General features: G+C 63.3%; 37 protein-coding genes and 1 tRNA gene. 23 read left to right on the top strand and 15 right to left on the bottom strand.

Annotation, left to right across the window (positions count from 1 at the left end):
- Positions 1 to 34: 34 nt before the first annotated feature.
- Complete coding sequence (gene fahA, locus C2U70_RS11375) at positions 35 to 1309, top strand: fumarylacetoacetase (protein WP_140978097.1); 1275 nt, start codon at positions 35 to 37, stop codon at positions 1307 to 1309.
- Between the two features lie 174 nt (positions 1310 to 1483).
- On the opposite strand, the gene C2U70_RS11370 is transcribed toward fahA, so the two are convergent.
- On the bottom strand, positions 1484 to 1795 hold the full coding sequence (locus C2U70_RS11370) for a DUF1272 domain-containing protein (protein ID WP_140978096.1): 312 nt from the start codon (positions 1793 to 1795) through the stop codon (positions 1484 to 1486).
- A 73-nt stretch (positions 1796 to 1868) separates the two neighbouring features.
- On the bottom strand, positions 1869 to 2348 hold the full coding sequence (locus C2U70_RS11365) for an Lrp/AsnC family transcriptional regulator (RefSeq protein ID WP_140978095.1): 480 nt from the start codon (positions 2346 to 2348) through the stop codon (positions 1869 to 1871).
- A gap of 121 nt (positions 2349 to 2469) precedes the next feature.
- Between C2U70_RS11365 and hppD the strand changes: the two genes are divergently transcribed.
- Positions 2470 to 3588, top strand: coding sequence for a 4-hydroxyphenylpyruvate dioxygenase (gene hppD / locus C2U70_RS11360; RefSeq protein WP_140978094.1), 1119 nt, complete (start codon positions 2470 to 2472; stop codon positions 3586 to 3588).
- A gap of 227 nt (positions 3589 to 3815) precedes the next feature.
- On the opposite strand, the gene C2U70_RS11350 is transcribed toward hppD, so the two are convergent.
- From C2U70_RS11350 to C2U70_RS11335, 4 genes are all read right to left on the bottom strand, one after another.
- Positions 3816 to 4925 (bottom strand): CaiB/BaiF CoA transferase family protein, encoded by a 1110-nt coding sequence (locus tag C2U70_RS11350; protein WP_140978092.1) that lies wholly within the window; start codon positions 4923 to 4925, stop codon positions 3816 to 3818.
- A gap of 143 nt (positions 4926 to 5068) precedes the next feature.
- Positions 5069 to 5869 (bottom strand): FAD binding domain-containing protein, encoded by an 801-nt coding sequence (locus C2U70_RS11345; RefSeq protein ID WP_140978091.1) that lies wholly within the window; start codon positions 5867 to 5869, stop codon positions 5069 to 5071.
- 14 nt (positions 5870 to 5883) lie between these two features.
- Positions 5884 to 8226 (bottom strand): xanthine dehydrogenase family protein molybdopterin-binding subunit, encoded by a 2343-nt coding sequence (locus tag C2U70_RS11340; RefSeq protein ID WP_140978090.1) that lies wholly within the window; start codon positions 8224 to 8226, stop codon positions 5884 to 5886.
- A gap of 79 nt (positions 8227 to 8305) precedes the next feature.
- Positions 8306 to 8791 (bottom strand): (2Fe-2S)-binding protein, encoded by a 486-nt coding sequence (locus C2U70_RS11335; protein WP_140978089.1) that lies wholly within the window; start codon positions 8789 to 8791, stop codon positions 8306 to 8308.
- A gap of 526 nt (positions 8792 to 9317) precedes the next feature.
- On the opposite strand from C2U70_RS11335, the gene C2U70_RS11330 reads away from it, so the two are divergent.
- The 6 genes from C2U70_RS11330 to C2U70_RS11305 all read left to right on the top strand — a co-directional run bounded on the left by C2U70_RS11330 (position 9318) and on the right by C2U70_RS11305 (position 15509).
- Positions 9318 to 9767: an SRPBCC family protein gene (locus C2U70_RS11330; RefSeq protein ID WP_140978088.1), complete on the top strand. Its 450-nt coding sequence runs from the start codon at positions 9318 to 9320 to the stop codon at positions 9765 to 9767.
- A gap of 437 nt (positions 9768 to 10204) precedes the next feature.
- Positions 10205 to 11920: a PQQ-dependent dehydrogenase, methanol/ethanol family gene (locus C2U70_RS11325; RefSeq protein WP_140978087.1), complete on the top strand. Its 1716-nt coding sequence runs from the start codon at positions 10205 to 10207 to the stop codon at positions 11918 to 11920.
- 173 nt (positions 11921 to 12093) lie between these two features.
- Entirely contained in the window at positions 12094 to 13260 is a 1167-nt protein-coding gene (locus C2U70_RS11320; protein WP_140978086.1) for a c-type cytochrome, read from the top strand.
- 223 nt (positions 13261 to 13483) lie between these two features.
- Entirely contained in the window at positions 13484 to 14170 is a 687-nt protein-coding gene (locus C2U70_RS11315) for a response regulator (RefSeq protein WP_140978085.1), read from the top strand.
- Between the two features lie 100 nt (positions 14171 to 14270).
- On the top strand, positions 14271 to 14957 hold the full coding sequence (locus C2U70_RS11310) for a response regulator (protein WP_140978084.1): 687 nt from the start codon (positions 14271 to 14273) through the stop codon (positions 14955 to 14957).
- 201 nt (positions 14958 to 15158) lie between these two features.
- On the top strand, positions 15159 to 15509 hold the full coding sequence (locus C2U70_RS11305; protein ID WP_186294192.1) for a hypothetical protein: 351 nt from the start codon (positions 15159 to 15161) through the stop codon (positions 15507 to 15509).
- 127 nt (positions 15510 to 15636) lie between these two features.
- Here C2U70_RS11305 and C2U70_RS11300 read toward each other — a convergent pair whose 3' ends face one another.
- Positions 15637 to 15816 carry a hypothetical protein gene (locus C2U70_RS11300; protein ID WP_140978083.1) on the bottom strand — a complete coding sequence of 60 codons (180 nt, stop codon included), beginning with the start codon at positions 15814 to 15816 and terminating at the stop codon, positions 15637 to 15639.
- A gap of 223 nt (positions 15817 to 16039) precedes the next feature.
- Here C2U70_RS11300 and C2U70_RS11295 point away from each other — a divergent pair, with 223 nt between their 5' ends.
- The 3 genes from C2U70_RS11295 to C2U70_RS11285 all read left to right on the top strand — a co-directional run bounded on the left by C2U70_RS11295 (position 16040) and on the right by C2U70_RS11285 (position 18902).
- Complete coding sequence (locus C2U70_RS11295) at positions 16040 to 16660, top strand: response regulator transcription factor (protein WP_140978082.1); 621 nt, start codon at positions 16040 to 16042, stop codon at positions 16658 to 16660.
- Positions 16657 to 18285: an MASE4 domain-containing protein gene (locus tag C2U70_RS11290; protein WP_140978081.1), complete on the top strand. Its 1629-nt coding sequence runs from the start codon at positions 16657 to 16659 to the stop codon at positions 18283 to 18285. Before C2U70_RS11295 ends, C2U70_RS11290 begins: the two co-directional genes overlap by 4 nt.
- 245 nt (positions 18286 to 18530) lie before the next feature.
- Positions 18531 to 18902, top strand: coding sequence for a hypothetical protein (locus C2U70_RS11285; protein WP_186294191.1), 372 nt, complete (start codon positions 18531 to 18533; stop codon positions 18900 to 18902).
- A gap of 21 nt (positions 18903 to 18923) precedes the next feature.
- Here the strand turns inward: C2U70_RS11285 and C2U70_RS11280 are convergent, their stop codons facing one another.
- The 3 genes from C2U70_RS11280 to C2U70_RS11270 all read right to left on the bottom strand — a co-directional run bounded on the left by C2U70_RS11280 (position 18924) and on the right by C2U70_RS11270 (position 23414).
- On the bottom strand, positions 18924 to 20621 hold the full coding sequence (locus tag C2U70_RS11280) for a SulP family inorganic anion transporter (RefSeq protein ID WP_140978079.1): 1698 nt from the start codon (positions 20619 to 20621) through the stop codon (positions 18924 to 18926).
- A gap of 274 nt (positions 20622 to 20895) precedes the next feature.
- Positions 20896 to 22254 carry a hybrid sensor histidine kinase/response regulator gene (locus C2U70_RS11275; protein WP_140978078.1) on the bottom strand — a complete coding sequence of 453 codons (1359 nt, stop codon included), beginning with the start codon at positions 22252 to 22254 and terminating at the stop codon, positions 20896 to 20898.
- On the bottom strand, positions 22251 to 23414 hold the full coding sequence (locus C2U70_RS11270) for an FIST N-terminal domain-containing protein (RefSeq protein WP_140978077.1): 1164 nt from the start codon (positions 23412 to 23414) through the stop codon (positions 22251 to 22253). Before C2U70_RS11270 ends, C2U70_RS11275 begins: the two co-directional genes overlap by 4 nt.
- A 236-nt stretch (positions 23415 to 23650) precedes the next feature.
- Here C2U70_RS11270 and C2U70_RS11265 point away from each other — a divergent pair, with 236 nt between their 5' ends.
- The 5 genes from C2U70_RS11265 to C2U70_RS11245 all read left to right on the top strand — a co-directional run bounded on the left by C2U70_RS11265 (position 23651) and on the right by C2U70_RS11245 (position 32438).
- The gene (locus tag C2U70_RS11265) at positions 23651 to 25690 is read left to right on the top strand and encodes a methyl-accepting chemotaxis protein (protein WP_140978076.1); all 2040 of its coding nucleotides are present in this window, start codon (positions 23651 to 23653) and stop codon (positions 25688 to 25690) included.
- 326 nt (positions 25691 to 26016) lie between these two features.
- Entirely contained in the window at positions 26017 to 28050 is a 2034-nt protein-coding gene (locus C2U70_RS11260) for a methyl-accepting chemotaxis protein (protein ID WP_140978075.1), read from the top strand.
- 379 nt (positions 28051 to 28429) lie between these two features.
- On the top strand, positions 28430 to 29911 hold the full coding sequence (locus tag C2U70_RS11255; protein WP_186294190.1) for an MFS transporter: 1482 nt from the start codon (positions 28430 to 28432) through the stop codon (positions 29909 to 29911).
- Between the two features lie 3 nt (positions 29912 to 29914).
- Positions 29915 to 30736 (top strand): trehalose-phosphatase, encoded by an 822-nt coding sequence (gene otsB, locus C2U70_RS11250; protein WP_140978073.1) that lies wholly within the window; start codon positions 29915 to 29917, stop codon positions 30734 to 30736.
- A 238-nt stretch (positions 30737 to 30974) separates the two neighbouring features.
- The gene (locus C2U70_RS11245; RefSeq protein ID WP_140978072.1) at positions 30975 to 32438 is read left to right on the top strand and encodes a trehalose-6-phosphate synthase; all 1464 of its coding nucleotides are present in this window, start codon (positions 30975 to 30977) and stop codon (positions 32436 to 32438) included.
- A 7-nt stretch (positions 32439 to 32445) separates the two neighbouring features.
- Here the strand turns inward: C2U70_RS11245 and C2U70_RS11240 are convergent, their stop codons facing one another.
- Positions 32446 to 32787, bottom strand: a complete 342-nt coding sequence (locus tag C2U70_RS11240; protein ID WP_140978071.1) for a hypothetical protein — start codon at positions 32785 to 32787, stop codon at positions 32446 to 32448.
- Positions 32788 to 32982: 195 nt separating this feature from the next.
- On the opposite strand from C2U70_RS11240, the gene C2U70_RS11235 reads away from it, so the two are divergent.
- Positions 32983 to 33072: transfer RNA gene (locus C2U70_RS11235), tRNA-Ser, on the top strand.
- Positions 33073 to 33185: 113 nt separating this feature from the next.
- Here the strand turns inward: C2U70_RS11235 and C2U70_RS11230 are convergent.
- Genes C2U70_RS11230 through C2U70_RS11220 form a run of 3 tightly spaced genes read right to left on the bottom strand, consistent with a single transcriptional unit; the run spans position 33186 to position 35313 of the window.
- Positions 33186 to 33683 carry a nuclear transport factor 2 family protein gene (locus C2U70_RS11230; protein WP_140978070.1) on the bottom strand — a complete coding sequence of 166 codons (498 nt, stop codon included), beginning with the start codon at positions 33681 to 33683 and terminating at the stop codon, positions 33186 to 33188.
- Positions 33680 to 34534: an SDR family NAD(P)-dependent oxidoreductase gene (locus C2U70_RS11225; protein ID WP_140978069.1), complete on the bottom strand. Its 855-nt coding sequence runs from the start codon at positions 34532 to 34534 to the stop codon at positions 33680 to 33682. Before C2U70_RS11225 ends, C2U70_RS11230 begins: the two co-directional genes overlap by 4 nt.
- The gene (locus tag C2U70_RS11220; RefSeq protein WP_210243904.1) at positions 34531 to 35313 is read right to left on the bottom strand and encodes an SDR family NAD(P)-dependent oxidoreductase; all 783 of its coding nucleotides are present in this window, start codon (positions 35311 to 35313) and stop codon (positions 34531 to 34533) included. Before C2U70_RS11220 ends, C2U70_RS11225 begins: the two co-directional genes overlap by 4 nt.
- A gap of 318 nt (positions 35314 to 35631) precedes the next feature.
- On the opposite strand from C2U70_RS11220, the gene C2U70_RS11215 reads away from it, so the two are divergent.
- The 3 genes from C2U70_RS11215 to C2U70_RS11205 all read left to right on the top strand — a co-directional run bounded on the left by C2U70_RS11215 (position 35632) and on the right by C2U70_RS11205 (position 38232).
- Positions 35632 to 36963, top strand: coding sequence for an MFS transporter (locus tag C2U70_RS11215; RefSeq protein WP_140978067.1), 1332 nt, complete (start codon positions 35632 to 35634; stop codon positions 36961 to 36963).
- Positions 36964 to 37007: 44 nt separating this feature from the next.
- Positions 37008 to 37304: a putative quinol monooxygenase gene (locus C2U70_RS11210; RefSeq protein ID WP_140978100.1), complete on the top strand. Its 297-nt coding sequence runs from the start codon at positions 37008 to 37010 to the stop codon at positions 37302 to 37304.
- A gap of 223 nt (positions 37305 to 37527) precedes the next feature.
- Positions 37528 to 38232: a Crp/Fnr family transcriptional regulator gene (locus C2U70_RS11205; RefSeq protein ID WP_186294189.1), complete on the top strand. Its 705-nt coding sequence runs from the start codon at positions 37528 to 37530 to the stop codon at positions 38230 to 38232.
- Between the two features lie 60 nt (positions 38233 to 38292).
- Here the strand turns inward: C2U70_RS11205 and iolG are convergent, their stop codons facing one another.
- Positions 38293 to 39297 (bottom strand): inositol 2-dehydrogenase, encoded by a 1005-nt coding sequence (gene iolG, locus C2U70_RS11200; protein ID WP_140978065.1) that lies wholly within the window; start codon positions 39295 to 39297, stop codon positions 38293 to 38295.
- Between the two features lie 238 nt (positions 39298 to 39535).
- Here iolG and iolD point away from each other — a divergent pair, with 238 nt between their 5' ends.
- The 3 genes from iolD to C2U70_RS11185 form a co-directional block, all read left to right on the top strand.
- Positions 39536 to 41380, top strand: a complete 1845-nt coding sequence (gene iolD / locus C2U70_RS11195; protein ID WP_140978099.1) for a 3D-(3,5/4)-trihydroxycyclohexane-1,2-dione acylhydrolase (decyclizing) — start codon at positions 39536 to 39538, stop codon at positions 41378 to 41380.
- Positions 41381 to 41420: 40 nt separating this feature from the next.
- Positions 41421 to 42320: a myo-inosose-2 dehydratase gene (gene iolE / locus C2U70_RS11190; RefSeq protein ID WP_140978098.1), complete on the top strand. Its 900-nt coding sequence runs from the start codon at positions 41421 to 41423 to the stop codon at positions 42318 to 42320.
- 646 nt (positions 42321 to 42966) lie between these two features.
- The coding region (locus tag C2U70_RS11185; protein ID WP_186294188.1) for a CotH kinase family protein at positions 42967 to 44261 on the top strand (1295 nt) is incomplete at its 3' end.

Genomic DNA, 44261 nt, shown 5'->3' with positions numbered 1-44261 from the left:
CACAAGGGGAGAAGGAAAAAGGACCGAGCCAAAAGTGACAGCGCACCCCAACGACCCCAGCCTCCGCTCCTTCATCGACGTTCCTCCCACCTCCGACTTCCCGATCCAGAATCTGCCCTACGGCGTGTTCTCGACCGCGGCCAATCCGACGCCGCGCGTCGGCATTGCCATCGGCGACTACGTACTCGATCTCTGGGAGCTCGAGCAGGATTCGCGGCTCGATGTCGGCCCGCTCGGCGTGTTCTCCGGCGCCTCGCTCAATCCGTTCATGGCGCTCGGTCCAAAAGTCTGGACGAAGACGCGCGCGCGGATCAGCGAGTTGCTGCGCCATGATCATCCCGAGCTGCGCGACAATGAGGAGCTGCGCAAACAGGCGCTGGTGCCGATGCGCGATGTGCGGCTGCATCTGCCGATTGCGGTCTCCGGCTATACTGACTTCTATTCGTCCAAGGAGCACGCCACCAATGTCGGCGTCATGTTTCGCGGCAAGGATAACGCGCTGCAGCCGAACTGGCTCTGGATGCCGATCGGCTATAACGGCCGCGCCTCCACCGTGGTCGTGTCAGGCACCAAGGTGAAGCGGCCGCGCGGGCAGTTGAAGCCGCCGACGGCTGACGTGCCGAGCTTCGCGCCCTGCAAGCGGCTCGATTTCGAGCTGGAGATGGGCGTCGTGGTCGGTCAGGCCTCGCCCATGGGAGGCATGCTGACCGAGCAACAGGCCGAGGAGATGATCTTCGGTTTCGTGCTGCTCAACGACTGGAGCGCGCGCGACATCCAGCAATGGGAATATGTGCCGCTCGGGCCGTTCCTCGCCAAGGCGTTTGCGACATCGATCAGCCCGTGGATCGTCACCCGCGAAGCGCTGGAGCCGTTCCGTCTGCAGGGACCGGCGCAGGAGCCGGCGCCGCTTGCCTATCTCAGGCAAGGCAAGCCGCAGAATTATAACGTCGAGCTCGACGTCGCCTTGCGCGCGTCCGGCGCGAATGCGCCCGCCAGCATCAGCCGCACCAATTTCAAGTACATGTACTGGTCGTCGGTGCAGCAATTGATGCACCACGCCTCCAGTGGCTGCGCCATGAATGTCGGCGATCTCCTCGGCAGCGGCACGATCTCAGGTCCCGAAAAAGATCAGCGCGGCAGCCTGCTGGAGATCAGCTGGAACGGCACCGAGCCGGTCGAGCTACCCGGCGGCGCCAAGCGCTCGTTCCTCGAAGACGGTGACAGCCTGATCATGCGCGGCTGGTGCCAGGGCGACGGCTACCGCGTCGGTTTTGGAGAGGTCGAAGGGACGATTTTGCCGGCGGAGTGAGCTCCCGCCATCCGCACTCTGCTCGACCTCCCCTTGAAAAGGGGAGGTCGGTTTGCGCGGCAGCGCAAACCGGGTGGGGATCTACTCTCTCCGCGAACGCCGGCGCTCGGGGCGAGACCCCCATCCCGCCTTCCCCCTTTCAGGGGGAAGGAGCCTAACAGCCGGGAGCAAGCTTCACCGCGCCTCCGGCGGCACCTCGCGCACGCGCGCGCAATGCGCTGCGACGTCCTCGACGCTGTACTTCAGATGCACCCGCTTGTCCGACGGCACGTGCTTGGTCACGCACACGCCGAGCCGCCACTCCTTCGTAGGCCGGATCGGCCGCCGCTCAAAGCCGCCGCCGCAATTCGGGCAGACGTTGGAGAGCTTGGTCTCGACGCAGTCCGCACAGAACGTGCATTCATAGGAGCAGATCCGCGCATTCGTTGCATCGGGCGGCAGGTCGCAATCGCAATATTCGCAGTTCGGCCGGAGTTGCAGTGCCATCTCGGAAGTCCCTATTGAAAGCAATATGATCGCAGATCGCGCTCCTGGCGCGAACGGCGTATTTCCCTCGATTTCAGCCAGCCCGCAATTCCTTCAGGGGCAGTCGCGTGCTCTCCTTCAACCGGTCGAGCACGATCGAGGAGCGCACATGCGCGACGCTCTGGTGCGGCATCAGGATGTCGTTGACCAGATTCGAAAGGCCCTTGAGGTCGCGCAGCACCGCCTTCAGCACATAGTCGGCGTCGCCCGTCAGCGAATAGGCCTCCTGGATCTCGTCGATGCGGCCGACCAGCGTCCGAAAGCGCTTTGAGTTGTCCGGCGAGTGCGTGGCGAGCGTCACCTGGATGAAGGCGATCACGCCAAAGCCCAATGCCTCGCTGGAGAGGTCGGCGTGATAGCCCGCGATCACCTTCTCCTCCTCCAGCCGCATCCGGCGCCGCGAGCATTGCGAGGCCGACAGCCCCGCGACGTCGGCGAGTTCCTGGTTGGTGAGGCGACCGTCGTCCTGCAGCGCGCGCAGAATCTTGAGGTCGAAGGGGTCAACCGAAATCATGCGTAAAAATCCAGTTTCATGCACGGATCGTGCATAACCTAGCCCAAGGGCGGCCCGTTTGCACGCTCATTGCGCGGCCGATGAAGGATAGTTCATCCCAGCAATCTGGGAGATATTGCCGATGGGACCGTTTCCGCACGACGCGCCGCCAGCCACTGTCAGCGCCGACAATCCGATGGGCACCGACGGGTTCGAGTTCGTCGAATATGCGCACCCGAACCCGGAAGAACTGCACGCGCTGTTCAAGCTGATGGGCTTTGCGCCGGTCGCGCGGCACAAGAGCAAGAAGATCACGGTCTATCGCCAGGGCGACATCAACTACCTCGTCAACGAAGAGCCCGGCACGCACGGTTTCGATTTCGTCGCCCAGCACGGCCCTTGCGCGCCGTCGATGGCGTTCCGCGTGGTCGATGCCAAGGCGGCTTATGATCGCGCGATCGCGCTCGGCGCCGAGCCGGCAGATGTGTCACCCGCGCAGAAGACGCTCGATGTCCCCGCGATCAAGGGCATCGGCGGCAGTCTCCTGTATTTCGTCGATCGCTACGGCGCGAAGGGCTCGGCCTACGATGCCGAGTTCGACTGGCTGGGTGCGCGCGATCCGCGCCCCGTCGGCGCCGGCCTGTTCTATCTCGACCATCTCACCCACAACGTCCATCGCGGCCGCATGGATGTCTGGGCCGGCTTCTACGAAAAATTGTTCAACTTCCGCCAGATACGCTTCTTCGACATCGAGGGCCGTGCCTCGGGCCTGTTCTCGCGCGCACTGACCAGCCCCGACGGCAAGATCCGCATTCCCATCAACGAGGACGCTGGCGATTCCGGCCAGATCGAGGAATATCTGAAGACCTATCGCGGCGAGGGCATCCAGCACATCGCCTGCGGCTGCCGCGACATCCATCGCACCATCGAAGGCCTGCGCGACGCCGGACTTCCCTTCATGCCGTCACCGCCCGAGACCTATTTCGAGAAGGTCGATGCGCGATTGCCCGGGCACGGCGAGGACCTAGCGCGTCTCAAGAAGAACGGCATCCTGATCGACGGCGAAGGCGTGGTCGACGGCGGCCAGACAAAAGTGCTGCTGCAGCTCTTCTCGGCGAACGCGATCGGCCCGATCTTCTTCGAGTTCATCCAGCGCAAGGGCGATGACGGCTTTGGCGAGGGCAATTTCAAAGCCCTGTTCGAATCGATCGAGGAAGACCAGATCCGGCGCGGGGTGCTGAAGGTCGGTAACGCGGCGTAGTTTGCGGATACTAACTGCGCTGTCGTGTCACAACAGGTGTCGTCCCGGACAAGCGCGCCTTAAGCGCGCGCCGATCCGGGACCCATACCCCCAGGGCGCAGTTGTTGTGCGAGCTGGTAACCCCGAGTCTTCGCCAAACCACTCCCTGTGGCTATGGGTCCCGGATCGGCGCTCCGCTTCGCTCGCTTGTCCGGGACGACGACGGAGTGTGACGCTGCAGCGGAGACCTATCTCCCCGCCCAAGCCTTTGTCACCGCGGCGATCTCCGCCCCCTCCGGCTCGCGAATCGTCGACACCGTGCGCGAGAAGCGTGGCGCGGGGGCCGGCTGCTTGACGCCGTGGCGCTCGACGAAAACTTTTCGCGCGACCATGTGCGGATGCTGCGTTGCCTCCGACATCGTCAGCACCGGCGCGAAGCAGATGTCGGTGCCTTCCATGATCTTGCACCAGTCCTCGCGCGTCTTGCTCTTGAAGACCGCCTTCAGCTTCTCCTTCAGCGCCGGCCAGGCCTTGCGGTCCATTTGCGCGTCGAAATCGGCATCTAGCAGCCCGGCATGCTGGCGCAACAGTGCATAGAACTGCGGCTCGATCGAGCCGATCGAGATGAAGTGTCCGCAGGCGCATTCGTAGACGCCGTAGAAATGCGCGCCGCCGTCCAGAAAGTTCTGGTCGCGGCCTTCGCTCCAGCGGCCCATCGCGGTCATGTCGAAGAAGAACGACATCAGCGATGCCGCGCCGTCGCACATCGCGGTGTCAACAACCTGGCCCTTGCCGGACCTTTGCGCCTCGAGCAGCGCGGCGAGCACGCCGACAACGAGATAGAGCGCGCCGCCGCCGAAATCGCCGACGAGGTTGAGCGGCGGCACTGGCGCGTCCTTGGTGCCGATCGCCGCGAGTGCGCCGGTGATGGAGATGTAGTTGATGTCGTGGCCGGCGGCATTCGCGAGCGGGCCCTCCTGGCCCCAGCCGGTCATGCGGCCATAGACCAGCTTTGGATTCTTCGCGAGCACGACATCGGGCCCGAGCCCGAGCCGCTCCATCACGCCGGGACGAAAGCCCTCGATCAGCGCATCGGCGTTCGCGAGCAGGTCGAGCGCTTGCGCGATCGCTGCCTTGTCCTTGAGATCGAGCTCGATCACCTTGCGGCCGCGGCCCGCCACCGACTTCATGCTCTTCTTCGCGCCGACGCGGTCGAGCGTCACGACATCGGCGCCCATGTCTGCGAGCAGCATGCAGGCGAACGGGCCAGGACCAATGCCGGCGAACTCGACGATGCGAAAGCCCGTGAGCGGGCCGGATGCGCGAACGGAGGCTTCCTGGGCGGGTTTATCGAGCACGGTTCTTGTTTCCTCGCGAGTTAATTGCGCGATTAACTTTTCCCGCCTTAGCTCTCGTGAGGCAAGCGCTTTCGCGTCGCACACGGCAAATAAAAACGGCGCGCATTTCTGCGCGCCGCGGAATTTTTGTGTTGAGTCGCTAACTATCCCGCCGCAGTCACCGCGCGTCCTGCCATCACCTTGATGAGGTTGGCGCGGTAATCGGACGAGCCGTGGAGATCCGACAGCAGCCCGCTCGACGGAATCGAGACGCTGTCCACCGCCGACGCCGACCAGTTCGCCTTCAAGGCATTCTCCAGTGCCGCAACCCGCATCACGCCGCTCTGTGACGCGCCGGTCACCGCAACGCGGACATCGCCCGACTTGGTCTTGGCGACGAACACGCCGGTCAGCGCGAAGCGCGAGGCCGGATGCGGGAATTTTGCGTAGCCCGCCTTGGCCGGAACCGGGAACGACACGGCGGTGATGATCTCGCCGTCTTCGAGCGCCGTCGTGAACAGGCCCTTGAAGTAGTCGTCCGCACCGATGGTGCGCTTGTTGGTCTTGATCGTCGCGCCCAACGCCAGCGTCGCGGCCGGATAGTCCGCAGCCGGGTCGTTGTTGGCGAGCGAGCCGCCGATCGTGCCGCGATAACGCACGGCTGGATCGCCGATCAGCGAGGCCAGATAGGCGAGCGCAGGGATCGCCTGTTTCGCGGCCGCGCTGGTCGCGACGTCATAGTGCGGCGTGGCGGCCTTGATGGTCAGCGTGTCGCCGGCAGCCTCGACGCCGATCAGCTCCTTGATCTTGGCAAGGTCGATCACGTCTGAGGGGCTGGCGAGGCGCTGCTTCATGACCGGCAGCAGCGTCTGGCCGCCGGAGAGATACTTGGCCTCGCTCCCCTTGCCGAACAGGGAAGCGGCCTCGTCCACGGAGGAGGCGCGATGATAGGTGGTCTGATACATCTTCGTTGCTCCTCTCAAGCCGAATGGATCGTGCGCCACACCCGGTCGGGGGTTGCGGGCATTTCCAGATTGTTCTTGCCGATCGCGTCCGTGATCGCGTTGATCACGGCAGCGGAAGCGCCGATCGCGCCGGCCTCGCCGCAACCCTTGATGCCCAGGGGATTGCCCGGGCAGAGCGTCGTGGTGTGGCTGAGCTTGAACGACGGCAAATCGTCGGCGCGCGGCATGGTGTAATCCATGAACGACGCCGTGATCGGCTGAGCGTTGCTGTCATAGACCGCGTGCTCCAGCAGCGCCTGCCCGATACCCTGGGCGAGCCCGCCATGGACCTGTCCCTCCACGATCATCGGGTTGATCAGCCGGCCAAAATCGTCGGCTGCGACGAAGTTGACGAAGCTGGTCTTGCCGGTGCCGGGATCGACCTCGAGCTCGCAGATGTAAGCGCCGGCCGGGAAGGTGAAGTTGGTCGGGTCGTAGAAGGCGCTTTCCTTCAGGCCCGGCTCCATCCCGTCAGGCAGATTGTGCGCGGTGTAGGCCGCGAGCGCGACCATCGGCAAGGCGATCGCCTTGTCGGTGCCCGTCACCTTGAACTCGCCGTTCTCGATGACGATGTCGGCCTCGGAAGCCTCCAGCGCATGCGCTGCGATCTTCTTGGCCTTGGCCTCCATCTTCTCCATGGCTTTGAGGATCGCGGTGAGACCGACGGCCGCCGAACGCGAGCCGTAGGTGCCCATGCCGAACTGCACCTTGTCGGTGTCGCCATGGACGATCGAGACCTGGCTGATCGGAACCCCCAGGCGTTCGGCGACGAGCTGACAGAACGTCGTCTCGTGGCCCTGGCCGTGGCTGTGCGAACCCGTGAGGATCTCGATGGTGCCGACCGGGTTGACGCGCACTTCGGCCGATTCCCACAGGCCGACGCCGGCACCTAAGCTGCCGACCGCCTTCGACGGCGCGATGCCGCAGGCCTCGATGTAGCAGGACACGCCGATGCCGCGCAGCTTGCCGGCCGCCTTCGCCTGCGCCTTGCGGCCGGCGAAGCCGGCGTAATCGATCGCCTTCATCGCCGCGTCGAGGGAAGCGTTAAAGTCGCCGACGTCGTAGGCCATGATGACGGGCGTCTGGTACGGGAACTGGGTGATGAAGTTCGCCTTGCGCAGCGCCGCCGGATCGACCTTCAACTGCCGCGCCGCCGTCTCCATCATGCGTTCGAGCAGGTAGCTCGCCTCGGGCCGACCGGCGCCGCGATAGGCGTCGACCGGCGTGGTGTTGGTGTAGACGCCGATCACCTCGGCATGGATCGCCGGGATGACGTACTGGCCCGACAGCAGCGTCGCGTAGAGATAGGTCGGCACCGCCGAGGAGAACAGCGACATGTAGGCGCCGAAATTGGCGTAGGTCTTCACCTTCAAGCCGACGATCTTGTTGCTGGCGTCGAACGCCATCTCGGCATGGGTGACGTGGTCGCGGCCATGCGCGTCGGTGAGGAAGGCTTCGGTGCGGTCGCCGGTCCACTTCACCGGACGGCCGGTCTTCTTGGAGGCCCACAGCGCCACCATCTCTTCGGGGTAGATGTAGATCTTGGAGCCGAAGCCGCCGCCGACGTCGGGCGCGATCACGCGCAGCTTGTGCTCGGGGGCGATGTTGTAGAACGCCGACAGCACGAGGCGGGCGACATGCGGGTTCTGCGACGTCGTGTAGAGCGTGTAGTGCTCTTCCGCGGTGTCGTAATCGGCAATCGCCGAGCGCGGCTCCATCGGATTGGGCGCGAGGCGGTTGTTGGTGAGGTCGAGCTTCACCACATTCGCCGCCTTCGCGAACGCGGCGCTGGTCGCGGCTTCGTCGCCGATCACCCAGTCATAGACCTGGTTACCGGGCGCTTCGGGGTGAAGCTGCGGCGCGCCGGCCTTGATCGCCGACGTGACGTCGGCGACAGCCGGAAGCTCTTCATAATTGACGACCACGGCCTCGGCCGCGTCGCGCGCCAGATTCTTGGTCTCGGCGATCACGACCGCGACGGCCTGGCCGACGAAGCGCACCGTCTCCGGCGCCATCGCGGGCCATGCGCCCATCTTCATCGGGCTGCCGTCCTTTGACGTGATGGCCCAGCCGCAGATCAGGTTGCCGACCTTGTCGTCGACGATCTCCTTGCCGGTGAGCACCGCGACCACGCCAGGGATCTTCAGCGCGGCGGAGGAATCGATCCCCTTCACCTTGGCGTGCGCATGCGGGCTGCGGATGAAATGGGCATAGGTCATGCCCGGCAGTTTGATGTCGTCAACGTACCGGCCCTTGCCGGTAATGAAACGCTTGTCTTCCTTGCGCACGACGCTTGCGCCAATGCCTTCAACACCCATGTCCTGTCCTCCCGACGGGAATTAGTAAAACCGCGCCTTCGGTCGAAGGCAGCAGTGGTTGTTTGATTGAGGCGAGCGGCTACTCGGCCGCCTGCGAGACCTTCATGCGGCCGGCCGCATCCAGCACCGCCTTGACGATGTTGTGGTAGCCGGTGCAGCGGCAGATATTGCCTTCGAGCTCGTGGCGAACGGTCGCCTCGTCGAGCTGGCCGCCATAGCGATGCACGATGTCGACGGCCGACATGATCATGCCCGGCGTGCAGAAGCCGCACTGCAGGCCGTGATTGTCGCGGAACGCTGCCTGCATCGGATGCAGTTCGTCGCCCTTGGCGAGGCCTTCGATCGTGGTGATGCTGGAGCCGTTGGCTTGGCCTGCGAGCACGGTGCAGGATTTCACCGCGCGGCCGTCGATATGCACGACGCAGGCGCCGCACTGGCTGGTGTCGCAGCCGACATGGGTGCCGGTGAGGTTGAGATTGTCCCGCAGGAGATTTGACAGAAGCGTGCGGTCTTCGACATCGACCGAGACCGCCTTGCCGTTCACCGTCAGTTTGACCGTAGACACGTGAATACCCTCCCGAATGTTTGTCGTTATTCCAATTAGAAACAGCGCAACGGAACTTTGCAACTGGCATTTTGGTCGCCGTGCTGCCGAAGGTGGCGTCACGGAAAAGTCATCGAAGCGCTGATGAAGCCGCGAATGGACAGCATTCGTCGTTGTCGCGGCCAGAGGATGGCGCGAACCTCATGAAGTCAGCGGAATGAAACAGGTGTCTCGTCTGCGGCGGTGCTGTGGCTCGCGTTGATGCGAGACCTTCCCTCCTCGACGTCAGCCCTGCCGCGCGTCGTCTCTCCCTCAAGAAGCGTTCGTTGTTGCCGTGAAGTGGACCACGGCGTCGCCTGTTTGTAATCGCGATCTTGGTAGTAGGGGTTTGTCGGCTAAGTCATTGATTTTCTTCGTGGCGATTGCCGCCTGGGGTCCGTTCGGGCAATCTTGCCGCACTGCGTGCGCCTAGTACTTCCTGGCGATTGTCTGGTGCAGAGAACGGCTCTACCGACCGTACAAACACAACCAGCGGAGGGTGGAAGCCATGCAGATGATCGACAGCCAGCGCATTCCGGCATCGAAGGCGAAGGTGTGGGCCGCGCTCAACGATCCCGAGATTCTCAGGCGCTGCATTCCCGGCTGCCAGTCGCTCGAGATGGCGTCGCCGACCGAGATGACCGCAACCGTCGTGCTCAAGGTCGGCCCCGTGAAGGCGACCTTCAACGGCAAGGTGACGCTGACCGATATCGACGCACCCAACTCCTATCGCATCATCGGCGAAGGCGCCGGCGGCGTCGCGGGTTTTGCCAAGGGCGGTGCAAAAGTGCGGCTCGAGGAAGAGGCGCCCGACATCACCATCCTGCATTACGAGACCGAAGCGCAGATCGGCGGCAAGCTCGCGCAGCTCGGTTCGCGCCTGATCGATTCGACGTCGAAGAAACTCGCCGCGAATTTTTTCGAGAATTTTGCCGGCGTCGTCGCGCCGGCATCGTGACGCGGACGCAATCGCGGAACCTGTAGGGTGGGCAAAGCGAACACCGCCGCTCGCAGAGCGGCGGCGGCAGCGTGCCCACCATTTGTTCATCCACGATTGCGGGAGAAGAGGTGGGCACGCCATCGGACGCGCATTCGCGCGACCCGGCGGCTTTGCCCACCCTACGGCCGAGTCGCGTGGACCAAATCATCGCGCGCAACGCGGCGCGCGTCGATCGCACGACTTAAGTCGCAACCGCGCGACAAGATTCAAGCTGCGACAACGACATGCGATCGAAGATCGACAATGATTTGCACTACTACCTTCCGCCCATACCAAGCGCGCAAACACGATGCTTTGATTTTCACACGATGCACGCAGTCGAACTCGCGCATCGAAAAGCACAAAGCGCATCAGCGTCCAACGCGGCGCGGACAACAACATCGCGGAGGGAATGAATGACCTTAGGCACCAAGGGATTTTTGGCCGGCATTTCGATGATCGCAATGCTCGCTGCTGTGACATCCGGCGTTCGCGCCAATGATTCGCTGGTGAAGGCGCAGGCCGATGCCAATCAGTGGGCCGTCGCCGGCCATGATTACGGCAACACGCGCTTCTCCACGCTGAACCAGATCAACACCGAGAACGCCGGCAAGCTCTCGCTCGCCTATTCGTTCTCGCTGGCGTCGCTGCGCTCGAACGAATCCTCGCCGATCGTGATCGGCAACACGCTCTACGTCTCGTCGTCCTGGGGTCCGAAATACGTCTATGCGCTCGATGCCGCCACGGGCGCGCGCAAATGGACCTATGAGCCCGACATTCCCGACGACGTGCTGCAATACGCCTGCTGCGACGTGAACAATCGCGGCGTCTCCTATGCCGACGGCAAGATCTTCGTCGGCCGCCTCGACGGCAAGCTGACGGCGCTCGATGCCGCGACCGGCAAGTCCCTGTGGACCGCCAAGGTCGTCGACTACAAGCAGGGCTCGGTGATCACGTCACCGCCGCTGGTGGTGCGCGACAAGGTCATCACCGGCTTTGGCGGCGGCGAGTATGGCGTGCGCGGCGCGCTGCTCGCCTTCGACATCAACACCGGCAAGCAGCTTTGGCAGACCTACACCGTGCCGACGCCGGATGAGCCCGGCGGCGACACCTGGAAGGGCGATTCCGCGAAGAACGGCGGCGGCGCGGCCTGGCTGGTCGGCTCTTACGATGCCAAGACCGACACGGTCTATTGGGGCACCAGCAATCCCGGTCCGTGGAACACCGCGGTGCGTTCGACCGGCGACGGCAATTTTGGCAAGCTGACCAACCTCTACACCGCCTCGACGATCGCGCTCGATCCGAACACCGGCAAGATCAAGTGGCATATCCAGACCACGCCGGCCGACGCCTGGGACTATGACGGCGTCAACGAAGCCGTGCTGGCTGACCTGAAGATCGGCGGCAACACGGTGCCGACGCTGATGAAGGCGGATCGCAACGGCTTCTTCTTCGTCGCCAACCGCGAAACGGGCAAGGTGCTGTCGGCGGAGAAGTACGTCTACTCCAACTGGGCGAAGAGCTTTGACATCGCCACCATGCGCGCCGTCGAGGACCCCGACAAGCGTCCGGGCCCGGGTCACCCCGCCAAGGACATCTGTCCGAACCTGATCGGCGGCAAGAACTGGCAGCCGATGTCGTTCAACCCGCAAACCGGCCTGGTCTACATTCCGTCCAACAATGTCTGCATGGACTGGTCGGTCTCCGACGTCTCCTACAAGCGCGGCGTGTTCTATCTCGGTGCCGAATTCCCGACCAAGGAAGGTCCGGGCGGCTTCCTCGGCGAGCTCGTGGCGTGGGATCCCGTGAACCAGAAGAAGGTCTGGTCGATCAAGGAAGACCTGCCGTTCAACGGCGGCACGCTCACCACCGGCGGCGGTCTTGTGTTCGCCGGTAACATCCGTGGCGACTTCCGCGCCATCGATGCCAAGTCTGGAAAAGTTCTCTGGACCAAGAACCTCGGGTCGGGCATTGGCGCCGGTCCCGTGACCTACATGGTCGACGGCAAGCAATACGTCGCCATCGTCGTCGGCCGGACCGCTGCACTCCCGGCGTTCCTGGGTGACGTGGGTAAGAAGATGACCGCCGCAGCGCCTGAGGGCGGCTCGCTCTTCGTGTTCTCCGTCCAGTGACCACTCGCGCGCGTATCTGACGACGGGTACGCGCGCGTTCTTTCCAAAGCGTGACTGCGGCCAAGCCTTGTGGATCAAGCCTTGTGGATCAAGCCTTGTGGATCAAGCCTTGTGGATCAGGCCTTGTGGATCGAGCTTTCTGCCGCAGCCCACGCCAAGCCGAATGACGGGAGATGACAATGCGTCCGGGCCATTCTGGTAGTCTTGCAATCCTTGCGCTCGCGGTGTCTTCAGCGCTCTTCGTTTCAGCGACAACCGCTGGCGCCGACGAGGTGCAGCCGTTCCGTCTTTGCGCCGATCCGACCAATCTTCCGTTCTCCAGCGACAATCCCGCGCAGCCGGGCTTCTATGTCGAGATCGGTCAGGCACTCGCCAGGGCGCTGGGCCAGCCGATCGTCTACGACTGGTACAAATCCTATTTCGGCAAGCGCACCGTGCGCGTCACGCTGCTCGGCAAGCAGTGCGATGCCATGATCGGCCTGCCGCGCTCCGACGATTTCATGGGTCCATCCGTGATCTTCTCGAGCACCTTTGCCAGGCAAGGTTACGCGCTGGTCACCGCGAAAGACCGCGCCGTCAACGGCATCGACGATCTCCGCGGCAAGCGCGTTGCCGTGCAGTTCGCCTCGACGCCGCAAAATCTGCTGGCGGCGCGCGACGAGATCCGGAAGGTGACGGTGCTGTCGCCCGAGGAAGGCATGAAGGCGCTCGAAGAGGGCACGGCCGACGTCGCCTTCATCTGGGGCCCGGTCGCCGGCTGGCTGAACAAGACCGCCTATCAGGATCGCTACCGCATCCAGCTCACGGAAGGCGAAGGCCTGACCTGGGATGCGGCGATCGGCTTCGCCAGGACATCGACCGAGTTGCGTGACCGCGTCGATGCCGTGCTGCCGCAGCTCGCGCCCGTGATCGCCGATCTCGCCGCCAAATACGGCCTGCCGGGCGGCCAGCCCGTTCGCTTCGGCGCGGCGCATGCGGCGCTGTCAGGCGTGACGACGGGGAACGGAACCGCCGTGGCGCAGGTCGCGAACGTCGTGGCGACCGAGACCAAGGGCGATGCGTTGCCGAAGAATGCCGAGGCGGTCAATTCCGGCAAGGAAATCTTCAACGGCACCTGCGCGCATTGCCACGGCCCCGACGCCGTGCAGAGCGAAAAGAAGATCGACCTCCGCCTGTTGCGTCATCGCTACGGCGACGACATGCACACGACCTACCTCAAGACCGTGCATGAGGGTCGTCCGGCCAAGGGCATGCCCTCCTGGAAGGAGGTCTTTACCGACGACCAGCTGGAGAGCGTCTACGCCTTCCTGATGACCGTCCAGGTCGAATCGAACGACTGATGCGGTCATGACCGGACGGATGCGGGAAGATGTAGGAGAGCGTTTTCAAGCGAAGTGGGCACCGGTTCGCGTAGAGAAAACGCGTCAAAATGAGAATCTAGAGCCCCGTTCCGATTTCATCGGAACGGAAAAGGCGATAGCGTCGGTTCCGCATCGCCCCGGTGCCGGTGAAGCCCGTTCCGCGCGCAGGGTGGACGCAGCGGGTGAGTTCCTGGAAGGCGCCATGACCAGCTTCCTGATCATCGACGATCATCCGCTGTTTCGCGAGGCGCTCGGCAACGCCGTCCGCATGGCATTGCCCGAGGCGCAGATCTTCGAGGCGATGTCGATCGAGGATGCGCTGCATATCCTCGCCGCCGAACAGGGCATCGACCTCGCGCTGCTCGATCTTTCGCTGCCCGACGCCGAGGGCTTCTCCGGCTTCCTTCGCCTGCGCGAGACCTATCCGCGCCTGCCGGTTGCGATCGTCTCGAGCGAGGAGGACCAGCACGTGGTCCGCGAGGCCTTGGCGCTGGGTGCGGCCGGCTACCTGCCAAAATCCACCTCCAAGCGCGAGCTCGCGCAATCGATCGAGGGCGTGCTGAGCGGATCGGTCTCGGTGCCGAAAGATTTTGTGGCGACGCCCGAGCGGCGCAAGGCCGCGAGCGCCAAGGCGATGGAGGTCAAGCTGCGCGACCTGACGCCGCAACAATTGCGCGTGCTGGATCTGCTGCGCCGTGGCTATCCGAACCGGCAGATCGCGCAGGAGCTGCAGCTCGCCGAATCCACGGTGAAGGCGCACATCACCGAGATCCTGCGCAAGCTCGGCCTGTTCAGCCGCAACAAGGCGGTGATCGAGATCGGCAAGATCGAGCTGCCCGATCCCAGGACCAAGGCCTCGGTACGGGCCGACCGCGGCCGGCCGCAATGATCATTCCCCGTTCTTGATCTGAATCAAGCCGGTCGCGTGCGGCTCGGACATGCTATATTTTTCCGCATCGAAACCCGGCAACGATTGGGACTACCCGAACGTGACGCGATTTCTGATTGTCGAAGATCATCCTTTGTTTGGCGAAGCCCTGGAAGGCGCGCTCCAGAAGGAGATGCCCGGGACCGACGTCCTGCAGGCGACCTCGATCGACGGGGCACTCTCCCTCCTGTCGTCGACCGAGGCCGTCGACCTGATCCTTCTCGATCTCGTGATGCCGGGCACCACCGGCCTGTCCGGCCTCATCCGTATCCGCAAGGCGTTTCCGCGCATCCCCGTCGTCATCATTTCAGGCTACCAGGATCCGCAAATCATCAGCACGGCGCTGTCGCTCGGCGTTTCCGGCTATCTGCTCAAATCCGCCTCGAAGCAGGAGCTTGCGCAGTCGATCCGTGAGGTTCTCGCTGGGTCCATCTGCCTGCCGCAGGCCTATCGCGCGCTGGCGCGTCCGCTGCGGTCGGCAGGCCCACCCCAGGAGTTCTTGAAGCGCCTGCACGATCTCACGCCGCAGCAATTGCGCGTGCTCGAGATGCTCAAGCGCGGCCTGCAGAACAAGCAGATCGCCTATGAGCTCAAGATCTCCGAGACCACCGTGAAGGTCCACGTGTCGGACATCCTGCGCAAGCTGAACGTGCTCAGCCGCACCAAGGCGATCGTGGAGATGGCAAAGATCGATTTCACCACACTCGCCAGCCAGGCCGACGCCAAGCGCGAACAGCCGGAGTCGTAGGCGGGCCGAGTGAAGTATCGATCCCAATCACACCTTCGCTTCTATCAGAGCATTTGAATACCGACCTTTCCTGAGGCGATTGGCGTCCACCTGAGCGGAAGCGCGAGCGGGCTTGATCGGAATCAACGATCCCCAGGAATGGCACGCTAATGCTTTCGCCGGCTCCCGCCCGGAGTTGATCGTGTTGCAAACGAAAGGATCATGGCCGTGCGATATCTTTCGCTTACCGTCGGCCTCATCGGAATGCTGATCGGCGGCAGTGCATCAGCACAATCCGTAAGCCTGACGGGCACCTATCAGTGTGTCCAGAAGTGCCGCGACGATATGCTGGCTTATGTCACGCAAAACGGGCCCACGCTCAATCTCCTGACGGAAGCCGGCGTGCCTTCGCGTGCTTGGCCGGATTGGTTCGCGCCGGCGACCCGCATCTGGGTCGATATCTACGACAGTGGTGCGGTCTATACGCCGGACGGCGTGACGATTCAGTTCGACAACGGGACGATCTGGCAGCGCTACACGCCTCCTCCGGTCCCGCTCCGCCGACGCGGCTGAACGGATGTTCTCGCTTGCTGACGCACAAGGAAAAAGGGCCGTCGAGGCGGGGTTCGACGGCCCTTTTTGTTCGGTGTGGCGGGACGTAGGGGGGACTTTCGTTTCACCACACCGCCCAAACCTTGCGTTACCCTAGACCCGGCGGATCCCTCATTTCGCGCCTCGCGGATCTCGGAAGCTTGGCCAGCTCAATCGCGAGCAACTGAAGCAATATGTTGCGCTTGTCCGGGTGCGCTTCCGTCTTCAACAGGCCTTGGAAGTGACGGATGTTCTGCGTCGTGACGAAGTGCTCGGTCGTATCGGTCATCTGCACCTCGCTCCACGTCGCCCCTTTGCGGAATCGAACCTAACTGGGCTCGAACAAGTCAGGAACTCGGGTGATTGCGAGCTAGTATCTCTACGAGGTGCGGCCCATCCCCGAAAAAGACAGGCGGTAATCCGCAACCAGTCCTCTGCTTGATCCCTGTCAATCCGGTGCGAGCCGGCGCTGCTATCTGTCGCGCTGGCTGCCGGCCCCAGAGGAGACGCGTGTGCCTGGCGAAACTGTCATCCATGTCGTGGAAGACGACCGGCCAATGCGAGAGTCTCTGGTCGAGTTGCTCCAGGATGCGGGCTACACCGTCCACGCCTATGCCAGAGCCGAGGAGTTGCTCTCGCGGGGTAGTGACCTGGAGCCGGGCTGTATTGTGAGCGATGTCCGCATGCCCGGAATGGACGGTCTCACGCTGCTTCGCCGTCTCCGGATCGCCGGCTTGGCTTTGCCGTTCATGCTGATCACCAGTCACGGCGATGTCTCAATGGCCGTTGCGGCCATGAAGTTGGGCGCCGTCGACTTTCTGGAGAAACCGTTCGAGGCCGATACGTTGTTGACCGCGATCGATTCCGCGTTGCGTCCGCGATCCAGCGATACCGGTGCGATTGATGTCGAAGTGGCCCGGCAAACTCTGCAGAAATTGACGTCGCGAGAGATCGAAGTATTCGAGGGCCTCGTTGCCGGCAAATCCAACAAGGAGATTGCCGCCGCGCTCGGCATTAGCCCTCGCACGGTGGAATTCCATCGCGCGCACATCATGGACAAGACCGGCACCAAGGGCTTGCCTGATCTCGTCCGCCTCTGGCTGGCCGGCAACGTTCCACAAGCGACGAGATGACCCAAAGCGCTGCCCTGGACGATACGGAAGGAGGGCGCAATGACGACATTGCAGCGCCCGAAGCGCCCGGCGCCGACGTCGGACTCATCAACCTCGAGCCCACATCGCGGCAGTACCGAACCGCGGCGGCCGCCGTTGCGGCTCTTGCGATCGCTGTCGCAACCGTCGCTCCGATCGCCGCAACGCCGCTCCCGCAATTCGCGGCATTCATTCCGTTCCTGAATGCCACGATTCTCGTGACCGATCTGATCACGGCGATTCTGCTGTTTGGTCAGTTCTCGATCTCGCGACGGCGGGGACTTCTCGTGCTGTCGGGAGGATATCTCTTCACGGCGCTCATCGTCATTCCTCACGCGCTCACCTTTCCCGGCGCATTCTCGGAGACGGGCCTTTTCGGCGCCGGCGTCCAGACCACGGCCTGGCTGTACATCTTCTGGCATTTCGGCTTCCCGATGGCGGTCGCGACGTACACTTGGTCAAAGGACGAGACGCACGGAGTTCAAGGCTCGATCTGGCCGGCGATCGCAGCGTGTGTAATCTTGACCGTCGCCCTCGTGCTGGTCCTCGTATGGCTCGCGATCGCGGGCGATCCGTTCCTGCCGCGCCTCTTCACGAGCGCATCGGGTCTCACGCCGCTGGGTCGCTTTGCGCCGACGTTCGACCTCTTGATATGCACATTTGCACTTTTCTTCTTATGGTCGCGCCGAAGGTCCGTGCTCGATCTCTGGCTGATGGTCGTGATCTGTGCCCTGATCGGCGAACTGGCACTCACGGTGGTTCGCTTCAGTCTTGGCTTCTATGTCAGTCGTCTCCTGTCGCTTGCGACGTCGACGATCGTCCTTGTGATATTGCTGGCAGAGACCGCGGGACTGTACACGCGCCTTGCCCGCGCGAACCAGATGTTGCGGCGCGAGCGCGACAACAAGTTGATGAACCTCGAAGCGATCGTGGCCTCGATCTCGCACGAAGTGAAACAGCCGCTGGCGACTATCGTGATGAGAGGGAGCACCGCGTTGCGGTTTCTTGGCCATGGGCAGCCAGATATCGAAAAGGCCCGGTCTGCGCTGAACAACATCGTCAACGAAGGTCATCGCGCGAGCCAGATATTCGACAATATTCGCGACCTGTTCAGACCGCCCCAGCGGGAGTTCAGGCCGGTCGACGCGAACGAATTGGCATCGCGCGTTCTGGACATCATGCACGGCGAATTGGTGGAGCATCGTATTGAGACACGGGTCGAACTGATGCCGGGTCTACCGCGTGTTTGGGGACATCCGGGTCAACTGCAAGAGGTCCTGCTCAACCTGGTTCGCAACGCGATCGAGGCCATGGACGTCATGCAAGGCAGGCAAAGGGTTCTGCAATTGACGACCGAGAAGCGGCCGCACGACGGCGTCAGCATCAAGGTATTCGACACCGGACCCGGCATCGATCCGGAAAAGCTCGACACGATCTTCGATGCCTTCGTCACCACCAAATCTCATGGGATGGGGTTAGGGTTGGCCATCTGTCGGATGATCATCGAGCGTCATGAAGGACAGTTGCTGGCCTCCTCGCGTGAAGGCGGCGCGCTGTTTGAGATCATTTTGCCGGTCGGGTCGCCTCCAAACGCTGCGCCGCATTGACAGCGAACCCCGGAGCGAAGCTCCCGGTTCAGGAGCACCTCACCTCGTAAATCTACCAGCTCGCAATCAACCGAGGTACGTGGCGGAACTCGGGGTGCTAGGTCTCTCTTATACTTGAAGTTCTTGTCGGCTGGCATGCGGGGCGGTTGTTCGGCCACCAAGCCGAAATATCTGGGCCGCCGAACCTCGTTCGGCGGTCCGCTTTAAGTCCCCGATGGTGGAAATTCCGATGTTCTTGCGTCCGCATGCAACCGATCTCAGAGGAGTTGAGGTGCAGAATGCTTGCTGGAGCTGACAATCTTGCCTCGGGGAATGGCCGTGCGAGCGCCGAATCTCTGGCGGCTGCGAAGCGGCTTCAGGCCATCGGCGACGTCGCACGTTCGCTTGACGCTGCAAGCATCAAGAGCCGCGAGGACGCGATCCGCGCCCTTTGCGTCCTGGAGCTGGCCAACAAGTGCATCCGCATCGTCCTGCGCGAGAGCCAGGGCAACATGCCGAGGAATGCATTGATCGAGCAATCAGACCGCCTGATTGCGCTGATCGATACTGCGCGAACCGAGCTGGGGAAACTGGACAGGAATTTGGTCGCGGTCCCCGGAGCGATAGCCGCGGATTGAATTGCCGGCAGCGATCGCCGATCAGTCTTCCCAGTCCTTCCACGCCACATTGTTGGTCGCGAGATAGCGGGCGACAGCGACGCCGATCGTCGGGAAGAAGTAGTGCTCGCCTAGCTGCGTGTACAGGCCGAACCGCTTCAGCTTGTCCTTCACGGGGTCCTTGAGTTCGGCAAAACAAAGCTCGATGCCTTGTGCGCTCAGCGTCTGGTCCAGCTCAGCCACCACGTCGCAGGCGGTGACGTCCACGCTCGTCACCGGCTCCGCGGCCACGACCAGCCAGCGCACCGGTGTCGGCGAAGTCGCGACCGCATCCATCACGCGCTCCCGGAAGAACTCGGCATTGGCAAAGAACAGCGGCGCATCCCAGCGGAACAGCACCAGTCCGGGAATCCGGCGCGCGTCCGGATAGCGCGTGATGTCGTGATAGCCTTTGACGCCCTGGGCGCGCCCCAGGATGGCGGAGTGGGGGCGCCAGCCGTCCCACAGGAATTCGATGATCGCAAGCGCGATCGCAAGGCCGATTCCCGGGATCACGCCGAACACGGCAACGCCGACGAAGCAGACGATCGACAGCCAGAACTCCCAGCGCTGGATGCGATAGATGCGCTTGAGATCGGTTATTTCGATGAGGCCGATTGCGGACGCGATGACGACGGCTGCCAGTGCGGCGGTGGGCAGATGTTGCAGCAGGTTTGGCGCGACCAGCAGAAGCAGGGCGATGGCGAGCGCGCCGACGACGCTGGTGAGTTGGGTGCGCGCGCCGGCGGCTTCCGCAACAGGCGTGCGCGAGCTGCTGCTGCTGATCGGAAAGCCCTGGAAAAAGCCCGTAGCCAGGTTGGCCGCGCCAAGTCCGACCATCTCCTGATTGGGATCGACCCGGGTCCCCAGCCGCGCAGCGTAGGATCGTGACAGCACGCTGGTGTCGGCAAACGAGACCATTGCGATTGCGCAACCGCCGAGCACCACCGGAACAATGTCGTCGGTGGTGATCCATGGAATTGCGAAGGCCGGCAGCCCCTGAGGCAGCGGACCCAGCACCTTGACGCCGTGGAGCGTGCCGAGATCGAGCACGCCGACGACGATCGTCGCCGCTACGACGGCGATCAGGATACCCGGCAGTCTGCTGTTCCTGAGAAACAGGATGATCGCCAGCGTCGCGGCCCCGATCGCGAACGCGACCCAGTTGATTTGTCCCGCAAGGATCGCCTTGACGGTCGCCCACAAGCTCCGCAACGGGCCTTCGCCCTCGATGGAGAAGCCGAAGAGTTTTGGCAACTGGCTGATCAGGACCGTCAGCGCGATTCCGTTCATGTAGCCGTAGCGGATCGGTTTCGCGAGAAGCTCGGTCACGAAGCCGAGGCGCGCGATGCCCGCCAGGATGCACGCCAGCCCTGACACGATCGCCATCATGCCGGCGAGCGTCACGGCCCGCACGGGATCGCCGTGCGCCAGCGGGGTGATGACGCCGAGGAGGATTCCCGCCAGTGCGGAGTCCGGGCCCAGGACGAGAATGCGGCTCGGGCCGAACAACGCGTAGGCCAGCAGCGGCACGATCGTCGCGTAGAGGCCATAGATGCCGGGCAGGCCCGATGCGACCGCGTAGGCGATGCCGACGGGGACCAGCATCGTCGCCAGCACGACGCCGGCGAAGACGTCGTGCGGGAGCCAGGCGGCTTCATATCGACGGAGCGTGTCGAGTCCGGGCAACCGGTGCTTCATGGGTCGTCACTCCCCGCCCTTGTCGAGGAAGTTGGCCGCGTGCATCATTTTGGCATGATAAGGCTGTTACGGCCGCGGAATGCTGAATAATGGCTGCGTTTTGCGCTGTTGGACGGCTCAACGGGCCGTCGCTCGCTCAATACGCGATGATGGCATCATGCCATTGATTTGCTTGAGGTGTCAAGCCGAAATTCGGATAAATAAAAATTTTTGCGATGCCGCCGTTTCTACTGTGCATGGGGTTGTTTTTCGCCCTTTTTTCGGCGAGCCACCCCTACGTCAGCAAAAACGACAGCAGCGCCCGCATTTCGGCCGGTTTGATCGGTTTTTTCAGCACTTCGAGCCCGTAGAGGCTGGCTTCCTTGGCGGCCTTCTCGGAATAGTCGGCGGTGATGATCATGGCCGGCACGTCCAGCTTCAATTGTTGCCGGATCTGGTCGACGGCCGACAGGCCGCTCTCGCCATGGTCGAGGTGGAGATCGGCGATGATCGCATCGGGCGCGCCGCCGAGCTCGGAGAGGCGCTGGGCCGCTTCCGCGCCGGAGCGCGTCGGGGCGACGTCGCAGCCCCATCCCTCCAGCAGCGCCGCCATCGCCGCCGAGCCGGAGGCATCGTTCTCGATCAGCAGGATCTTTGCGCCTTCGAGGCCGCCATAGTGCAGCGTGGCGAGCTTGACCTCGTGGACCTCGTCGCCGACCTCGGCGCGGTCGGCCAGCTCCAGCTCCAGCACGAAGGTCGAGCCGCGGCCGATCTGCGAATACAGCCGGACCTCGTGGCCGAGCACGGTTGCAAAGCGGCGGACGATCGAGAGGCCGAGCCCGAAGCCGGCCTGGTCGATGGAATTGGCCTCGCCGCGCTGGAATTCGCGAAAGATCGCCTCCTGCTGCGCCGGCGCGATGCCAGGCCCCGTGTCCGTCACCTGGATCAGCACGCGGTTGCCGCGCTGCCTGATGCCCATGACGACCCCGCCGGAGCGGGTATAGCGGATCGCGTTGGCAAGCAGGTTCTGCAGGATCCGCCGCAGCATCATCGCATCGGAGGAGACCGCGAGCGGGGAGGGGCGGATGCGCAGCGACAATCCCTGCCGCATGGCGATCGGCTCGAACTCGGCGCGCAATTGCTGGAACAGCGGCGCGATGAGAAGCGGCCGCACGTCCGGGTGCAGCGCGCCGGCATCGAGCTTTGCGATCTCGAGCAGCGAGCGCAGCAGGTCTTCCAGCGTCAGCAGCGAGCGGTCGACCTGGTCGATCAACAGGCCGGCCTCCTGCGATTCCATCATCTCTGATAGCGCCGAGAGCGTCAGCCGCGCCGCGTTCAGCGGTTGTAGCAGGTCGTGCGTCACCGAGATCAGCACCGACGATTTCAGCGAGCTTGCGGCCTCCGCCTGCTGCTTGGCGCGGGTGAGGCCTTCATTGGCGCGTTCGACCGAGTGCAGCGCGTCGCGCAATTGCTGCGTGCGGTCGCGCACCTGGTGATCGAGCGCGATCGCGGTCTCGAACAGCGAGAAGGCGTTGAGCTGCTGGTCCATCGAGCGCTCGACGCGGGACATCAGCGCGGCGTTGATCTTCTTCAGCTTGGCGGCTTCGCGCCGGAGCTGCTCGACCGTCTCCGGATCCTGCCAGACCTCGCTCACGCCGGCCGCCTGCCGATCGCGACGCCGGTAAAGGTCTGGTTCACATGCATCGAGCCGAACTGTTCGCCATAGGTGTGGAAACCGACGACGCGGTTCTGCCGGTACAGTTCCGACATGTCGCGCGCGAGCTGGTGCTGCTCGGCGTCGAGCCGGCGCAGCAGGCATTCGAACCCGATATAGAGAGAGACATCGCCGATCTGGTCCTCGGTCTCGGCAAAGAGATCGCGAGTCGCGCCGACCAGGCTGCGCGAGGTCGCGGCGGTGAGCACCATGCCCTCGTCGATGGCGCAGAAGAAGTGCAGGGAGCCGTCCGGCTCGACGCGCTGGATCGAGCGCGCATAATAGGAGCCGCCGACGCGCACCAGCACCGGATGGGAGGCGAAGGAGAACGGGTCGAGCTTGGCGTCGATGATGCCGACCATGCGCGAATATTCTTCCGCCGCCGGCTCGGCATTCAGCTCCTTGACCGTGCGGTTTTCGATGTCGGCCTCGGTGACCACCATCTTCTGCGAGCGCGGTTCGAAGTTGTCGCATTTGAAGACGCGGAACGGCAGCGCGGTGTTGAGCAGGATCAGCAGCGCCGCATTGGTGTGCGCTTTGCCGTCGAAGAACACAAACGTCTTCTCGAAGCGTAGGCCGTCGCCGGCCGAGCCGCCGACGACGGGAATGTCGTCGAGCGAGGCATAGAGCGCGGACATCACCGCTTCCTCGCGCCGGCACAGGCCGTCGATCAGCACGAGGCCGAAGGAATTGCCGCCGTCGACCTCGGAGGTGGTCCGCAGCTCCTGCCGCAGCTCGGCGCCGACCCTGCGGCCGTCCTCGACGCGGAAATTCTGCAAGTTCAGGATCGGGCGGACCGCGGCGCTGAAGTCCCGGCGGCTGAAGGCGAGCGCCACGACGCTGTTCTCATCCCAGCCGTCCGGGGCAAGCTCGCCCGCCGTGGTGCAGCCGCAGACCACGGTATCGGTGAAGCGCGCGGCGGTCTCGGCGATGAAACGATCGGGGTCATAGTGCGGAGAGACGAACACCAGCACGAGCGCCGTCTCGTCGGAGGCGAGCTGCTCGGCGAGGTCAGCGACGGCCGCTTCCACGGTCGAGGCTTTCGACTTCGCAACCGCAACGCCCGATGTACTGCCAAACCGAAGATCGGCCTGCCCCACGCGGTAACTCCCTCTGGATGACCTCGGTCTCGCGCCAAGTGCCGGAAAGAGTAGGGCCTTTCCGGCACTGCCGCAACAATGGGCGGGTTTGGCGGCAATCGTTCGGGAACCCGGATTGCGGACCTGCCGAATTTACCGCCCCTTATTGATTCTGCCCTAATTTTCCGCACCGGTCTGGGCGAGCCACGGCTTCCCGGACCTTTGGGGGTTACCGCAAGGCAAGGGTGGGGGCTGGAATGGCCGGTCGTATCGCGTCGAAATCCAAGGGCACGCTCATTCCGACCCTGCGGTTCCGCGCCAAAATCATCCTCGGCTTTGCCGTGGTGCTCGTCATCTCCGCAGGCAGCATGGCCTTCTCCTATTTCGGCTTCGAGCGCGTCTCGACCGGGGTCGGCGCCTATCGCGCCAGCGTCTCGGAGGCCGACTTCGCCCGCAACATCGACCGTGAGCTACTGGCCTACCGCTCGGCCGCGCGCTACTTCGTCGTCACCGGCAAGGAAGACGACGGCAAGGCGGCGCTCGAGGCTGAGGCCAGCCTGAAGGCCGCGATCGACCAGGCGATCAAGAACACCAAGCAGCCGGCACGGCTGGAGAGCCTCAACAAGCTCGCCAAGGAGTTTTCCAACTTCTCCGCGACCTTCGCAAAGATCCTGCAAGCCAAGCGCGACAGCGCGCTTTTGGTGCAGAACCAGCTTTCGCGCAACGCCAACCTCTTGAAGTACAAGCTCGACGACATCGGCAACAATGCTTCCGAGTCGGAGGCGCAGGCGATCGAGTTCGGCACCAAGCAGGTCAACGCGCAATTCCAGACCGCGAGTGCGGCGGCCAGCAATTTCATCCTCAACTCCGACCAGGCGACCGCAGCAAGCGCGGTGGCGCGACTGAAATTCGTCGAGAACTCGCTCGGCGCGGTCTATTCGATGGACGAGAAGATCATCGCCGGCCTGAAGGAAGCCAAGGCGCTACTCGCGGCCTATCGCGATGCACTCGAAAAGCTCGTCGCCAACGCAAAGCTGGTCGACGAGCTCCTGACCGAAATGAGCGGGTCGGCCGGAGCGATCATGCAGGGCGCGACCGCCATGAAGGCCGACCTCGTCGCCGAGCAGCAGCGGCTCGAAACCGAATCGGGCGCCACCATCGGCAAGACCGAACAGATGATTTTGATGCTCGCGGGCGGCGGCACGCTGCTCGGCATCATCCTCGCCTTCGTGCTCGGCACCGGCATGTCGCGGCCGATGATCGCGATGTGCAAGGCGATGCGCGAGCTCGCCTCGGGCAATTTCGACGTCGTGCTGCCGGGCCTGGGCCGCAAGGACGAGATCGGAGAGATGGCCGGCGCGGTCGAGGAGTTTAAGGTGCAGGCCGTGGCGAAAGCCGAGCGCGATGCGGCTGCGAGCGAAGCGCAGAACAAGGAGCAAGCCGCCGCCCGCCGCAGCGAGCTGATTCGGTTTGCCGACGATTTTGAAAGCGCCGTGGGCGCCATCGTCTCCAACGTCTCGGCCTCCGCCGTGCAGCTCGAATCGGCTGCCTCCACGCTGACCCGCACCGCCGAGACGACCCAGACCTTGTCGAACCAGGTCGCCGGCGTGTCCGAACAGGCCTCCAGCAACATGCAGTCCGTCGCAACCGCGACCGAAGAACTTTCGGCCTCGGTCGAGGAAATCGGCCGCCAGGTCCGCGACTCCAGCCGTATCGCGGAAGGTGCCGTGGCCCAGGCCAGGGAAACCGACGCCCGCATCGGAAAATTGTCGCACGCCGCACAGCAGATCGGCGACGTCGTCAAGCTGATCACCGCGATCGCGGAGCAGACCAACCTCTTGGCGCTGAACGCCACCATCGAGGCCGCCCGCGCCGGCGATGCCGGCCGCGGCTTTGCGGTCGTCGCAAGCGAAGTAAAATCGCTGGCGAGCCAGACTGCGAAGGCCACCGACGAGATTTCTTCGCACATTGCGGGGATGCAGGGCGCCACCGCCGAGTCGGTTGCTGCGATCAAGGAGATCGGCGCGACCATCGGTCAGATATCGACGATTGCGACCTCGATCGCGAGCGCGGTCGAAGAGCAGGGCTCCGCCACGCAGGAAATCGCCCGCAGCGTCCAGAACGTAGCCCAGGGTACCCAGACCGCCGCCACCGACATCGGCCAGGTCAACCGCGGCGCGGCCGAGACCGGCTCCGCCTCGGGAGAGGTGCTCAATTCGGCCAAGACGCTGTCGAACGAAAGCACCCGCCTCCGCGCCGAGCTCGACCGCTTCATGGCGAATATCCGGGCGGCGTAGCCCCAATGTCGTCCTGGCGAAAGCCAGGACCCATTACCCCAGGGCGTAGTCGCGGCACGCGCTGGTAGCCCCGAGTCTTCGCCAAACTTTTCCCTGTGGTAATGGGTCCTGGATCAGCGCTCCGCTGCGCTTCGCTTGTCCAGGACGACCTCGGAGAGCTTGGCGCGCCCGTACTTTCCCTGCCTGCGCGTCACCCCACCGCAAGTTGCCCGTCCGCCGCATTTACCGCGGTTTATCCTTTACGCTCTACTTTCCCTTGATCGAGTCTGGGAGGGGCTGCTCCCGGGGTGCGGCTGATTTTCCGCGAATGGAAAAAGGGGTGGGGTATGACCGTCAAGTCCAAGCCGAACCGTGCGAAGCTTCCGACGCTGCGGTTCAGGGCCAAAATCATCCTCGGCTTCGCCGCGGTGCTGGTCATCCTCGGTGCCAGCATGGCTTTCTGCTATCTCGGTTTCGAGCGGGTCGCGAACGCCGTCGCCTCGTACCGGACCAGCGTCTCCGAAGCCGACCTGGCGCGCTCGGTCGATCGCGAGCTGATCTCCTACCAGGCCCTGGCGCGGGCCTACACCCTGACCGGCGCGGCCGAGGATGAGACCGCCGCCAAGGCCGCGGAAGCAAACCTGAAGACCGCCATCGAAAAATCCATGGCGGCCACGACTGCGCCGGCGCGGCGCGAGCAGATTGCCGGGCTGCAGAAGGAATTCGATGCCTTCACGAAGGTCTTCGGCGACATCATCACCCTGACCCGCGAGAACACCAGGATCGCCACCGACGAGCTCAACGGCGTCGGCAACAAGATCCGCTTCAAGTTCGACGACCTCGCCGACACCGCCGCATTGGCCGGCCTGTCGTCGGTCCAGACCACGGCCAAGGACATCACCACGCAATATCTCTCGGTTTCGACCTCGGTCAGCGCCTTCATTGCAAAACCCGAGCCGAAATCCTCCGACGGCATCGTCGCGCGCGTCAAATTCCTGGAGACCCTGCTGGTCTCGATCTATGCCAACGACCAGAAGATCACCCAGCGGGTCACCGAGATCGGCGACCTCCTGAAGCAGTATCGCGCCTCCTTCTCCAAGCTGGCCGAGAACGTGAAGGTCGTCGTCAAGCTGAACGGCGAGATGTCCAAATCGGCCGCCGCGATCCTCAAGCAGTCCGGCGGATTGCGGTCCGATCTGACGGCCGATCAAGCGCGCATCGAGAGCGAGACCAATGCCACGATCGGGGAGATCGAACGCCTCATCCTGATGCTGGCGCTGGGCGGCCTCGCCATCGGCACCGTCTGGGCGTTGGTGCTGGGCAACGGCATCTCGCGGCCGATGATCGCGATGTGCAAGGCGATGCGCGAGCTCGCCTCGGGCAATTTCGATGTCGTGTTGCCAGGTCTCGGGCGCAAGGACGAGATCGGCGAGATGGCCGGCGCGGTCGAGGAGTTCAAGGTGCAAGCCGTCGCCAAGGCCGAGCGCGACGCCGCCGCCAGTGAAGCCCAGAACAGGGAGCAGGCCGCGGCCCGCCGCAGCGAGCTGATCCGCTTCGCCGACGATTTTGAAAGCGCCGTCGGCGCCATCGTCTCCAACGTCTCGGCCTCGGCCGTGCAGCTTGAATCCGCTGCCTCCACGCTGACGCGCACTGCCGAGACCACGCAGACCCTGTCGAGCCAGGTCGCCGGCGTCTCCGAGCAGGCGTCCTCCAACATGCAGTCGGTCGCCACCGCGACCGAAGAAATGTCCGCCTCGGTCGAGGAGATCGGCCGTCAGGTTCGCGACTCCAGCCGCATCGCCGAGGGCGCGGTGACCCAGGCAAAGGAAACCGACGCCCGCATCGGAAAGCTGTCGCATGCCGCGCAGCAGATCGGCGACGTCGTCAAGCTGATCACGGCGATCGCCGAGCAGACCAATCTCCTCGCGCTCAACGCCACCATCGAGGCGGCGCGCGCCGGCGACGCCGGCCGCGGCTTCGCGGTGGTCGCAAGCGAAGTGAAGTCCTTGGCGAGCCAGACCGCGAAGGCGACCGACGAGATTTCTTCGCACATTTCGGGGATGCAGGGTGCAACGGCCGAGTCGGTCGCTGCGATCAAGGAGATCGGCGCCACCATCGGCCAGATCTCGAGCATTGCGACCTCGATCGCAAGCGCCGTGGAAGAGCAGAGCGCCGCCACGCAGGAGATCGCCCGCAGCGTCCAGAACGTCGCGCAGGGCACGCAGACGGCCGCCACCGACATCGGGCAGGTCAACCGCGGCGCGGCTGAAACCGGCTCGGCTTCCGAAGAGGTGCTGCATTCGGCGAAGACCCTGTCGAGCGAAAGCACCCGCCTGCGCGCCGAGCTCGATCGCTTCATGGCGAATATCAGGGCGGCGTAGCGTCACTCGCTATCGCCAAGTCTTCAGATGTCGTCCTGGCGAAAGCCAGGACCCATTACCCCAGGGAGAAGCTGTGGCGCGAGCCGGTAACCCCGAGTCTTCGCCAAACCACTCCTTGGGGTAATGGGTCCTGGATCGGCGCTCGCTACGTTCGCTTGTCCAGGACGACATGAGAGTTTGCGGAGCAGGGTTGCTCCCACGCTAACTATCTAGAACTCCATCCAAAACCCGCGGTTCCAACAGCAGCTCCCCCAGGAACTCCGCCTCTCGCGGCGCGTTGTCGCGTGTGGCAGGAAACCATGCCGCAACCCCAATGACGAAATCGACCTCGGCCACATCTGCGCCGGGGTTGGGTGCATTGCTCAGATGCAACGAAGCGATGGAATTGCAGCAGACATCAGCGCTGAAGATTACTCCCGCGACCTCAATGGCCGCGGCGCGCGATCGTGTCGTCGAGACCAGCATTCCCGCGCGCCTCGATGCGCTGACGTGGAGCGGCTTCCACACCCGCGTTGTGCTCGCGCTCGGCATCACCTGGATTCTGGACGGGCTTGAAGTGACGCTCGCCGGTGCGCTCTCGGGTGCACTGAAGCAGAGCCCGACCTTGCAATTCTCCAATCTCGATCTCGGCATCGCCAATTCCGCCTATCTCGCCGGTGCGGTGCTCGGCGCGCTCGGCTTCGGCTGGCTCACCGATCGCATCGGCCGCAAGAAATTGTTCTTCATCACGCTCGCGGTCTATCTCACCGCGACAGCCGCGACCGCGCTGTCCTGGAATGTCGCGAGCTATGCGCTGTTTCGCTTTCTCACCGGTGCCGGCATCGGCGGCGAATATACCGCGATCAACTCGACCATTCAGGAGCTGGTACCGGCGCGCTATCGCGGCTGGACCGATCTCGTGATCAACGGCAGCTTTTGGATCGGCGCCGCCATGGGCGCCGTTGCCGCCATCGTGCTGCTCGATCCCGCGCTGTTCGGCCCGGATCACGGCTGGCGGCTCGCCTACCTCATCGGCGCCACCATCGGGCTCGTGGTGCTGTTGATGCGGATGTGGATTCCGGAGAGCCCGCGCTGGCTGATGATCCATGGCCGCCCGGAGCAGGCGCACGCGATCGTCGACGATATCGAGCGCGCGGCGATCGGGTACCAGCAGTCCGGAGAAAATTTCGCGAAGATCCGCTTGAGGATGCGCGACCACACGCCGATCCGCGAGGTCGCACACACTCTGTTCTCGGTCTATCGCGAGCGCGCGCTGGTCGGCCTCGTGCTGATGAGCGCGCAGGCCTTCTTCTACAACGCGATCTTCTTCACCTTCGCGCTGATCTTGACCGACTTCTACGGCATCAGCGCCGATCACGTCGGCTGGTACATCCTGCCCTTTGCGGCCGGAAACTTCCTCGGGCCGCTGCTGCTCGGCCGCCTGTTCGACACGCTCGGCCGGCGCACCATGATCGCGTTCACCTATGGCGTCTCGGGCGCGCTGCTCGCGCTGTCCGGCTATCTGTTCTCGATCGGCGCGCTGAGCGCGCAGGGGCAGACCATCGCCTGGATGATCATCTTCTTCTTTGCGTCACCGGCAGCAAGCGCTGCCTATCTCACCGTCAGCGAAACCTTTCCCCTGGAGGTGCGGGCGCTTGCGATTGCGGTGTTCTATGCAATCGGCACCGGCATCGGTGGCGTCGTCGGTCCCGCCCTGTTCGGCGCACTGATCGACACCGGCTCGCGCACCAGCGTGTTTGCCGGCTACCTCCTCGGTTCGGTGCTGATGATCGCGGCCGCACTGGTGGCGTGGCGCTATGCCGTCGCCGCCGAGCGAAAATCGCTCGAACATGTCGCACGGCCGCTCGCTTTCATGGAGTAGGATATGACATCGGAACTGGCGGAAATGCCGAGGGATGACGAAATGGCGATGAGGGACGAGACGCCTGAAACGGTGCCGGTGCCCCACGCCCTGGTCCCGCATCTCAGCGAGACAGCCATCCTGCTCGACATCGACGGCACGCTGCTCGAACTGATGCCGACGCCGCGCGAGGTCTGGGTGCCGCCGGGCCTCTCCGAGACGCTCAATCGCCTCGTCGAGCAGACGTCCGGCGCGCTGGCGCTGGTCTCAGGCCGTTCGCTCAACGACATCGACTTGATCTTTGCGCCGGATCAGTATCCCGCCGTCGGCGGCCACGGCGCCGAGATGCGGCTCGCGCAGGACAGCGAAGCGGTGGCGAGCCACGCGCCGCCGATGGACAAGGAGCTGAAGCGGCGGCTGGCGGCGATCGCAAAGCTCTCCCCCGGCATTCTGCTCGAGGACAAGGGATATTCGCTGGCGCTGCACTACCGTCTCGCGCCGCATGCGGAGAAGGCGATCTACGCCGCAGTGTCGCTGATCCGCGCCGATCTGCCCAACGCGCCGATCGAAGTGTTGCCCGGCAAGTTCGTCTGCGAGATCAAGCATTCCGGATTCACCAAGGCGAGCGGCGTGCGCGAATTGATGACGCATGAACCGTTCAGGGGGCGCCGCCCGCTCTTCATCGGCGACGACGTCACCGATGAGAGCGTGTTCGCGATCATGCCCGACTTGAACGGTCTCGCCTTCTCGGTCGGCCGTCGCGCCCGCGGCGTCAACGGCCATTTCGATGCGCCGAGCGACGTGCGCGAGTTCCTCGCGAATCTCGTCGACCAAAGCGCAAGGTAAAAGCAAGGCAGCGCCACCGCGTGGCCATATTGCGTGCGGAACCATTTTCCGCGCGCAAAATTCTTGCGGCGCAATGTTCGCGCAAAAAACTGTCTTTGCGTACAATTTTCGTTTTTGCACACAAAAACAGGTTCCAACGCCCACGCCTGATTTTGGTTTCAATTCGTTGAAACGATGAACAGGAACCATATTGATGAACGTCAGTTAAACGTGACGGAATAACAGGAGGGGACGACCTGTGAGTCTCGTCGTCGTTTCGAACCGCGTTGCACGCGGAAAACCGAATGAACCCATGACGGGCGGCCTTGCGGCCGCTCTTCTTCCCGTGGTGGAACATTCCGGAGCGATCTGGGTGGGTTCGTCGGGCCGCGTGCGCGACGGTCACCAGAAGGAACCCTTCGCCGAAATCGAATCGCTCGGTGCCGGCGCGCTGGCGACGCTGGACCTGCCGGCGGCGCATTACGGCGGCTATTACGAGGGCTTTGCCAATTCGGCGCTGTGGCCGGCGCTGCATTCGCGCAGCGATCTGATCCGCGTCTCGCAAGGCGACTATCGCAGCTATCGCGAGGTCAATGCCTTCATGGCGCGCGCGCTGCTGCGCTTCCGCAAGAACAAGACCGCGTTCTGGGTGCAGGACTATCACTTCCTGGCGCTCGGCGCGGAGCTGCGCGATCTCGGCGTCGACGATCCGATCGGCTTCTTCCTTCACACGCCGTGGCCGGTGACCGCGGTGATGCAAGGCGTGCCGAATCATCGCGAGCTGATCGAGGCGATGCTGGCCTATGATCTCATCGGTTTCCAGACCGAGGAGGATCGCCAGAATTTCCTCGGCTATGTCGGCCAGGAGTTCGCCCTGACGGTCGAGGACGGCATCGTCGTCTCGCGTCATGGCCGTACGCAATGTCAGGTTTTCCCGATCGGCATCGATGCGGAAAAATTCGCGCAGTATGCGGCAAAGTCGGTCTCGCATCCCGACGTGTCGCGGTTGCGCAAGAGCCTCAACGGCGAAAAGCTCGCGATCGGCGTCGACCGGCTCGACTATTCCAAGGGCCTCGTCAACCGCATCAGCGCGTTCGATCGTCTGTGGACCGAGCAGCCGCAGCTTGCGCGGAGCATTTCGCTGCTGCAGATCGCCAACCCCTCGCGCGGTGCGATCGAGGCCTATGGCAATCTGCAGAACGAGGTCGCGCGTCTCGTGACCGACGTCAACGGTCGCCATGGCGAGGTGGATTGGACGCCGATCCGCTACCTCAACAAGGGTTTTAGCCAGGCCGTGCTCGCGGGCCTCTATCGCACCGCGCAGGTTGGCGTGGTGACGCCGCTGCATGACGGCATGAACCTGGTCGCCAAGGAGTATGTCGCCGCGCAAAACCCGGCTGACCCGGGCGTGCTGGTGCTGTCGAAATTTGCGGGCGCCGCCAACGAGCTCGACACGGCGCTGCTCGTCAATCCGCACGACATCGACGGCATGGCGCGCGCGATCTCGATTGCGATCTCGATGCCGCTGACCGAGCGCAAGATGCGCTGGGAAGCGATGATGAAGAAGCTGCGCGGCCACACCATTCAGCAATGGTCCGCCGACTTCGTCGCGACGCTGGAAGCGTGCCGGACCGAGAAGGCCGCCATCGCGCCGCTCGCCGCGCAACCGCCGCAGGCTCTGCGCTGGCTGCGTTCGGCGATCTCAGGCGCAAGGTTGATCTAGCGCTCCGTCAATAACAATACGACACGCCGTCCAGGATCGCGCAGCGCGTCTTGTTGGGCGCGTTGGGATCGTCCAAGGGCACGCTGCCATTGCCCGAGCCGACCATGACACCGGTGCCGACATGCACCGAGGATTTGTTGCCGATGATGACGCTCGGATGCGGTGCTGCGCTCGAGCGCGTGCCGTCGGCCCAGATGATCGACTCGCCCGCCAGCACGCCGCGCCGCCCGTCGTTGCAGGTGACGTCGATGCCCTGGCGCGAGCAGACCTGCGCCGCGGCAGGCGAGATCAGGGCAAAGGTGAGTGCAGCGAGCGAGCCCAGCTTGGCGATGGATCGATGCGTGGTCATGGTGTCCCCCGGTCTCTCGTCACTGGCATTGTGAATCGTCGCGCGAAGGCCGCATCCGGTTCACTCGATGCATCATCCGCCGGCTTTCGGGCTCCACAATTTTCCTGTTGAAATACAATTACTTAAGGAAATTTGACCCGATTCCCCTGCAGTCCCTTGCAAAATCGGCGGCGTCCCTTCAAGAGAGGGCGCTCCGGAGAGATGGCCGAGTGGCTTAAGGCGCACGCTTGGAAAGCGTGTGTGCGGGAAACCGTACCGTGGGTTCGAATCCCACTCTCTCCGCCAGTTCCTCGATTTTTGTAAGCCCAACTGCTGCCCCATGATCGCACGCGGTCCCGAGCGGGTTTCCATCAAGCATCCGCTGAGACCAGTGGCGGCAACCCCCGGCTCTCAGCGATTCACGTCTGCACTGGCTTCGCGGCGGCAGCGGCTTCCCAGCCCGGCTCGACCGGGACCATGTACCAGGTGGTCAGGACGACCTTTGAAAACAGCCAACGACCGTTCTCTCGGACGTACTCATCGTCAAAACGCCCGCCGACCATGATGCTCTTGCCGTTGAGGACTGGGCGCCCGTCGAGGTGGCTGTAACCTTTGCCTCGGTCGCCGTCGATTTCGACGACATGCGCGTGGATGAACTGGCGCGCCCACTTGACCGGAAAATTGATGAAGAAGGATCGTATCGCCTCCCGGCCGGTGACGGATGGCCGGCCGCCATAGGACACGGTGGCATTTTCCGAGAAAAGATCCGCCAGTTCAGCGACCCGGTCTTGATTGACGTATTCGTGGTAGGTGCAACGGAGCGTCCGGATCGCTTCGCGATCGTCATGTTCGGCAAGGCGTATCTCCAGCGCTTGGATCCTTGCTCGCAGGTCCGTATCAGTGTCCGAATTGCTCATGGTCCATCCGTTGTCTTAACGAGGTTGTCTGGCTCTTGGTGCCGATGATCACCGATGATGTCGCGGAGCCGCTCCTCGACACGGATCCGTACTGCCGGATGCGGAAGAATGTAGAAATCGTCATCGCAAATGGCTTGCAGTGTGATCCGTGCAACATCGGCGGCGCTGACTTCGGATGCCTCCATCCCCGCCCTGACGCGCTGGTCGAACGGCGCGCTGTCTGGATTTGCCGAGGCCAGATGCGCGGGCCGATGCCTGTTGGAGTCGGCGATCGCCGTCTTGACCAGCGATGGGCACAAGACGTTGACCTTCAGCTTCGAGCCGGCATTCTCGAGGTCTTTCAAGAGGCACTCGGATAAAGCGACGACCGCGTGCTTGCTTGCGCAATAAACGCCCGACCCCGCCACGGCGGTCAACCCCGCGCCCGAGGACGTGTTGACGATGTGCCCGTCCTGACCCGCTGCAATCATGCGCGGTACGAAGCTTTGAATGCCGTTGGCAACGCCAATGAGATTGACGCCGAGCACCCATTTCCAGTCTTCGGGAGTTGCGGACCAGACCGGGCCCAGCGACGCAACGCCCGCGTTGTTGAAGAGCAGGTGAACATGGCCGAACTCTTCGAATGCGAAGCCGGCAAGATCGTGGACGGCTTCGGAATTGGAAACGTCGCACAGCCTCGTGCGCACGGCGATGGTGCCTGATATCAGACCCTTCGTGCCTGCCAGGCCTTCGGTATCGACGTCGGCTAGAACGAGTTTCATTCCGCGCCCGGCACAAGCGATGGCCAATTCGCGACCGATGCCGCTCCCGGCGCCGGTAATGACGGCGACCCTTCCCTCGAACTGCTTCATGCCGCGGTGATCCCGCCGTCTACCGTAAGGACCGAACCCGTGATGTAGCTCGAGGCCGGGGACGCCAGCAGCAGGCTGACGCCGGCGATCTCGGGCGGCATCGCAATCCGCTTCATCGGAACCATGGCTTCAAGCGGCTTGGTTGCGGCCTCGTCCATCAGGCGGCCGCCGCCGAGCGCCGTACGGAAGAAGCCGGGTGCGATCGCGTTGACCTGAATGTCGAACGGAGCCAATTCGAGAGCCGCCTGCCTGACGAGATTCACCACCGCCGCTTTCGAAGCTGCATAGGAATATCCCGTCGCCCAGGCTCCGCGCAGTCCTCCCACGGACGCGGTGACCACGATCCGGCCCCGTCGCTGTGCTTTCATGTGCCGGGCCGCAGCCTGCATCGTCGTGAATACGCCGGTCTGGTTGGTGGCGAGAACCTCGTCCCATGCGGCGAGATCGATGTTCTCGATGTGGCCCTTTGGCGACACAATTCCCGGTCCGGCGCTGATTCCGGCATTGGCGAACACGACGTCGAGCTTGCCTTTGCGCGCGACGACGTCGTCGACGAGCCTGCGGATGGCATCGGGATTCGCCACATCGACCGCTGCAATCTCCGCTGCCGGAACCACCTCCCGGCCGACCCGCTTCAACTCCTTTTCGTTCCGATCCACCAGGACGACGTCGGCTCCGTTGGCCACCATCACCTCGGCAATGGCCAGACCAAGGCCACTCGCGCCTCCGGTCACGATGGTGACAAGCCCCTTAACGTTGAAGAGATGCTCGGCTGTCAATGACATGCGCTTGTTTGTCCTTCATAGGCCGGATTGGGACGGCGCCAGATTCGAGGGCTTCGACGAATGGCGATACGAAGCCTCAACGACCGAGGCGTGGCTCTCATCCAGCTATTCAACGACGCCCGGGCGCTGCCGCGCTCCCCGGTCCGATGGGGCGTCACCCTGGCTGTTACAAGCGCAGTTCATAGCCGACATTGTCGCAATCGCGACAATTAGTGCAGAAAATACCCCTAGCGTCGGGCCGAAGAGCGGGATCGGGCGGACGAACCAGCCGTAGGCAAACGAATTGACCGCCGCAAGGGAAACGGAGCGGCTATGACTGCCGAAACAACGCATGTTCTGATCGCGGCTTCAGACGGGGAGCAAGATGGCATCGGGCGGCTGTTCGCGAAGATCGGCTGGCGTCTGCTGCCGTTCCTGATGCTGTGCTACGTCGTAGCCTTCCTCGACCGCATCAACATTGGCTTCGCGCAGCTCCAGATGAAGCAGACGCTGCCGTTCAGTGATGCCACCTATGGCATCGGCGCAGGCATCTTCTTCCTCGGCTACATGGTTTTCGAAGTCCCCAGCAACCTCTTGCTGGAGCGAATTGGCGTCCGCAAGACGATGCTGCGGATCATGTTTGCCTGGGGCGTTGTGGCCGCGGCGATGGCTTTCGTCCAGACGCCCCTTCAGTTCTACGTGGCACGGGTCCTGCTTGGCGTCTTCGAGGCTGGATTTCTCCCTGGCGTAATTCTCTATCTGACCTATTGGTATCCCTCCGCGAAGCGTGGCCAGGTGATGGCAACGTTCATGGCGGCGACGGCGATTGCGCCGCTTCTGGCCGGTCCCCTCTGTGGCGCGACGCTCAAATATCTCGATGGCTTCAACGGGCTCCATGGCTGGCAGTGGCTGTTCATTTCGCAGGGAATCCCGGCCTGCCTTCTCGGCATCGCTGCCTATTTCTACCTTCAGGACAAGCCGGCGGATGCGTCCTGGCTGACAGCGGCAGAGAAGTCTGCGCTACGGCTTCAGCATGAACAGGATCATCCGGATGTCGAGACCGCCTCGCATAGCGGGTTCTGGCAGATGACGAAGGATCCCAAGATCTATGGTCTGATACTTGTCGATATTTTTCTGCTTGGCGCAAACTACACGATGGTGTTCTCGATCCCGTCGATGATCAAGGGCTGGGGCATTTCGGATCTGTTTCAGGTCGGCCTGCTGTCGAGCTTGCCGCACCTCGCAGGCGTGATCGGCACGGTCCTGGTCGGCCGGCATTCCGACAGGCATCGCGAGCGGCGGTGGCACTATGCCTCATGCGTTGCCGTGGCCGCCCTGGGGCTGCTGCTCATGACCCTGGCGCAAGGCAATATCGTATTTGCAGTACTGGGCCTTACGATCGCCGGTGTCGGATTCGTCTCTGCCGTTCCGCTGTTCGTCACGACATGTACCGAATATCTGTCGAAGGCGAGCATTGCCGGAGGCGTCGCGCTTATCGCCGGTCTTGCCAATCTCGGACCGGTTGCGGCCCCGCCCGTCACCGGGTTCATGACTGCTGCCACGGGCAATCCGGTCTACAGCCTGTATCTGATCATGGCCCTTTATCTGCTGTCGGGCACCGCTTTGCTGGTCACCCTGCGCGGGGCTTCGCCACGCTGCCGGTGAATGGGTCCACAGCAAGACGACCGGGCAAAGGAGAGGGCAACTTGATGATTATCGTCGTGGGATCTGTGGACGGGCGCAGCGAAAGCCTCGACCGCCTCGTGAAGATCAGCCTCGAGCACGTGCATCGGTCCCGCGGGGAGGATGGCTGTATTGAGCACGTCGTGCAGATCGATTGCGAAGATCCACTCCGCGTGCGGTTTTTCGAGCGCTGGCGCGACGCCGCTGCGCTCAAGGCCCACTTCGCCCGATCGGAATCGCGGGTGTTCGCGCAAGAGGTCGCCAGGCTGTGCGCAAAGCCGCCGGTCATGACGATCTACGAGGCCGAGGAGAAGGCGTTCTAGAGCGTTCCTGCGCAGTCAATCGCGTTGCCGGCGGGCCCAAAGAACAGTCGCAGGCCGCCGCGTTGCCGGGCACATGTCCCCAGTGTTGCGTCCCGGTCTCGGGGGGTGCAAAGTCCAGAGCCTGTGCCGGCGCGGGCCAAGGGCAGGGGGCGAAGGGTCGCTTGCCGAAGCCGGCATCGCGAGCCTCAGGTGGGTCCCCCCTTTCCTTTTTTGCGGGCTACGAATGAATAAGGCGGTCCTGAAGGCTGTTCTGCGGAAGAACAAATGGTTCGCCGGCCTTTCCCCGTCGCTGGCTGATAGCATCATTCGCCTGGGCCGAGTTCGAAACGTTGATAACTCCCTGATCTATTCGGCGAGCGATAGCCGGGACGGGTTGGTTGCCCTCATTTCGGGCCAAGTCCGCTTGACCAGCTTTTCCCTGTCTGGAAATCCTTCTTTCCTTCTCATCACCTCGCCTGGGTCCTGGATTGGCGTCACTTCGGCCCTTGACGGGCGTCCCTATGGCTACGACGCATTCGCCATAGGCAAGAGCGTGGTCTTTCACTTGAGCCAGGAGCGGCTCGATGCGCTCATCAACGAGAGCAACGAGTACTATTCGGCCTTTGTCCGAATGGTCTGCGATCACTTGCGCGTTTCGATTCAGAACCTGATCGTTCTTCGCAATCGCCGTCCGCTTCACCGGCTCGCGCAGGAACTATGGAGGCTCGCAGAGCGCCACGGCCGCCCGACCAAGAAGGGGGTGGTCATCGATCTGCGCCTGTCCCAGGAGGACTTGGCCGTGATGATCGGCGTCGGCCGCCAAACGATCAACCGGTTGCTCAAAAGTCTCGAGCAGGACGGAATTGCGACGGCAAAGTACACGTCTGTTACAATCCATAACCTGGCGGCGATCGAGCGTCTCAGCTTGAGCGAGGCTGTCGATAGCTGACGGCGTCCATCTTGCGGAGCCGGACTCGACGGCCCGCAGCCCGGGGGCTTGGGCTTACGTCTACGTCGCTCTCTCGGCCAGCCGGACTGTCTTCCTGCTCTTGACGGATTCGCGCGCGGCGTCCGCAATCATCAGCGCGATCAGCCCATCCTCGCCGCTTGGCGACACCGGCTTTCCGCTGGTGACGGCCTCGATGAATGCCGCGATCTCGTTGGCGTAAGCGTCCAGGTAACGCGTCATGAAGAAATCGTGCAGCGGAGGCCTGGTGTAGCCGTCCTTGTTGGCGATCTCGATCGAGACGGGGCGCTGGTTCTCGGCCGCGACCATTCCCTCGGATCCGTGGACCTCGATCCGCTGGTCATAGCCGTAGGTCGCGCGGCGCGAGTTGGAGATCAGGCATTGCCTGCCCGATGCGGTCTCCAGGATGATGCTCGCGCTGTCGAAGTCTCCGAGCTCGCCGATGGTCTTGTCGACCAGCACGGAGGCGTGAGCGCTGACGAACAAGGGTTCTTCCTTCAGAAGAAACCGCGCCATGTCGAAATCGTGAATGGTCATGTCGCGGAAGATGCCGCCGGAACGGCCGATATAGTCGTGGGGCGGCGGACCGGGATCGCGGGACGTGATCGAGATCATTTCGACGTTGCCGATCGCGCCGTCATCGATCGCCTTGCGCAAAGCCGAGAAGTGCGGATCAAAGCGGCGGTTGAAGCCGACCATCAGCTTGGCGCTGGCTTGCTTGACCACGGACAGGCATTGCGTCACCCGCGCAACGTCGAGATCGATCGGCTTTTCGCAAAAGATGGCCTTGCCCCGTCGGGCAAAGCGTTCGATGAGGTCGGCATGGGTATCCGTCGGCGTACAGATCACGACGGCATCGATATCCGTCGACTGTTCGATGGCGTCGATGGTGCGGACGTCAGCCTCGTAAGCGGTTGCTAGATCGCGCGCAGCCGCAGGCGCGGCATCGGCCACTGCGACAAGGCTCGCGCCCCTGTTTGAACCGATCGCCTTCGCGTGCACTTTTCCGATGCGGCCGGCGCCGAGCAAACCAAACCTGACGGTCATCGAACCTCTCTTTCGTAAGTCGCCTCACCGCGCACTCCCTGCCGCGGCGAGCTCGGCCGAACCGACCGAGAGAATGGAATTGATATTCCGATTGACCGCAATATGAAATCGGTATTCATCAAGAATAAGTGGGAGGAATGCGCGTGCGCGACGGTGTCGATTCTTTCGACCGTCCCGATCTGGCGATGGAAGCCGGTCACGACAGCGCGAGGTAAACCGGAGCGGAAGGCCAATGCCGATGAAGAGGACCCGGCTCACCATGTCGCAAGCGCTCGTCAAGGCGCTTGCCGCTCAGAAAGCGGAACTCGGTGGCCGTGAGGTGCCGTTGTTCGCCGGCGTCTGGGCGATTTTCGGCCACGGCAACGTTGCCGGTTTTGGTGAAGCGCTCCACGCCGCCAAGGATACGCTCCCGACATTTCGAGCCCACAATGAGCAGGCGATGGCCCATGCGGCGATCGCCTTCGCAAAGGCCTCGCGCCGGCGACGCATGATGGCCTGCACGAGTTCGATCGGCCCCGGCGCCACCAACATGGTGACGGCGGCGGCGCTCGCGCATGTCAACCGTCTGCCGGTGCTGTTCCTGCCCGGAGACGTTTTCGCGTCGCGGCGGCCGGATCCCGTGCTGCAGCAGGTCGAGGACTTTGACGACGGCACGATATCGGCGAACGATTGCTTCCGGCCGGTCTCACGCTATTTCGATCGCATCACGCGGCCGGAACAGATCATGCCGGCGCTCACGAATGCGCTGGCCGTATTGACGGATCCGGCGCGCTGCGGCCCCGTCACGCTCGCGCTCTGCCAGGACGTGCAGGCCGAAGCTTATGACTATCCCGACAGTTTTTTTGAGCCGCAGGTGTGGAGGCCACGCCGGACGAGGCCCGATCACGGCGAGCTCTCGGCGGCGGCGGCGTTGCTGCGTGCGGCGAAGAAGCCGCTCGTGATTGCGGGTGGCGGCGTCCTCTATTCCGAGGCGGAGGAGCGGCTGCGGCGGTTCTGCGAGAAACACGGCATTCCCTTCGCCGAAACGCAGGCTGGCAAGAGCACGCTGCCTGCGACGCATCCGCTCAGCATGGGGTCGATCGGCGTCACCGGAACGGCCGCGGCCAACCGCGCCGCGGGGGAGGCCGACGTCATCCTCGCCATAGGCACGCGCCTGCAGGATTTCACCACCGGCTCATGGTCGCTGTTCCCAGCCGATTGCCGGATCATCGCCCTCAATGTGCAGGCCTTCGACGCGACGAAGCGCGGCAGCCAGCCGCTTGTCGCCGATGCGCGCGAAGGTCTCGATGCCCTCGACGACGCCCTCCGCGAATGGCAGCCGCCGCGCGAATGGGGCGTGCAGGCAAAGGCGGAGCGCGAAAGCTGGCTGGCGACTGCGAGCAAATACACCGCGCTCGGCAACGACAGCCTTCCGTCGGATGCGCAGGTTATCGGTGCCGTGCAGCGCACGACGCAACCGTCCGACGTGATCGTGCATGCAGCCGGCGGCTTGCCTGGCGAGCTCCATAAACTCTGGCTCGCCGGTGCCACGGGCGGTTATCACGCCGAGTACGGCTATTCCACCATGGGCTACGAGATCGCGGGCGGGCTCGGCGTCAAGATGGCCGATCCTGCGCGCGAGGTGATCGTGATGCTCGGCGACGGCTCGTATCTGATGCTGAACTCCGAGATCGCGACGTCGGTGATGCTGGGGCTCAAGCTCACGATCGTCGTGCTGGACAACAGGGGCTTTGGCTGCATCGACCGTCTGCAACGCAGCACCGGAAGCCCGTCGTTCAACAATCTGCTCGCCACGGTGCGGCATGAAACTCTCCCGGCGATCGATTTCGCTGTTCACGCCGGCTCGCTCGGTGCAATTTCCGGGAAAGTCGGCAATCTCGGCGAGCTCGAGGCGGCCCTGTTGAAGGCGCGGCAGAACGATCGCACCACCGTGATCGTCATCGATACCGATCCGTCGAGGTCGACCGATGCTGGTGGTCATTGGTGGGATGTTGCGGTGCCCGAGGTCTCGGTGCGGGCAGAGGTGCGGGCCGCGCGTGACCGCTATTTGGAAGGCCGGAGCGCGCAGAGCGACTGGAACTGACGTGACGCCGGCAAACGGCAGCGGAGGAAGGCTCAACAGCATGTCGATTCGTATCGGCGCCAATCCCATCGGGTGGTCCAACGACGATTTACAAAGTATCGGCGGCGATACGCCGTTGGAGGTCTGCCTTGCCGAGGCCAGGGAAGCCGGCTTCGTCGGGATGGAGTTGGGGCACAAGTTTCCCCGTGAACCCCAGGCATTGAAGGCCGCGCTCGCTCCGTTCGCCATGGCCTGCATCTCCGGCTGGTACTCGGCGGAACTGCTCAAGCGCGATGCCGACGAGGAGATGCGGCAACTGCGGCCGCATCTCGATCTCCTCAAAGCCATGGGTTCGAACGTTCTGGTGTTCTGCGAGACCTCGAACGCGATTCACAGCGACCGTTCAAGACGTCTGTCCGAACGGCCGCGCCTTGGTGCAGGAGATTGGGCCGAATGGGGTCGGCGCGTCACCGAGGTGGCCGACCGCACGATCGCCGAAGGCGTGCGGCTGGTCTACCATCATCATATGGGGACGATCGTCGAGAGCAGCGATGACATCGATGCCTTGATGGCCGCGACCGGGCCGTCCGTCCATTTGTTGCTGGACACGGGCCACGCCACATGGGCGGGCGCCGATCCAGCCGCGCTCGCGCGCAAATATCGCGCGCGGATCAGTCACGTTCATGCCAAGGATGTTCGCGCACGCATCGCGGACAAGGCCCGCGCAAAGGACTGGAGCTTTCTCGATGCGGTGCTGGGGGAGGGCGACGAACTCGGAGTCTACACCGTTCCGGGCGACGGCTCGGTCGACTACGTCGCGGTCTTCCGGGAACTCGAGGGCTATTCCGGCTGGGTCGTGGTCGAGGCCGAGCAGGATCCCAGAAAGGCCAATCCGCTCGCTTACGCCAAAAAGGGTGTCGCACATCTCAGGGCTTCGCTCCGGGAGGCGGGGCTCTCCTAGTTCGACCATTGTGATCCGGCCGGGAAGCTATCCGCCGATTGTCACCGGCATATTCGGTCGGTCCAACAGTGCTGCGGTCGCCGCGCGCCTCGACGGCGAAGCATTTGCTCGGCCAACTGCATGACCATTCGCTCGACGCATCGATTGGGATTACGCCGGCGAAGCGACCTCGCGTGACTCGACATGTCGAAAACACTTGGTTTTTCAATGTGGAATGACTGACGCCGCTTCACCCAGCCCTTTCGGCACGCGATCATGGGCCGACACGCGGGGAACGCTCGAGAAACGAAGCGACACACTCGTGCAGCGCCGGGAAACATGCTGTGGGCGTTCAGGCTTGTTGTCTCCCCGTTCGATCCCGGATCAGTCCCTAGACCAATTGAAGGGCTGTCACATTTCTGTCTAATGACGTGAGAGCGATTCTTTCGAAGGATATCCATCCGGCGAGGCAAGCGGCCGTTCTGCTGATTGAGCAATGAAACGACTGGCGCGAAACGCAGAATTGGGTGCAATCGCAGCGGCGGCGCTTGCTGCGGCACTTATTTTTCTCCTGCCTTCAGCCGGCGTCAGCCTGTTTCCTGACCGGGCCTCCCTGGCACAGCGCTTACATCCCTTGCCCACCGCCGATGCCGGCGGGATCTTCGGGATGAACCGGTTCTTCCGCGATATTCCCGAATTCCGCATCGAGATCGAACCCGAATTCATCCGCTCGATGAACGCGGGCATACCGGCCGAGCAATGCTCGAAGATCCGGTTCAAGAAGGTGCCGTTGAAGCGGCTCGTCATTGACGGCACGGAAGTCGGCGGAAAGACCTGGATCCGCTATCGCGGATTTTGCGCCGACCATTGGAGCTCTAGGCAGAGATCGGTCAAGATCAACATCGAAGGGCAGTCGTTTCACGGCTATCGGACGTTCAATTTGAATGCGCTCGCCGCGGATCCGTCGCTGTTCGATATCTGGGCAACGGATCTGCTGCGTCGTGCGGGCGGCGTCGCACCCAAGATGTCGCTCGCCCGCTTCTACATCAACGGCGAGTATGACGGCGTTCGCGAGCTGCTCGAGAATCTCGATGGCGAACTGCTGGCCGAACATGGGCTGCCGCGCGGAGAGGTCTACCGCGAGATCACATGGGCGTTCCTGGGACATGCGCCCAAGCAGCCCTTCGATGTCGGCTTTCGTCCTTATGCCGACGTCGAGGAACTGAAGGAATCCTGGAAGAAGAACGCGCGAAAAGGCCGGTCATGGCAACAGTTTCTGAGTTATCACAATGCAGTCTTCGATTCCGTCGTTCACGATCGCGAGGATTGGCGCGAAGTCGTGAACTACGACCACTACCTCAATTACTACGCCGTCGTCGCAATCACCGGGACCCAGCATCTCAACAATCACAACATCCCGGTCTACGTGCCCGCCGGCACCACGCGGGCCGTGCCCATTGGTTATGACTTCGGCCTGGCTTATGCCTCCACGCTCGGTGTCAATCATCCTGTCGATCCCGACTTTCAACCGCTGGTCCTGACGCAGAACTGGCTGGGCAGCCTGTTCTGGTCGGACGAGCGAACCCGGTCACTGCTGCACGCGCGAATCGTCGAACTGCTGAAAACGCTCAGGCCGGCGGAGGCCTATGAACGGATCATCGACCGCGGGCGCGACGTGTTTGGCGACGACATTTCACACGGCCTCTACCTGAAGGATTTCGCGTCAAGCGATCACTGGGCGCAGGCCTTCAAGGCGTCAGGCAAAGTCCGGGAGCGCATTTCGTTCCTCTCGGAAAAGTACCTGCGGCCGACCGCGAAGATCAATCCGGACTGGAAGGGCGCGGACGCCTTCCAGTTCCTGATCGACGGTCTCGGCATGTATGACGTTTCGCTTGTCGTGCCGGATCGCGCGTGCTCGGCCGACCAGCCCGGCCAAATCACCGTCGAGGTCAATGGCGGGGC

The organism is Bradyrhizobium guangdongense (assembly GCF_006483445.1).
GTDB classification, from domain to species: Bacteria; Pseudomonadota; Alphaproteobacteria; order Rhizobiales; family Xanthobacteraceae; genus Bradyrhizobium; species Bradyrhizobium guangdongense_A.
Note: the sequence above shows the minus strand (reverse complement) of the source record. Positions and strands in the feature narration are given on the sequence as shown.

Bases quoted from the DNA above. Each gene is read 5' to 3' on its own strand.
- C2U70_RS11215 (WP_140978067.1), top strand. From the start codon at position 35,632: ATGACTGCCGAAACAACGCATGTTCTGATCGCGGCTTCAGACGGGGAG.
- otsB (WP_140978073.1), top strand. From the start codon at position 29,915: ATGACATCGGAACTGGCGGAAATGCCGAGGGATGACGAAATGGCGATG.
- C2U70_RS11230 (WP_140978070.1), bottom strand. From the start codon at position 33,683: ATGAGCAATTCGGACACTGATACGGACCTGCGAGCAAGGATCCAAGCG.
- C2U70_RS11305 (WP_186294192.1), top strand. From the start codon at position 15,159: ATGGCCGTGCGATATCTTTCGCTTACCGTCGGCCTCATCGGAATGCTG.
- iolE (WP_140978098.1), top strand. From the start codon at position 41,421: ATGTCGATTCGTATCGGCGCCAATCCCATCGGGTGGTCCAACGACGAT.
- C2U70_RS11265 (WP_140978076.1), top strand. From the start codon at position 23,651: ATGGCCGGTCGTATCGCGTCGAAATCCAAGGGCACGCTCATTCCGACC.
- C2U70_RS11300 (WP_140978083.1), bottom strand. From the start codon at position 15,816: ATGACCGATACGACCGAGCACTTCGTCACGACGCAGAACATCCGTCAC.
- C2U70_RS11240 (WP_140978071.1), bottom strand. From the start codon at position 32,787: ATGACCACGCATCGATCCATCGCCAAGCTGGGCTCGCTCGCTGCACTC.
- C2U70_RS11370 (WP_140978096.1), bottom strand. From the start codon at position 1,795: ATGGCACTGCAACTCCGGCCGAACTGCGAATATTGCGATTGCGACCTG.
- C2U70_RS11285 (WP_186294191.1), top strand. From the start codon at position 18,531: ATGCAACCGATCTCAGAGGAGTTGAGGTGCAGAATGCTTGCTGGAGCT.
- C2U70_RS11365 (WP_140978095.1), bottom strand. From the start codon at position 2,348: ATGATTTCGGTTGACCCCTTCGACCTCAAGATTCTGCGCGCGCTGCAG.
- C2U70_RS11330 (WP_140978088.1), top strand. From the start codon at position 9,318: ATGCAGATGATCGACAGCCAGCGCATTCCGGCATCGAAGGCGAAGGTG.
- C2U70_RS11290 (WP_140978081.1), top strand. From the start codon at position 16,657: ATGACCCAAAGCGCTGCCCTGGACGATACGGAAGGAGGGCGCAATGAC.
- hppD (WP_140978094.1), top strand. From the start codon at position 2,470: ATGGGACCGTTTCCGCACGACGCGCCGCCAGCCACTGTCAGCGCCGAC.
- C2U70_RS11320 (WP_140978086.1), top strand. From the start codon at position 12,094: ATGACAATGCGTCCGGGCCATTCTGGTAGTCTTGCAATCCTTGCGCTC.
- C2U70_RS11315 (WP_140978085.1), top strand. From the start codon at position 13,484: ATGACCAGCTTCCTGATCATCGACGATCATCCGCTGTTTCGCGAGGCG.
- C2U70_RS11280 (WP_140978079.1), bottom strand. From the start codon at position 20,621: ATGAAGCACCGGTTGCCCGGACTCGACACGCTCCGTCGATATGAAGCC.
- C2U70_RS11345 (WP_140978091.1), bottom strand. From the start codon at position 5,869: ATGTATCAGACCACCTATCATCGCGCCTCCTCCGTGGACGAGGCCGCT.
- C2U70_RS11210 (WP_140978100.1), top strand. From the start codon at position 37,008: ATGATTATCGTCGTGGGATCTGTGGACGGGCGCAGCGAAAGCCTCGAC.
- C2U70_RS11225 (WP_140978069.1), bottom strand. From the start codon at position 34,534: ATGAAGCAGTTCGAGGGAAGGGTCGCCGTCATTACCGGCGCCGGGAGC.
- C2U70_RS11340 (WP_140978090.1), bottom strand. From the start codon at position 8,226: ATGGGTGTTGAAGGCATTGGCGCAAGCGTCGTGCGCAAGGAAGACAAG.
- iolD (WP_140978099.1), top strand. From the start codon at position 39,536: ATGAAGAGGACCCGGCTCACCATGTCGCAAGCGCTCGTCAAGGCGCTT.
- C2U70_RS11255 (WP_186294190.1), top strand. From the start codon at position 28,430: ATGGAATTGCAGCAGACATCAGCGCTGAAGATTACTCCCGCGACCTCA.
- C2U70_RS11325 (WP_140978087.1), top strand. From the start codon at position 10,205: ATGACCTTAGGCACCAAGGGATTTTTGGCCGGCATTTCGATGATCGCA.
- C2U70_RS11260 (WP_140978075.1), top strand. From the start codon at position 26,017: ATGACCGTCAAGTCCAAGCCGAACCGTGCGAAGCTTCCGACGCTGCGG.
- iolG (WP_140978065.1), bottom strand. From the start codon at position 39,297: ATGACCGTCAGGTTTGGTTTGCTCGGCGCCGGCCGCATCGGAAAAGTG.
- C2U70_RS11205 (WP_186294189.1), top strand. From the start codon at position 37,528: ATGAATAAGGCGGTCCTGAAGGCTGTTCTGCGGAAGAACAAATGGTTC.